The sequence below is a fragment of the Flavobacterium sp. SORGH_AS_0622 genome, assembly GCF_030818825.1.
In the GTDB taxonomy this organism is placed as follows: Bacteria; Bacteroidota; Bacteroidia; order Flavobacteriales; family Flavobacteriaceae; genus Flavobacterium.
In genome coordinates this window covers 3,748,646-3,806,316 of record NZ_JAUTAX010000001.1, presented here as the reverse complement: position 1 = coordinate 3,806,316, position 57,671 = coordinate 3,748,646, and the positions used below count along the sequence as shown (strand labels likewise).

Below are 57,671 nucleotides of genomic sequence, written 5' to 3'. Positions count from 1 at the left end.
TAATTTCTTCGCTTTTACGTATTCTGCTTTTGCTTTTATAGATTTAAGATCATCAGATGTTGCAAAAGTTTTGGTTGAAGCGTTATACCAATATGGTGCTTTTGCTTTATCATCCCAAAAGTATTTCCATCCATTTGCTTCAGTATAAGTTGTAGCAAAGTTTTTAAAATCGATACCTTGAATATGTTCTCCAGCTTGATAAAGACCATTATTTACGTTTTCTACATTTTTCCAAGTTCTTGAATAAAAAGCACCGCCAATAACTAGTTTCTCTGCAGGAACGCCTTGTTTCAATAAAAATTCAACAGCTCTATTCGTAGATTCTTCATTAGCATTTGTACTGTATAATGGAGAATGATGACCAGTAACTTTAGAATATCCGTTTACTAAATCATAACTCATAATATTGATGCGGTTTACCAAAGGAGTTACAGCTTTCCAGTCAATAGATTCGTCTAAATATTTTTGGAAACCTCCTGCAGCGAAACTCAATTCGTATTTTTTACCTAATGTAGAACGTAATATTTTTACCAGTTCAGTAAAGTTAGGTTTGTCAACAGCCTGATACAAATGACCTGGAAGCCCTTCGATTGCTGGATATTCCCAATCTAAATCTAAACCGTCAACTTTATAAGAATCGCTTATTTCTTTTACAGATTTAGCAAACTTTAAACGACCTTCTGCAGTAGAGAAAGCAGCAGAACAAGGTTCGCAGCCACCCCAGCCGCCAAGTGATAAAATAATTTTTAGCTGCGGATTTTTTGCTTTTAGAGAAACTAAGTGTTTGATTGTAGTTGAATCTTTAGGAGAATCAACACTTAATTTTCCATCTTTTAAATGGCAGAAGCTGAAAATAATTTGATTTAATTTGCCAACTTCGTATTCATCAATAAGTTTTGAATCGCCAGTGTAATAAGCGATTATGTCCATTTTTTTGTTCTTTTGAGCAAAGGTCGTCGTGATACCAAAGCACAACAAAAAAGAAGCGATTAGAGTAATTTGTTTCATTATTTTGTTTTTAGCGTTTTTAGAACGTTAAATATAAAGTAATACATTGGATATTTAACTATTATAATTCACTTTGCAAGTTAATTTTAACGAAAATTTTGCAAATCGTTGCAAAAATATTGCGAAGAAAGATCTGGAAAATAACAAAAATAAACCCGCTCAGTTTCGGACTTGCGCGGGTTTAAACAAATTAAAAGCTAAAAACTATTGTAATATTAGAAGCAGTATGAATTTTCTGCAACTAATTTTTCTGCAATTTTTTCTCTCAACGCCACAACATTTGGCAGGTTAGTGTATTTTGTAAAACGTTTCAATCCCATTAACATCATACGTTGTTCGTCTCCTTCAGAGAAAGAAGCAATTCCTTCTTTTCCTCTTAAGTTTACAATATCTACAGCTTTGTACAAGTATAATTTTGCCATAGCAATTTGCTCTTGAACTTTATCTTCACCTTCTTTTTTAGCTAATTTCTCAGTTCTAAGAATTGTACTTTCAGCCATATAAATTTCGATTAAGATATCTGCAGCAGCCATTAATAATTGTTGGTGAGAATCTAATTCTGGACCATATTTTTGAACAGCGCTTCCAGCAACCATCAAGAAAACTTTTTTCAAGTTAGCTACGATTGTTTTTTCTTCTGCAAATAATTCAGAGAAATCTGGAGTATCAAAAGAGGGAATTCCCATTAATTCTTCTTGAACTTTCATTGCTGGTCCAAGTAAATCAACGTGTCCTTTCATTGCCTTTTTGATCAGCATACCTACAGAAAGCATTCTGTTGATTTCGTTTGTTCCTTCGTAGATACGTGCGATACGAGCATCTCTCCAAGCACTTTCCATTGGAGTATCTTCAGAGAATCCCATTCCGCCAAAAACCTGAATTCCTTCGTCAGAACAGTTTTGAACGTCTTCAGAAACCGCTACTTTCAAGATCGAACACTCGATAGCATATTCTTCAACACCTTTCAATTCAGCTTCCTGATGAGAAGTTCCTTCCGCTTCACGAGCAGCAATTCTGTCTTCGATGTCTTTTGCAGCACGGTAAGAAGCACTTTCTCCCGCGTAAGCGCTAGTTGCCATTTCAGCTAATTTAGAACGGATAGCTCCAAATGATGAAATAGAAGTATTGAACTGAATTCTTTCGTTAGCATATTTTACAGCTCCGGAAGTAACTCTTCTTTGTGCATCCAAACAAGCAGCAGCCAATTTAATACGACCAACGTTCAAAGCATTCATCGCAATTTTGAAACCGTTTCCTCTTTCAGACAACATGTTTTCAACCGGAACTTTTGTTTCGTTGAAGAAAACCTGACGAGTAGAAGAAGCACGAATTCCTAATTTATGTTCTTCTTCATTCATAGAAATTCCGTTTGATGGATCATTTTCTACGATGAAACCTGTAATGTTTTTATCATCTCCAATACGGGCAAAAACGATGAATAAGCTGCAAAAACCTGCATTCGAAATCCACATTTTTTGTCCTGTAATTAAATAATGAGTTCCGTCCTCAGATAAAACAGCTTTAGTTTTTCCTGAATTTGCATCAGATCCAGCGCCTGGCTCAGTTAAGCAGTAAGCTCCAAACCATTCTCCTGAAGCCAATTTTGGAACGTATTTTTTCTTTTGTTCTTCAGTACCATAAAGTGTAATTGGCATTGTTCCAATTCCCGTATGCGCACCAAAAGCAGTTGAGAAAGAACCAGTTGCTCCAGAAATGTAGTCACAAACTAACATTGTAGAAACAAATCCCATTCCTAATCCGCCGTATTCTTCAGGTACTGCAACTCCAAGAAGTCCCAATTCACCCGCTTTACGCATAGAAGCTTCTGTATAAGCATAATCTTTTTTCTCAAAACGATCTTTATGCGCCCATAATTCTTTGTCAACGAACTCCTTAACAGAGTCACGCATCATTAACTGCTCTTCCGAGAAATCTTCTGGAGTAAAGATGTCCTCGCATTTTGTTTCTTTAACTAAAAACTGACCACCACGAGTCACGTTTTTTTCGATTGTATCTGCCATTGCTTATGTTTTTAGGTAAAAGATGAAAGAAGCAAGAAGCAAGATTTTAAATTAACTTGCTAATAAAGCCTGTGGTCATCTTTTGAAATTCAATTATTTTGTTTTCTAATTTTTCTGTTTTTTCCTTTGTTAAATAATCATTTTGACAAGCTATTAACAATTGTGTTTGCAATTCAAATGACGAACCTAAACTGATATTCAAATAATGTTGAAAATGTTTATTGCCTCTGTTTGAGCCCTCAGCGATATTTGAAGGCATTGAAACAGAACATCGATTCATTTGATTTGCCAAACTATAAATTTCTGATTTTGGAAAAGTGGCTGTTAGTCTATAGATGTCATTTGTAATTTCCATAGCTAAAATCCAAATTTTCAAATTCTTAAAATTGTGTCTCATGTTTTTTTGAGGCAAGATAAGAAGAAAAATTAAATGTAGGTTTTGTACTACTTTTAAAAATGTTTACTCTCAGAATATTATCATTCCAAAAATCAAGTCTTGCTTCTTGCTTCTTTCCTCTTAAAAACTACAACACTTCGTAAATCCCAGCACTTCCTTGCCCAGTACCCACACACATAGAAACAATTCCGTATTTACTTCCTCTGCGTTTCATTTCATCAAATAACTGAACAGAAAGTTTAGCTCCTGTACAACCTAGAGGATGTCCTAAAGCGATTGCTCCACCGTTTACGTTTACGATATCCGGATTTAAACCTAATTCGCGAATTACAGCCAAAGACTGAGAAGCAAAAGCTTCGTTTAATTCCACTAAGTCAATATCTTTTAATTCTAAACCAGCTTGTTTTAAGGCTTTCGGAATTGCTTTAACTGGACCGATACCCATAATTCTTGGCTCAACACCAGAAGAAGCAAAATTTACCAAACGTGCAATTGGTTCCAGATTTAATTCTTTTACCATTTCTTCGCTCATGATTAAAACGAATGCAGCACCATCACTCATTTGTGAGGAGTTACCCGCAGTAACACTTCCATCAGCAGCGAAAACCGGTTTTAAACCTGATAAAGCAGCGATAGAAGTTCCAGCTCTCGGTCCTTCGTCTTGTTTTACAACGTATGATTTTGTTTCTTTTTTACCATTTTCGTTGATGAAAGTCTGCTCAACAGTAATTGGAACGATCTGTTTGTCGAATTTACCTTCTGCCTGAGCTTTCAAAGCTTTCATGTGTGAGTTGTATGCAAACTCATCCTGATCTTCTCTTGAAATTTTGTATTGATTGGCAACGGCTTCAGCAGTTAAGCCCATTCCCCAATAGTAATCTTCGTGACCTGCAGCAGCAACTTTATAATCCGGAGTTGGTTTGTAACCTCCCATCGGAATAAAACTCATGCTTTCTGCACCACCTGCAATGATACAATCTGCCATTCCTGATTGGATTTTAGCAGTCGCCATTCCGATAGTTTCCAGTCCAGATGCGCAGTAACGGTTTACCGTAACTCCAGGAACATCTTCTACTTTTAATCCCATAAGAGAAATCAAACGTCCAACGTTCAAACCTTGTTCTGCTTCTGGCATGGCATTTCCTACCATAACGTCATCGATACGTTTTTTATCGAAATTAGGCAGTTCGTCCATCATAAACTGAATGGTTTCTGCAGCTAATTCATCAGGTCTTTTAAATCTAAAAACACCTTTTGGAGCTTTTCCAACTGCTGTTCTATATGCTTTTACTATATATGCTGTTTTCATTTGTTTTGTTTTTTTTAAAGATTTATAGAAGCAAGAGCCAAGAGAAAAGACAAAACTTTGTTTTGAAATCTTGCTTCTTGCATCTTTCTTCTACTTTTCTAATTACGAAGCGGTTTTCCTTTAGTTAACATATATTGGATTCGTTCAAGAGTTTTTCTCTCTGTACATAAACTCAAGAAAGCTTCACGTTCGATATCTAATAAATATTGTTCAGAAACCAAAGTCGCTTCAGATAAATCACCTCCGGCCATAACATAAGCCAGTTTGTTAGCGATTTTCTTGTCGTGTTCAGAAATGTATTTTCCAGCTTCCATTTGATCCGTTCCAACTAAGAACATTCCAAGAGCTTGTTTTCCTAATACTTTAATATCATTTCTTCTAATAGGCTGTGTATATCCAGCTTCAGCTAATAATAAAGCATGTTTTTTAGCTTCAGCGATCTGACGATCTTTGTTTACTACGATAATATCTTTCCCGTGCTGTAAAAGTCCAGTGTCAAAAGCTTCGTAACCAGAAGTCGATACTTTTGCCATTGCGATTGTTAAGAAATATTCTTGAAGAACATTCAACTCCACATCATTTTTGCGGAATAAATCAGAAGCTCTTAAGGTCATTTCTTTAGAACCACCACCACCTGGAATCACACCAACACCAAATTCAACTAATCCCATATAAGTTTCAGCAGCAGCAACTACTTTATCAGCGTGTAAGCTCATTTCGCATCCACCGCCAAAAGTCATTCCGTGAGGCGCTACAACAACTGGAATAGAAGAGTAACGAACACGCATCATAGTGTCTTGGAACAATTTGATTGCCATGTTCAATTCGTCGTATTCCTGCTCAACTGCCATCATGAAAATCATTCCGATATTAGCTCCAACAGAGAAATTCGCTGCTTGGTTTCCAATAACTAAACCTTGATATTCTTTTTCAGATAAGTCAATTGCTTTGTTGATGGCTTGAAGTACATCGCCACCAATGGTATTCATTTTAGATTGGAATTCTAAATTCAAAATTCCATCACCTAAATCCTGAATGATTGCACCGCTGTTACTCCAAACTTTTTTGCTTTCGCGGATGTTGTTTAGGATAATGAATGAATCTTGTCCAGGAACTTTAACTTGAGATTTTGTTGGAATGTTGTAGAAATAAGTTGCTCCTTCTTTTACAGTATAGAAACTTTCGCTTCCAGAAGTCAGCATTTCGTTAACCCATGCAGCAGGTTCTAAACCTTCGGCTTTCATGATTTCAATTCCTTTGGCAACACCAATAGCATCCCAGATTTCGAATGGACCATTTTCCCATCCAAAACCAGCTTTCATGGCATCGTCAATTTTATATAATTCGTCTGAGATTTCAGGAATTCTGTTCGACACATAAGCAAACATTCCAGCGAAACTTTTTCTGTAGAATTCTCCCGCTTTGTCTGTTCCTTTTACTAAAACTTTAAAACGATTGATTGGTTTATCGATAGTTTTTGTCAGTTCAAGCGTAGCAAAATTTGCTTTTTTCGCAGCGCGGTATTCTAATGTATCTAAGTCTAAAGAAAGAATATCTTTATCTACTTTTTTGTAGAAACCTTGTCCCGTTTTGCTTCCCAGCCAATTGTTTTCCATCATTTTGGTAACAAATTCTGGAAGTTTAAACAATTCGTGTTGTTCATCAGTTGGGCAGTTTTCATAAATACCATTAGCAACATGTACCAAAGTATCCAAACCAACAACATCAACCGTACGGAAAGTAGCTGATTTTGGACGACCAATTACGGGACCAGTCAATTTATCCACTTCTTCAATCGTTAATCCCATTTCTTTTACTAAATGGAATAAACTCTGGATTCCGTAAATTCCTATTCTGTTTCCAATAAACGCCGGAGTATCTTTAGCAACAACCGAAGTTTTTCCTAAAAATTTAGATCCGTATTCGTTTAAGAAATCCAACACTTCAGTTGAAGTTTTCGGACCAGGAATAATTTCAAATAATTTTAAGTAACGCGCAGGGTTAAAAAAGTGAGTTCCGCAGAAGTGTTGTTGAAAATCTTCGCTTCTTCCTTCACTCATAAAGTGAATTGGAATACCAGAAGTGTTAGAAGTAACTAAAGTTCCCGGGTTACGGAATTTCTCAATTTGTTCAAAAACTAATTTTTTGATATCTAAACGTTCCACTACAACTTCGATAATCCAATCAACATTGGCAATTTTTGCCATATCATCAGTCGTATTTCCAGTTGTAATTCGGCTAGCGAATTTTTGGCTGTAAATAGGAGAGGGTTTCGATTTTAATGAATTCGCCAAATGTTCGTTTACCACACGGTTGCGAACGGCTTTACTTTCAAGTGTTAATCCTTTTTTAGCTTCAGCTTCTGTCAGTTCGCGCGGGATAATGTCAAGAAGTAAAACTTCAACACCAATGTTAGCAAAATGACAAGCTATACCTGAACCCATAATTCCGGATCCAATTACAGCAACTTTTTTAATTGTGCGTTTCATATTTGTAAAATTTGTTTTTTTGGGTAGAATTTGAATTTTCTCTTTAAAGGAGATTATTCATTTTCTGAGTTTTCTGTATGATTGAAAATATTTTTGTCCTGAATTAATTCGTTGATAATTTCAGAAACTTCTATAAAATGCTGCAGCTTTTCGTCTGAGACATGTTTTCTAACCGTTTCATTAAATTTCAGAACTGTATTTTTAGATAAATCTCTTTTTTCTTTTCCAAATTCGGTCAGGTAGATCAAAACGCCTCGACCATCGCTTGGGTTCTTTTTGCGAACAATTAAACCTTTTTCTTCCATAGATTTAAGCGTTCTTGTTAAGCTCGTTGCTTCCATGCCCATTCTCGGACCTAAAGCGGTTGATGGAGTTCCTTCTTCCTTGTCCATACTTAAAAGAGCAAATCCTGTTGCCATTGTAGCATCATATTTGGCAGCCTCTTCATTATACATTCTTGAAACAGCCTGCCACGTCGCTCTCAAAATATAATCTATCGTCTTGTCTTTCATAGGTAACTATATCGATTTCAAATATAATTAAAAAATACTATGCATGCATATAATTTTTTAATAAATTTTTGGTTAGTTAAAAAATATCACTGATTTAGAGTGATTTGGTGGTTTATTTATAGGGAAATATACTATTCTTTTTTTAGATTTTAACATTTTCCATTCTGTAAAAATGTCTTTTTGGTTTTTAAATCGGATTTAATTCGATATTCTTTAAAAAATTATGCATTTATTTCAGTTGAATTTTCAGAATCGTAGCGAGAAATGGCATCTTGAAGTATCTTTTTCATACGATTTCTCAGACTTTCTGGTCTTAAAATCTCCATACAACTTCCAAAACCTAGAAGAAGTCTTTCCATTTCATAATTTGGTATCACATATAATTGGACAATAATACTTCCGTCCTCATTTTCCTTAATTAATCGCTGGGAAGTGTGTAAAGGTTTTGTCAATACATAAGGTGCATTCGACGCATCTACCCATATTTCAATTCGCCTGGCTTTTAATCCCGAATTTACCGTAACACCAATTACATCTTTATAATAAACGTCAGCATCAAAATCTTCTTCTAGGTAAGGATGATTAAAATCGTAGTCAATTGCAATGATTCTGTCCAAAGCCAAATTGGTAATAGGCTGTAATGCTTTTTTCTTTCCGATTAAAAACCAGCGATTGTTGAATTCTTTTAATATAAAAGGATGAAAATGAAATTTTGTTTCTTCTCTCGATTTAAAAGATTTGTACGTAATTATCAGAACCATTTTCTTTATGATAGCCTGATATATTTCATCCAGATAATGCAGCCCTTTTAGATTCTCATTTTTATCCAGATAAATTACGGGCTTGGTATGTGATTTTTCAGAATAGATTTTATCCTCTAAACGCTGTAAAATATCTGATACATCATTAAATAAAGAGAAATCCTTAAACTGTTTCAACATCGAAACCGTTTCAGTTAAAACATTCATATCCGTTTCCGTCAGCGGAATATCCGTTATCGAAAAATCTTCGTCTTCATATTTATAATACTTTTTATCGTAAACCACAATTGGCGCATTGTATCCCAGTTTTTCACTTCGCATCAGCTGAATATCCATCTGAATTGTTCGTTTACTAATCGGGTTTTGTCGTCCTTCGTATTCAAATAAAGCTTCAGAACATTCTTCGATTAAATCTTCGAGTGTCCATTGTCTGTATTTATTTTGCAGACATTTATCAATGGTTTTATAACGGATTAAGGCGTTTTTATTTTGTGACATAAGAATGTTTGTTTTTCGGTTTGTATTTTAGAGACGCACCGCAGTGCGTCTAACGTATTGTGGATATTCGTTGTGTAGACGCACTGCAGTGCGTCTCTACAGACATACTTTATGTTAATATTGAAATTTCCTTTTCAATATTTTGTCTAGCTTTTTCCTCATAAAAACTCCTGAATTCCTCAGTTTGAAAAATAAATTCATTCTCTAAAAAATGTTTCAAAGCTTTGGCGCGCCCGGGTTTGTATAGAAAATCAGGATAAATACGGTATTCTTTTCTAATCTGTTCAAAATAGATTTTATAATCGTCCCAATCTTTCGTAAGGATTTTCAAATCAAAATCGATTAACCAATTGATATCTTCAATTTCATTTTGCTGATGTTGTTGTGTAGCGCAGATGGCATCAAAAACCAATTGTTTATTTAAGTTTACATTTTCAGGTAAAATCGACAAAGCATACTCAGCACTTTTGAGTTCATTGTCTTTTTTGGAAGCCGAATAAACAAAATCATGATAAAAAATAGAAAATAATATTTCATTCGGATTTTGAAGCCTATTAGAATAGGTTTCAAAGCTTTCTATCATTTCTTTTAAATGTGTGAGATTATGATAATGCCTTGATTTTTTGGAATATGCCTTTTCTAAACCTGCCCAGTTCTGCTGAATTTCATTTGCTGAAAAGCCAATATTTGAGAGTAATTCAGAATAAATTTTCTCTAAATTCATGTTGTTTTTTACTCAAATTTAAAATTCTTTTTTTACTGCGCAAAATAATTGCGCAGTAGTTTCGAAATCTTTGTTCAAGAAATAAAACAAATACTATTTCTCAAAAATGAAAGCAAAATTTTTACTGCGCAAAATAACTGCGCACTAGTTTTGAAATCTTTGTTCAGAAATAAAAACAAACGTTCATAGAAATAAAAAAAGAATAAAACAGGTCAAGTTGGAGTTACTTCGAAACACTTTCCACGTACACACTTACACCATTACCTTTTTATTCTACTATTATATGGGACAGTAGCTCAGCGGTAGAGCAGGTAGTTTTGAAATTATCAATCAAAGGTCAATCAAAATTTACTTCTTACACTTTTAATGTCCGGGTCGTGGGTTCGAATCCCACCTGTTCCACTATTAATGGTCAATTAAAACTTACTTCTTATAGGTTAATTTCCCAGCTTCCATAAGGGAGTTGGTATTAAAGTTTTAAAATTATCATTAATAAAAAGCGAGGGTCAAGATTAACTTACTTCTTCGGGGAAACCCACCAGATAAACTCAGTTAATCAATTACACTCCAATTTAAGGTCAAGTGTTTCTTACTTCAAAATCTTTTAGGTAGAACTCAGAAACACCATTATCTAAATTTTAAAAATTAAAAAAAATGAAAACAAGAGAATTATTAAAAATCAGTTTACGTCAAAATGCGATTTTCATTCCATCAGAAATGATTTCGAATGATATTAAAAATTTATCAGGAACAACATCGGTTTTATTAGCCAATGTTTCTAAACTTGGATTTACATTTTCTGAATCGTTATTGCACGCTTTAAACAACGTAAACCCAAATTATAAAGTAGAAGTTTTAGAAGTGCTGAGAGAAGTTTTAGGAACAGATAAAAACTGGACGCCATTGGTAAAAGAATGGAATATCCCAACGGGAGAATCTGTTGTAGATCATATTATCACATATTTCGGAAATGTTTTTAAAACAAAAAACGGAACAACTTTACAATGTGGACATATTATCCCAGATAATACTTTTCCATTAGAAAGATACAACGGTTGTCCGTTCTGCGGAACTCCGTTTGAATTTGGTAAAATCGAAAAATTAGGTCAGGGAAGCAAATTGAAAGTACTTGAATTGTGGACAGAAAAAGATTTAAATGATTTATATATCTCATTATTGCAGTCAAAAACGGCTTTAGACGCTACTCAGCTAGATAGTTTAAAAATGGCGATGCAAAATTTGCCTTTGCCAAAAGTTGATGTTGCAATGAAGGAAACTTTAATGCTAGTAATCGGTCTTTTGATTGAAAACGGTAAAGAAGCCGAAGCATCTCAATTTTTAAAAACACCAACTGATATCTTAAGATATTTATGGTATAAAAATACTGGAATGTTGCAGATTATCGAGCCAAAAACGATTGTTAAAAGAGCGACTAAAAATGGCCAGCATTTTCATAATTCTTTGGATACAAGTGCGCAGGCTAGAATTGCATCTGCAAAAGATTTGAAACTTAAATATTCAAGAAAAGAATGTTTAATGGTGGCAAACTGGTTAAACAATATGACCATGGACGTTGAAGCCATGTGCGAAATCATGCATCCAAAACGCGGAATGTGGGTTCGTTTTATTCGAGCGCTTCGTTTGGCAGAATACAGCAAAAGAAAAGGGTTTGAGAAATTGAACTTTTTAATGGATGTGTTTCTACAACCAAGTGTATGATGTTTGGCAAAGCAAAGTAGATTCGTCAAGATTGAAATTTGATGCCGATAAAACATTTGCGTTATTAAAACAACGTCCAGGATTGTTTGCACGTTCGTTATTTTCGAATATGCTATGGTTTGGAGCAGAAGAAACAATTGCCCATTTTGAAGAAATCATCGATAAAGTTCCGGCTCGATTGGTGTTTACTTTAAATATGTATGCTCAAAATTACTTTGATAAAAATATGCAGCGAAGTGTGAAACCTTTGGGCGGAACAAACAAAAGAATCGAACCAAACGGTTTATTGAAATTGTATGATGATGTGCAGTTGGAAGCAATGAAAAACCAAATCGAAGAATTGTGTCTTTTGGCCATGAAAAAACGATTTGCAAAAATGGCGAACAAAAACAAGACAATGTATATCGATCCGCAGTTGTTTAACATTCCGGTTTCTATAGGAGATCGAAGCGAAACCGTTCAGGATTTGCCGGTTGCATTAATGGGAACACGTTTCCCAGTTGAAGGTAACGAAGTGCGATTGTTTATGCAATGGGGTAAAGATTTGCCAGCACAGCATTTAGATATGGATTTGAGCTGTCATATCGCTTATGAAGATAAAGCCGATATTTGTTCTTTCAGCCGATTGACTACAACTGGTTGCCAGCATAGTGGTGATATCAGAAGTATTCCGAATAAAATTGGAACGGCCGAATATATCAACATCAACATCGACGAATTGGCGAAGGCCAAAGCTAAATTTGTAACTTTTACTTGTAATGCGTACAGCAACGGAAGTATTACGCCAAATTTAATTGTTGGTTGGATGAACAGTAAACACCCGATGAAAATTTCGGAGAAAACGGGTGTAGCATACGATCCGTCGTGTGTAGATCATCAGGTTCGTGTGACGCAGAATGTTGCCAAAGGTTTGGTTTTTGGAGTGTTGGATGTAGCCAAAAGAGAAATCGTTTGGTTAGAGATGACTTTCGGAGGTCAGGTTTATAGGCGGTTTGGATTTCAAAGGCGTTCAGGCGTTGTTATCAAAATTAAACAGTAAATTGAATATTGGTAGTTTGTTACAGCTGAAAGCGGAAGCTCAAGGCTTAACAATCACCGAAAATGAAATTGCAGATGAGGTTTATACAGCGCAATGGGCGATGAATCCAGCAGTTGTTACGCAATTATTAGTGGATTAGGTTTAATTAGGTACAAAGAGGCAAAGGTTCAAAGGGACAAAGGTTTTGTAGAGGCGTACTGCTGTGCGTCTCCTCAAAGTTTGGTAAATTTAATCTTGCAGAGTCGCAAAGATTTTTCTGAGTAATATTTGTCATTTCGATCCCGAGGCTTCGGGAGAGAAATCTCCACAAGTAACTCCGCAACGAAAAGCCAATCTTCATAGAGCTTCTCGCGAGGATTTCTCCTTCGTCGAAATGACATAAAATGAGAAAAACTAGAATAAATTAATCTACGCAGAATAATTGCGCAGTAGTATTTGAATCTTTGAAAAAATAAATTGATAGATATGAGAAATTCAGAATTTGAAATCCATCCTTTTGACGAAGCGTTTTATGTTGAATCATTATTAAATAAAACACATTCAATTTTGAATGACGTTGCGTCAGTAAACAAATTTTGGGAAAATGGAAATCATGATTGCAAGAATGACAATGCAATTCTAGATTTACTTCAAAACATTATCCTAAATGCAGGAGGTATTTCTCGATTTTTTTGGCCTTCAAAAAACACTGGATATTATAAAATTCGAGGGGAAAAGCTACGTGAAGTTTATCATGTTAGTGATTCGAGTGTTTTGAAAAATCGAGATATGCGAAATTGTATCGAACATTTTGATGAGAAATTAGACGATTTTTTAAAAAAATTTGCTACATGGAAGGTAATGCAAAAATACGTTGGACCACTAACATATGTAGATGATGGCAGAACATTTTTTAGGGCATATTTTTATGATAAACAAATCTTTAAGATGCTCAATGTAGAATATGAAATAAAACCAATAATAGTAGAAATTAAGAGAATTCATAAAATTTTATTACTGCAAAAAGAAAATCGTGGTCGATTTTAAAATAATTGCGCACTTATATAAAACCTTTGCACCTATAAACCTCTGTCCCGATAGCTATCGGGATTGTCCCTTAAAAAACAAAACAATGAAAACACAAATAAACGGTACAGATATATTAGAATTAGGATTCCCGGAAGGAAAAATAATTGGGATTGCCTTAAAAATAAACAACACAAGCAACGGATTCACAAGAGACGAAATGATCGCTAATTTCAAAAACGTCTTAGAAACTCCAGAGAATTATATAGACGATAAAGTCTTCAGTAAACTGGCTGTTGCTTTAATCGAAAAATCGAATGAAAAACCAGAAGATTTTATTGCTTTAAATCAGAATCCGAATGCGTATTCGGCTTACGGATTGGATCATATCGAAGACGGAGCCAGAAAACAAATGGAAGTGGCCATGAAATTACCAGTAACAGTTGCAGGAGCTTTAATGCCAGACGCACACCAAGGTTACGGATTACCGATTGGCGGAGTTTTGGCCACAAAATATGCCATTATTCCTTATGGTGTTGGGGTTGATATTGGGTGTAGAATGGCGTTGTCGGTTTATGATATTCCTGAAGATTTTTACTTTGAAAACGAAGCTAAATTCAAAAAAGAATTAATTGCCAATTCGATTTTTGGAGCGGGTCACGGATTTCACGGTCAGTACAAATCAGATCATGCGGTTTTGGAGAACGATACCTTTAATATGAATCCGTTTGTGAAGAACTTGAAAGATAAAGCCTGGTCGCAATTAGGATCTTCTGGTGGTGGAAATCACTTTGTAGAATTCGGAATCATGGAATTTGTAAAAGACGATTCGGTTTTGAATATCCCAAAAGGTAAATATGTCGCTTTGTTAACGCATTCAGGTTCACGCGGAATGGGTGCCACAATCGCGGGACATTATACTAAAATCGCCAAAGACGAATGTAAACTTCCAGAAGTGGCCAAAAATTTAGCGTATCTGGATATGAACTCACAATTGGGTCAGGAATACTGGATGGCGATGAATTTGGCGGGTGATTACGCTTCGGCTTGTCACGAGATTATTCATAACAAAATGGAACGCGCTTTGGGTGCGACGATTTTAGCCAAAGTCGAAAACCACCATAATTTTGCGTGGAAAGAAATCTGGAACGGCGAAGAAGTGATCGTACATAGAAAAGGAGCAACCCCAGCCGGAAAAGGCGTTATGGGAATCATTCCGGGAAGTATGACTGCGCCAGGATTTTTGGTGAGAGGAAAAGGCGAGGAGAACGCCATAAATTCGGCTTCACACGGAGCAGGACGACAAATGAGCAGAACCCAAGCCATCAAAAACATTACCAAAACAGAGATGAAATCTATCCTTCAAGATCATGGCGTTACGCTTATTGGTGCAGGTCTGGACGAAGCCCCAATGGCGTATAAAGATATCAACCAAGTGATGGAAGCACAACAGGATTTGGTTGATGTGGTTGCGAAGTTTACACCGAAATTGGTGAGAATGGCAGATGACGGAAGCCGTGAGGATTGATTTTAGTTTTCAGTCGCGGTCTCAGTTTTCAGTGTTGCGACTCATTTTTAGTTTTCAGTCGCAGTCACAGTTTTCCGTGTAGAGGCGCACTGTAGTGCGTCTACGCAAAGTGAATAAAATAATAGAATCTCGCAAAGTCGCTAAGACGCAAAGTTTTTGTTTCACGCAGATTTTTCAGATCAAAGCAGATTTAATTGATTTTTAATAATTAATCTGTAATATCTGCTTAAATCTTTTCAAATCTGCGTGTAACAATTTTATAGGCATTGCATAAAAAACTTTGCGCCTCTGCGACTTTGCGAGATTAATTCAGCACAAAGAATGAAAAAAACTTTGTGCCTTAGCGCCTTCGTGGCAAAAACAAAAAAGAAATGAAACAATACATAGATATCGGAATTAATTTGACCAACAAACAATTCCAAAACGACATAGACGATGTCGTACAAGATGCGCTAGACGCTGACGTATCGCAGATGATACTCACGGGCACGAGCGTACGAAACAGCGAAGCTTCATTAGAAATCGCAAAACAATATCCGGGAATATTATATTCGACGGCTGGAATTCACCCGCATGATGCGAAGAGTTTTGATGAAAAAAGCATTTTACGACTGCGGAATTTATTAAAGCAGAAACAAGTCGTTTCGGTTGGGGAATGCGGACTCGATTTTGATCGTGACTTTTCGCCCAGAAAGAAACAGGAAGAATGTTATAAAGCCCAATTAGAATTGGCGATCGAAGTACAGAAACCTTTGTTTTTGCACGAAAGAGCTGCTTTTGAAAGCTTTATGAATATCACCAAAAACTATTTACCGCAATTGCCAAAAGCGGTAGTGCATTGTTTTACAGGAACGCTGCAAGAAGCCAAAACCTATCTCGATAACGGATTTTATCTCGGTTTTACGGGAGCGATTTCAGATGCCAAACGTTTCAGCCATTTAAAAGAAGTCATTCAGTACGTACCGCTCGACAAAATGATGATCGAAACCGATGCGCCGTTTATGCTTCCTAAAAATGTTCCGAACAGCCTCTTAAAGAAATACCACGAACGCCGTTGCGAACCTGCTTTTCTGCCGTATGTTGCCGGAACTGTTGCACAGTTTAAAGGGATTACTTTGGATAAGGTTGCGGAGGAAACGACTAAGAATGCTAAATGCTTTTTTGGGATTTAACTGAATAAAATGTTAAAAATGTGCATTTTGACCGATTTACGGGTTACTCGTAGATTAAAATATTACTAAGAAATTTATTATAAATAGATTTGAGTAAATTGCATGAAAAATAAAAAAAGATATGGTTAAAGCTCATTGCCATTGAAAAATGAGTTAAATTAATATATAAAATTATGGGATTTGACAGATCTGACTTTTTAGTTAATGTGCTAGAAACGCATAAAATGAAACATATTGATTCATTATTTGATAAGTTTAAAGAAAGAAGAAAAGAAATTAAAGAGAAGTTACAAGAAAAATTTGTTGATGACATTTATACACCTTTTAATTCAGGGTCTTATGCTAAACATACTGCTGTAAATGCAAAATTTGATTTAGACGTTGTCGTTCCTTGTAAAAGAAATTCTTTTTCAACAATTACAGGGATGTTTGATGATTTTTTTGATTTTTTACAAAGTGAATATAAAGAAATAGCTTATATAAGAAAACAAAAAGTTTCTATTGGAGTTGAATTCTTTGCAGATGAAGATAATGACATTGTGCAAATTGATGTAGTACCAGGAAGAGAATTGAAACAAGGTGATTATCCAAATGATAACTACCTTAATATAAATATAAATGTTTATGGTTCAAATTATACTCAAACTAACATTCATGCTCAGATAGATAATATAAAAGGAAAGAGTGATGCGAGACAAATAATAAGACTTCTTAAAATATGGAAGTATCAAAATTATAAGGATTATAAATCTTTTTTCATTGAATTAATTGTGATAAAGGCATTTGAGAATAAAATTGTCTCTGGTAATTTATGGTCAAAATTAAAGGTGGTTTTGGAATATATTATTGATGAAATTGAAGGAGATAATTTTTCATTAAAAGACCCTGGTAATTCAAGTAATGATATTGCAAAAACAATAGATAGTTATAAAAAAACTTTGCTAAAAAATGATTTTAAATTCTTATTGGAACAGGTAGAGTTAAATGATGAAAATTTAAAAAATCATTTTAAAGAAAACGAAAAATATAAGATTGTAGAGGAATCATCTGAATCTAAAAGCAGTTATAGAATTAATGATTCATCGAAAGCTATAATTCCACCAAGCAACCAATTTGGATTATAAATGGAAGAGAAATTAAACTCAATAATAAATATTTTTCAACAATTCGACGATCTTAAAATAATTAAAAATTTTGAGATCATCGATAGTTGTATTGTGGGAAAAATTCAGGTTTCGTGTTTATTGAAACCAAATATTATTTTTGAAGTTAAAATCTCAAACAATTATCCTCTAAAAGAAGGCAGCACGGAATCAATAAGGTTTGTAAATGAAGATTTGAAAAAATATTCCCATATAAATTTTGATGGATCAGTCTGTTTCCATAATCCTACGCATCCAGATTTGGAATATAAGTTAGAATTTGATATTAAAGCTTTATTGGAGTGGGTAGACAAATATTATATTAAGGAGTTAAACGATGGACGCTTTGAATATCTTTTTTATAAAAATCAGGATGCAAATCAAATTTTTTTGTTCTCTGACCCTGATAAATCACTTACTAAAGATGATTTTGGTTTTATGTTTTTTAGTAAACATAATACATTTAATGATAAAAATACATTTTTGATTCAAGGATTAAAGAGCCAAGCAGGAAGTAATAATATTGTTTTTGGATGGAGTAGATATTATAGTGGATTCCAAGGAGCAAATAAAGGGTTGTATTACATTGCAGAAAAAACCACCAGTCTATTATCGCAATTTCGCCTATGAGAAATGGTCTGATTTTGGAACTATTTTATCAAATGATTTTTTAAAGTTTCTAAATGATTCTAAACGACATCTAGAAAGAAAGCATTTATTAGAGAACAAGTACTTGATATTATTATATGGTTATCCAATTGATAATGATAAAGTACATTTCGAAACTTTAAAGATTGATTTTTATAATCTTCCAATTTTTAAGAATGAGATTTCAGAAGATCCTATAATATGGTGTAAGACAGTGGACAGTTCTTATGAGTTATTTTTTGGAAGAGGAAAATTAGATAAAGGCTTAACAGAAAAAAAAATATTAATATTAGGACTAGGAGCTGTTGGTAGTAATTTATCAGAATCTTTGGTTAGAGGGGGATGTAGATATGTTGATATTTTAGATTATGACATAAAGGAAGTTGGAAATATATGTAGAGGGAAATATAATTTTATGCATGGAGAGAGGCAAAAGGTAGATGAATTAAAAATTTCATTAATTGCAATTTCTCCTTTTGTAAATGTAGAAGCTTATAATTTTCCATTATTACCGCTTCAAACTCTGCCAGATTTAAAAAAATATTACATTGATTTCTTCAATAAATATGACTTTATTTTTAATTGCTCAGCTAGTAATGATGTTAATATTATTTTGGATCAATTAGAAATAAGAAATAGAACTATTGTAAATATGTCGATATCAAATCACGCTAATGATTTAGTATGTATAATTGAAAATGATAATATATATAACAAGAATTCAGAAATTTTTCAAGAAATTAATCAAGATTTAATGGATATGTTTAATCCACAAGGATGCTGGAATCCTACATTTAAAGCATCTTTTCATAATATAAATGCTTTAGTTAATTTAGCATTAAGCAATATTGATTTAAGATTAAAGAAAGGTAAGGTGCTGAAAACATTTTTATTGCAAGTTGAACTAGGAAGTAGCTATAAAATTAACTTAAAAGATTAAAATTGATATTAAATAATAAAATAATAGGTTTACAAATTGAATTTGAAGATGAGATTATTAAAGAATTTGAAAAAATAGCATTAAAGTTTTATCCTAATGAAATAGGAGGATATCTTATGGGATACTATACAGATGACAAAACAAAGGCTGTAGTTGTAAAACAAATTCTTTCAACTAATTTTGAGAATTCTCCAACTTCTTTTAAACATATTGTTGATGAAAACCTAAAAGAAACATTTGTAAGGATATTTGATGAAGAAAAAATTCATTATTTGGGTGAGTGGCATACACACCCAAATTCTAATTCAAACTATAGTTTAACAGATTTTAAAGCATTAAAAAAAATAGTTGAAAATAAGGACTCAAATATCGAAAATCCTATTTTATTGATAATTGGATTTGATAAAAAAGGAATTAGAGATTATTCTTTTAATGTTTTTTTTAATAACAAATTGTATAAATATGAGTAATGCTAATTTAAAAGAACTTTTTGGTGGTCTTCAAAACCAAATGATAGCACAATTAAATACTAACAGAGAATTTATTACTCATCCAGGTTCTGTTGGAGATGCGCTAGAAAATGTTTGGATTGAATGGTTAAGAAAATACCTGCCTAACAGATATTGTGTTGATAAAGCAATTGTTATAGATTCAAATGGAGCTACTAGCGATCAAATTGATGTTGTAATCTATGATCAACATTTCACACCATTTGTTTTTAATCAAAATGGGTTTATTTATATTCCAGCTGAAGGGGTGTATGCTGTCTTTGAAGTAAAACCTGACTTTCAAGGTTCTGTTAAGGTTTCAAATAAGGAAACTATTAATTATTTTGAATATGCTGGTAGAAAAATTGAGAGTGTAAGGAAATTGAAAAGAACATCTGCCCGTATAATAAATGCAGGTGAATACAAAGATCCTAGAGCATTAACTAAAATTATAGGTGGGATTTTAACAAGTACTAATTCTATAAAACAGGAAAAAACATTAATTAACCATCTGAAAAGCTTGACTGGTTTGAAATCTATGGAAATGGGGTGTAGTATTTCTTATGGAAGTTTTTATGTAGATTATGAAGGAATTCAGGATTTATCTCCTGAAAATGTGCAAGAAAGTATAGAGAAATATTATTTAGTTAGAAAGTTTCAAAATGTTGAATTTAGTGAAAAAGAAATATCATTAGTTTCTTTTTTTTTACAATTAACGCATTACTTACAACAGGTGATTGGTACTGTCGCCTCAATAGATTTGGATTCATATGCTAATGCAATAGGTTTCAAAATTGACAAAAGAATATAGATACATATTAATATTAAGTAGGTTTTTTCTTTCTTTTAAAATAAAATAATATCTTTGTAAAGTCAAAATATTATACAAGGAGAAATCCGAAACTTAAATTTTAAGTTAACATAAGCGAACCCTCATTCACGTTGCAGGAGCTAGTGATAGCCCTAATTCCACTCTTTGTAGTGTTTTGACACAACCGACGATGAGGGTTTCGCGCGTCTAAAAATTTTCGAATATGTCAAAAGAAAATCAAAAACCAACACATCGTGATGTAGTGCCATCCGTAATTAATTTCCTTTCAGACGAATTGTTTGAGGGAGATTACAAAGAACAGCCCATGTATTTGCAGGAAATCTTCGAACTTTTAATGCATACAGAGTTTGGCGACGATATCAATTTAAGGCAAAAAATACTAAGCTGTTTAAGAACCAGCCGTAATCTGGCAGAAACTTTATCGCCATTTTCAGAAAAGCAGATTTATAAGGCTTGTGCCAGTAATAGATAATAACATAAAAATCAAAACTCTGCAATCTTGATATTGCAGGGTTTAAAAGATGTATTGATAAAAAGTTTATCTTTGAACTTTAAACTTCATGAAAAATGAATTACAAAATATCATTTCAGGAAAGAGCCAAGTTAGGCATGGAAATTCTATCCAAACAGTCTCCCGTTACCTTAGAGAAAGCGAGAGCGCAAGCAGAGCGCTTAAGTCAAGCAAGCAAATCAAAAGTGAAGAAACAGCGTTAATAAAAAAATTCTGTGATCGAAATAGTTTTTGGATTACATAAACATTCATGCCTTTATATCTTCAGGTGCAGAGCAAAAAGTTTATCTTCAGAACAAGCATAAAGTAATCAAGCTTAATGATATTATATATTATGAATCTTGGGAAGATTATTTCAATAATTTGTTGCTGAACAATTATTTCTTTCCAGATACTGCATATCAATTAATTGGATTTTATGAACAGGCAGAAGTACTTTATGCTGTAGTGGAACAAAAATTTGTTCAATCTGATAGTGCAACAGAATTAGAGAATGTGAAACATTTTTTAACTCAAACGGTTTTATTAATACTAGAAATAATGACTATTTTAATGATGAATTAGGCATTATTCTTGAAGATTTACATGATGAAAATGTTCTGACTTTTGATAATAATTTATTTTTCATTGATACAGTTTTCTATCTTACGGATTTTACAAACTTTGATTTGTTATAAAAAATATATTTTTGGTATATTTTGTTAAATTAATCTAAATTATACTACATTTGTATCTGTAATTAAAAACAGAAAAATACATATGATACTTTCAATTAAATCAAGTTTTGAACTTTTAGCAGGAGATTTTCCCGCTGAGATGGCAGGACGCTATATGTATTTTTATGAAATTGAAATGTAATTTTAGAGTTTAACTCATCATAAAATATAAAAAGCGTCCTAATTCGGGACGCTTTTTTTGTTTAAAAGCATTTCTCCCGAAGTCTCGGGAAGCTCAGTGTGATAAAAGAGAACAACAAAATGATAGAAAAACAAACCAGAACTAAAAAAATCTAAAAAAATATTTAACCAATATGTTTAATGATTAATCAAAATAGAGAGATATAGTCTTGGAAAGTAATCTGATGAGTAACAGTCATTTGATATAAAATAGAGATCTGCACCAGTTTGCGGACAGGAATTTCTTTGTCTTAATTTTGCGTGTAACTAATTGATAGTCAGAAAAATAATCTTAAAAAATATTTGGAAATATGATTTTTTCCATCATATCTTTGCCAGACAAAATCGAAACAATGAGTTTCAGAAAAACAACAACAACAATTAAAAAATAAATAAAATGAGTTTTAATTTATACATACAAAACCCAGGATTAGTAGCCGCGCCTTCGGAGCGTGAATGCTTTTACATGTTGGTGCATCAATATAGGCAATAAGATAGTTATATCGTATTTGTTATGAAGCACCTTTAATTGGGTGCTTTTTTTTTTGTTGAGGTGCAAAGGTTGGTACAGAGGTACAAAGGTTTGAAAACTTAGCAACTCAGTCCCGAGGCTTCGGGATAGAAAATTAAAGAAGTACGCAAAATAAATGCGCAGGGCGATTGTAATATTTGTTCATAAAGAAATCGTCGCGACGTAAAAAATTTAGTTTAATAATAAAAATTTAAGGATGAATCAAAAAAGTGGACTTAGGTCGGATCATAGTGATCAAACAGAAACAGTGGAGTTTAGCGAGTCGTCATATGCCTCAAGTAAAAAAATGGATTTGAAACTGATTAACCTATGGAATGAAAGGGTGAATTTTAGGGAGATTATATATATCATTTAGAGATATTTCTCTGGTAGAGCAAGGGTGCTTTTAACTTTTGTGATATTGGATTTCCCAGAAAAACCTTCGATTTCCTGAGATTCCCAAGAATTGCAAAAAAAAAAAATACCATGCAAAACAATACATTAGAAAAATACAAAAAAGCAATTAGAAAAAAATACGAGACCGAAAAAGAAGGTAAATACTTTGATTATTTGTACAAACCTTCTCGTGGACAACTTCGTGATTTGTGCTGGCTGATTTTCGAAAATAACCCAACAAAAGATGACTTGAATGTTTTCAGTAATCTATTGGGCTTAGATTTCGATCATAGTAAAAAGAATAAGTTTAAGGAGAAGAAAGATAAGTTTAGACCAATCGAGACTTTCTTTAAAGGTGAAACAGATCCGTCAAACATTGATGCTATAAATATGGCGGCAATTTTGGTTGATTTCGAGCCGCGTCCTTTCAAAAAGTTTTACGAAAATTCTAAAACTGAGGAAATAAAACCAGTTAAACGAATGGAGAAAGCTAAAGAAGTTTTGAAAAAGAAAAGTGCTGCAAAAAAAGAAAAGCATGAGAAAAAGTCTAAGAAAAGAAGTTTCTTTCTAGATTTTAAAAGCATGTTCTTCTAAGTTTCTAGCCACTCCCGATAGCTATCGGGATAAAGGATTAAAAACATTATACAAAATCTGCTAAATCTGCGTGAAATTAATCTTAGCGTTCTTAGCGGTTAAAAAAAACAATTATTAAAAAATTAAAAAAATGAAAACAACAGATAAAATTATTATTATTATCGATTTAGAAGCCACATGCTGGCAGAGTGCAGTCCCACAAGGACAGGAAAATGAAATTATCGAAATCGGGTTAGCGGTTTTAGATACGCAAACGGGAGAAATTACGAAGAATCAAGGGATTTTGATTAGGCCCCAGCGTTCAAGTGTGAGTCTGTTTTGTACAGAATTAACCACTATAACTCAGGATTTGCTGGATAGTAATGGAGTTCTTTTTGAAGAAGCCGTGAATCAGTTAATCGACCAATACAGCCCCGATTTATATACTTGGGCAAGTTACGGTCAGTACGACTTAAATATGCTTAAAAAGCAGTGTAAATCGTTTGGAGTGACGTATCCGATGGCTGATGAACATATTAATGTGAAAACCCATTTTGCCGAAAAGTTTGGATTAGTAAAACCAACCGGAATGAATGGTGCACTTGAATTACTGAATATTCCGCTGGAAGGAACCCATCACCGCGGTATTGATGATGCCAAAAACATCGCGAAGATTTTGCGTTGGTGTCTTCAAAATTAAAAACGGCTGTCAAAATTATCGACAGCCGTTTTCTTTTTGGTTATATTATTCTGATTTAATTCTGACCATAAATTTTAGCATACAGATCTTTATAAATCTCTTTGATGATTTTACGTTTTAATTTTAGCGTAGGTGTCAATTGTCCGCCGTCGATAGACCAAACATCTGGCGTAAGTTCAAAACGTTTGATTTGTTCCCAGTGTCCGAATTTTTTATTGATTTCTTCCACTTCACTATCAATACGTTTAATTACTTCTGGATTTTCGCTGATTTCTTTATCTGTGCTTCCTAATGTAATTTTATGAATTTTAGCCCATTCTTTTACAAATTCAAAGTTTGGCTGAATAAAAGCAGCAGGCATTTTTTCGCCTTCACCAACAACCATAATCTGCTCAATAAAACGAGATTGTTTCATAGCATTTTCGATCATTTGCGGCGCAATGTATTTACCTCCAGAAGTTTTGAACATTTCTTTCTTACGATCGGTAATTTTTAAGAAACCTTCGCTGTCAATTTCACCGATATCTCCTGTGTGGAAATAACCGTCTTGTAAAGCTTCAGCCGTTTTTTCAGGATCTTTGAAATAGCCTAACATTACGTTTGGTCCTTTACAAAGAATTTCTCCGTCTTCGGCAATTTTAACTTCTATATTGCGGATTGGTTTTCCAACCGTTCCAATTTTAAAACCTTTGTTTCTTTGATCGTTTACAGCAATTACGGGAGAAGTTTCAGATAAACCGTAACCTTCCATAACTGGAATTTCTGCAGCAGCAAAAACTCTTGTTAAACGAGGCTGTAAAGCCGCACTTCCAGAAACCATTAAATCCAGGTTTCCGCCCAAACCTTCTTTCCATTTACTGAAAATAAGTTTGCGGGCAATTTTTAATTGGAATTCATACCAAAATCCATTTGCTCCGTATGGTTCATATTTTAAACCTAAATCAATAGCCCAGAAAAATAGTTTTTTCTTAATGCCGGTTAATTCAGCACCTTTAGCATAAATTTTATCGTAAACTTTTTCTAAAAGTCTTGGAACAGCTGTAATAACTGTTGGACGAACTTCTTTTAAGTTATCACTAATTTTATCAATAGATTCGCCAAAATATACCGAAACACCATAATATTGATAGATGTACAAAATCATTCTTTCAAAAATATGGCAGATTGGTAAGAAGCTTAAAGCAGTACTTTTTCCAGCATCAAAAGGAATTCTTGGTGCACTGTCTAAAACATTTGAAACAATATTTTTGTGCGAAAGCATAACACCTTTTGGTTTTCCTGTCGTTCCAGAAGTATAAATAATAGTCGCTAAATCGTCTGTTTTAATGCTGTCTTTTATAGCTTCAACTTCGTTTTGGTTGCTTTCGTCTTCTCCTGCTAATAATAGATCAGACCAATGTTTGCAGCCTGGAATTTCATTAAAAGAATAAACCTCTTTTAAAGTAGGTACATTCGCTCTAATAGCCTGTACTTTTTGATATACTTCATCATCAGAAACAAAGCAGTAAATACTGCCGCTGTGGTTTAAAATATATTCGTAATCTTCCTCAGCAATAGTTGGATAAATAGGAACATTCTGCGCACCAGTCTGCAAGATACCAATATCCATGATATTCCATTCGGTTCTGTTATTTGAAGTAATTAAGGCAATTTTATCATCTTTCTTAACGCCCATGCGCAATAATGCTCTTGAAACAGCATTTGCTTTTGCAATATATTCCTGGCTAGATGTTTTTTCCCAGACTCCATTTTTTTTGGTTGCAAGAGCAACTGGGAGGTTGTAAGTTTCTTGTTGATAATAGGGAAAATCAAAAAGGCGTGTGATTGAAACCATGTTTAATATATTGAATTTTACTGCAAATTAAATAAAATTTAGGTATAATTTTTTATTTTATGAAATTTTATGGGAAAATTTATAGAGACTATCAAAATTCAACGAAAACGTTTTCTTTTTTGTAGTAAACTTTCATAAAAACCAAGAAAAATTTAATAGCAGGACTATTTTTTACAGACTATTGAACATTGTAATCTTCATATTCTTTTACTCGCTCTCCCATTAAGAACATTTTTTTCTTGGCAAAATGAATCGAGAATTGCGAGTAATACCATTCTTCACTATCATTTGGTCTGTACCAGAAGGTGTAAGAGGCGCTATTGAAGCCTTCTTTAAAAACAGGAACTCCTTCTTCTGTGCACTCAATTCCCCAATTGATCTTTTGTTTGCTCAAATCATCAGCCTGAATAAAACCAGTTCCGTCTGGATTTAAAACCGTAATAGGCTGTTTTTGTCCAATTGGCGCATAAGTTCCAGAAACAGGATAATTGATTGTAGTAGTAATAAAACGATCTTTAGAATTGTGCGTAATTTGATCTACGTGAACTTGTGAATGTGATGTTGTGGCAGCAAAAAATAAGCTGAAAATAAAAAGTAATTTTAAAAATTTCATTCTATGTAGGTTTAATGTTTTTGGGCTTAAAAAATCTAGCGGCTGATTTTTTTCTGAGCGAATATAATCCATTTTTTTAATAGAATGGAAGCTTAAAAATACAAGAATGAAATTATTTATTTTTGGTCAGTTTTTTACTCTGTAGGAAACTGATTTTCGAGTAATTTTTCTTTAAAATCAGATTTAAAAGTGTAAGCAAAAGTCAGCATCAAAGCACGAGTATCAGATTTAGAAATTCTATTGTTTCTAAACAATAAAGTGCTGTTTTTATAACCGCTTTCTAAAGTGTTAAACATATCAGTAACTACCAAACCCAATCGGGCATTTCCTTTTCCTAATTTCTGCTGAAAACCCATATCTACATTGTAAATCGGAATTCGTTTTCCCTGCGGAGTTGCAACGGCAGAATTATAGTTGCCAATAACCTGAAGTTTTCCGCCTTTCCAAGGCGTAAAATTATTAATCATTTTTCCGTACCAGCTGAAAGCGCTGCTGACAATATCTTGAACTTGTGCTAAGTTATCGGCATTAATGTTTTGTTCAAAAGCAGTTACACTAATATTGGCATCGTAAAAAGAAATCGGTTTAAAACTGAAAATCGTTTCGAGTCCGTAAGTAACGGTGTTTCCAATGTTTTGAGGCTGTAATAAAACCACTCCGTTGTCTTGTAAAATGGCATATTGTCTAATCGTATTATTGGCATTTCTATAAAAAGCATTTCCAGAAAGAGAAGAATTATTCCACTCTTTGTTGTAATTCAATTCGACAATATGAATAATTTCTGGTTTCAAATACGGATTCCCTCCATGCGGATTCAATGCATCTGTAATATCTATAAACGGATTCAAATCATCTAAATCTGGACGATTAATACGTTTGCTGTAACCGAATTTTAAAGACTCATCCGATTTTAAATTTAATTGAATTGATCCCGAAGGAAAAAGTTTTAAATAATCATTATTAAAGCGGTCACTATTGTTTTGTGTTGCTCCATTGTTTGAAACATTTTCTGCGCGTAAACCTAAATTGTATTTCCATTTCGGATTCTCTTTGGCACCTGAATAAGAATTTAAAAGTCCATACACAGCATTTATTTGCTCATTAAAATCAAAAATATTGCTGGCTAGCGGATTAATTACGTATTCATTATTAATTTCATCTGCACTTTGAAAATCAGAATTAAAGAATCTAAAAGTTCCTTTATACCCAGTTTCAATAATAGTTTTTTCTGAAATAGGGAATGCGTAATTTAAAATGGCATTTGAGATATTTTCTTTTTCGTAATTATGAGTTCTCTGCCAAAAAGTGTCGCCAATTTGTATCTGATTTTCATCATAATTATCAGTATCAATATCGGTGTTTTCTCTATCAAAATTAAACGAAGTCGTAATGTTGGCGTTTAAACTTTTTCTATCATCAGAAAATTTTCGATCATAATTAAAAGCAAATTCTGCGACTTTTGAACGCTCTAATTCTAGCGAATGACGTTTGTTACTAGAGTAAAATTCATTTGAACTCTTAAAAATAGCTGTTCTTAATGTTTCATCATTATCTTGATTTTCAATGTTTCCGAGTGCTTCAAACGAAAAAGTATTTCTTTCATTTGGAGAAAAATCTACATTAAACTTTAAATTTTGCAAACCTTCAGTTCGCTGGTCGCTTCTATTTTGATTGATAAAATGTTCATCATCAATAAAATAATTCGTTCTTTCACCTTTTATTCTTTTAGTTCTTCCAGCAAAACGATTGTCATAGGCAAGACCCACATTCCATTTATCCGTTTTATGATTTAAAAGAACCGAACTATTAATTCTGCCTTTTGCACCAAAACCGCTTCCTAGAACCGCTGCACCGTTTATTCCGTTTGAATTATTTTTCTTGAGTTTTATGTTAATAATGCCGCTCTCTGCACTGGCATCGTATTTTGCAGTTGGACTTGTAATAATTTCAATACTTTCGATACTGCTTGCTGGAATCTGATTCATATTGGTAATAGCAGAATTTTTTCCGTTAATTAAAATCAAAGGTGTTTTTCCTCTTAACGAAATAGCATCATCTGCATCAACAGCCACAGTCGGAATGTTTTTTAGCATATCAATTGCAGTTCCACCAGACTGGGAAATATTAGAAACAGCATTAAATACAAAACCTTCGGCCGTTTTCTCAATTTGCTTTTTTTCTGATTTTACAACAACTGTGTTCAATAAATTGGCATCTTCCTGTAAAACGATATTTCCGAGAGCAATAGAAGAACCTGAATATTTTATTTTCTGAATAGCTGTTTTAAAACCAATTAATCTAAATTTTAAAACATAATCGGCAGGATTTATATTTTCTATAATGAATTTTCCAGAAGCATCAGTAACGGCATAAGCTGCAGTTTTGGTTGTATCAGTAACTGGTTTTAAAACTACGTCTACAAATTCTATTGGAGCTTTTCCATCTGAAATAGTTCCATTTATAGCATTTGTTTTTTGGCTAAAAGAATATTGGCTTAAGGCAAATAGGATAATTACGGCTGCTAAATTTTGTTTCCATTTTTTCATACCACAAAGTTATTTATCAACTGAAATACCGAAGAAGAAAGCATCTTAAGATATTATTAAGTTAGTCTTAGTATAGACTAATGGTTCCTTAATGAAACTCCAAATTTTAAAAAAAAAGGTGTTTTTCCCCTTTTAAAAACAGGAAATTTCATTGACTTTTTAAAAATTTCTAATCCTACTTTTATCCCGTCAAAATGCGGAAGCCGAAAAGCAAACGAGTAGGCAACACATAAAAACTAATATTATGGAAACTGCTTTTTTCTTAGCGATGGGCTGGTGCGGAACTAAATATCCGGGCTGGTGGAGAAGATTTTTGAAAAAACCGCCAATTCCTGAACCAGAACCTTGGTGGATTATTTCGACAATTGGTTTAGGTTTAATTGCCGGACTGGCTGGCGGAACAATTTTTAGTGCTGTAATTCGCGAAAGTCAATTTTTCTCTGGACAAGCTGCAATTGCTTCTGGATTATTTGCCTTCGGAACAGCGAATATTGTTACTGGAATTGCATCAGCTTTTAAGGAATGAAATATGAAATGCTTCGGCTTATTTGGGGATAGTGCCGAGGTTTTTTTGCCGCGAATTGCACGAATTTCCACGAATTAGTTTCAATTTATTAGGATGAGCGATGAATAAAAATCCTTCTATCCTTAATCTGTTGCTATTTTTTAGACTAATAATTAATTAGTGGAAATTCGTGTAATTCGTGGCTATAAAAAAAAACGCCCGATAAATTCGGGCGCTTTTAAAATATATTTTTTAGTTTTTCTCAATCCATTTTCTGGCATTAACAAAAGCTTCATGCCAAGGCGAAACATCGTCATTTCTGTCTTTTGGATAATGCGCCCAGTTCCATTGGAAAGTCGAACGCTCAATATGAGGCATCATAACCAAATGTCTTCCAGTTTTGTCACACATCATTGCGGTGTTATAATCAGAACCGTTAGGGTTTGCAGGATAACCTTCGTAAGCGTATTTAGAAACAATGTTGTATTGATCTTCTGCATAAGGCAATTTGAATTTACCTTCTCCGTGAGAAACCCAAACTCCTAAAGTACTTCCAGCCAATGTCGATAACATAACCGAATTGTTTTCCTGAACTTTTACAGAAGTAAAGATACTTTCGTGTTTCTGGCTTTCGTTATGAAGCATTTTTCCGTGAACTTCATGCTCTGGATTAATCACTTCCAATTCCATAAACAACTGGCATCCGTTACAAATTCCGACAGATAAGGTATCTTCTCTTTTGAAGAAATTATCCAAAGCTGTTTTTGCTTTTTCGTTGTATAAGAAAGCTCCAGCCCAGCCTTTAGCAGAACCTAAAACATCTGAGTTAGAGAATCCTCCAACTGCACCAATAAACTGAATGTCTTCTAAAGTTTCACGACCAGAAATTAAATCAGTCATGTGAACGTCTTTTACATCAAAGCCGGCTAAGTACATAGCATTTGCCATTTCACGCTCAGAATTACTTCCTTTCTCGCGGATAATTGCTGCTTTTGGTCTTGGTTTAGAATTGTCGATTTCTGGTTTTTTTCCTGTAAAGTGAGCAGGGAAAGTATAATTTAAAACCTGATTTTTATAGTTTTCAAAACGTGCCTGAGCTCTTCCGTTTTTAGATTGTTTTTGATCTAATAAATAAGAAGTCTCGAACCAAACATCTCTGTAAGTTGGAATATCCAATTTGTAATCTGCAAATTCTAAAGTGGCAGTTTCTTGAACTGAACCAATTTTGAAGAATTCGATATTATTCGCGTTTAATTTAGCTTCAACAGCTGCATCAGATTTAGCTTGGAAAACAATTCCGATGTTTTCTGCGAAAAGGATTTTCAATAAGTCTTTTTCCGCGAATGCGCTAAAATCAATTTTAGCTCCCAGATTTACATCAGCAAAACATAATTCTAATAAAGTAGTAATTAAACCACCGCTTCCGATATCATGACCCGCTAAGATTTGGCTTTCGCCGATTAATTCCTGGATTGTGTTAAAAGCATTTTTGAAGAAAGAAGCGTCTTTAATAGTAGAAGTTTCGTTTCCGATTGTGTTTCTGATTTGTGCAAAAGAGGAACCTCCTAATTTGAAATCATCCTGAGACAAATTGATATAATAAATAGAATCTCCATTTTTCTGTAAAACTGGCTCCACTACTTTTCTAATATCTGTACAATTTCCTCCAGCAGAAATAATAACCGTTCCCGGTGCGATTACTTCGTCGTTTGGATATTTTTGTTTCATCGAAAGTGAATCTTTTCCTGTCGGAATATTGATTCCCAATTCGATTGCAAAATCTGAACAACCTTCAACAGCAGCGTATAAACGAGCGTCTTCACCTTCGTTTTTACAAGCCCACATCCAGTTTGCAGAAAGTGAAATTCCTTTTAAACCATCTTTAATTGGCGCCCAGATAATGTTTGATAACGATTCTGCAATAGCATTTCTAGAACCCGCAACCGGATCAATCAAAGCTGCAATAGGAGCGTGCCCAATAGAAGTTGCAATTCCTTCTTTACCTAAATAATCCAAAGCCATAACGCCGACATTATTCAAAGGCAATTGTAACGGACCTGCATTTTGCTGTTTTGCCACTTTTCCACCCACACAACGGTCCACTTTATTGGTTAACCAGTCTTTTGAGGCAACAGCTTCTAAACGTAAAACGTCTTTTAAATAACTTTCGAAATCCCCTACATTGTAAGCAACATCAGCATATTTTCTATCAACAGTTTTATCTGTCATAACCGTTTTTGGAGAACTTCCGAAGAAATCTTCTAAAGCATAATCCATCGGTTTTGAACCATTTGATTGTGATTGGAAAGTAAAACGGTGATCTCCCGTTACATCTCCAACCTGATACATTGGTGAACGCTCTCTGTCGGCAATTCTTTGCAACGTATCAATATCTTTTTGACCAATAACCAATCCCATTCTTTCCTGAGATTCGTTACCGATAATTTCTTTTGCAGAAAGAGTTGGATCTCCAACTGGCAATTTATCTAAATCGATCAAACCTCCAGTTTCTTCCACTAATTCAGAAAGGCAGTTTAAGTGTCCACCTGCACCGTGATCGTGAATCGAAACAATTGGGTTATTGTCGCTTTCTACCAAACCACGAATAGCATTAGCAGCACGTTTTTGCATTTCAGGGTTTGAACGCTGAATTGCATTCAACTCGATTCCTGAACCGAAAGCACCAGTATCTGCAGATGAAACCGCAGCACCACCCATTCCGATTCTATAATTTTCTCCACCCAGAATTACGATTTTATCACCTTCTTGTGGTTTTTGCTTAATTGACTGATTTAGTTTTCCATAACCAATTCCTCCCGCCTGCATGATTACTTTATCGTAACCAATTTTACGGTCGTTTTCTGAATGTTCGAAAGTTAAAACAGAACCTGTAATAAGCGGCTGCCCAAATTTATTTCCGAAATCCGAAGCTCCGTTTGAAGCTTTGATTAAGATATCCATTGGCGTTTGGTACAACCATTTTCTTTCTTCAAGAGCATTTTCCCATTTTCTGTCATTGTTCAAACGAGAATATGAAGTCATGTAAACAGCAGTTCCTGCTAAAGGCAGCGAACCTTGTCCACCCGCTAAACGGTCACGAATTTCTCCTCCAGAACCTGTTGCAGCTCCGTTGAAAGGCTCAACTGTTGTTGGGAAATTGTGTGTTTCTGCTTTTAATGAGATAACAGAATCAAATTCTTTTATTTCGTAAAAATCAGGTTTGTCAGCAGATTTTGGTGCAAACTGCTGCACTTTTGGTCCTTTTACAAAAGCAACGTTGTCTTTGTAAGCAGACACGATATCGTTAGGATTTTCCTGAGATGTTTTTTTGATTAATTTGAAAAGAGAAGTCTCTTTTTCTTCACCATCAATTACAAAAGTTCCGTTGAAAATTTTGTGACGGCAGTGTTCTGAATTGGCTTGAGAGAAAGCAAAAATCTCAGAATCGGTTAATTTTCTTCCAAGTTTTGCAGCAAGATTATTTAAGTAATCTACTTCTTCTTCGCTTAAAGCTAAACCTTCAACTTTGTTGTAAGCTGCAATATCATCAATTTCCAGAATTGGTTCCGGCTGAATGTTGATAGTAAAAATCTCTTGATCTAATTCATTGAATTTTTGAAAAAGCATCGGATCAAAATCAGTAAAATCTTCCGTTGCTGGATGAAATTCTTCAATTCTGATAATGCCCGGAACACCCATATTTTGAGTGATTTCTACAGCATTTGTGCTCCAAGGTGTGATCATAGTGGCGCGTGGACCAACAAAAAAACCCGTCAATGCGGATTTTTCGATCTTATTCGAGTCGGCAAATAGCCAGTTTAATTTTGAAATGTCTTGAGCTGAAATTTCGTTTTGCGTTTGTACGGCAAAAACAGTTTTGCTTTGGTTTTCAAAGAAATGGATCATTGTGATGTGTAGTTTGTTGTATTGAGCTGCAAATTTAGTTTAAATAAATAGTAAGCGCAAATTTGATAACAAAGTCTTTAGAAAAAATATAAAACTGCTTTTTTCTGGCAGATTTCGTTTAACCACAATGGATGCAAAGTCATAAACTTTTTTTGAATCAAAGTCTTTTGCAAAGGTTTTTATTTCAAGAAGATTATGAAAATGACGGCAATTTTTGAGCTGCGAAAAATCCAAAATTACCAAACCTTTTGTTTTTCGTAGATTTTGCAAATTTTGCGGATTTTTTTCAGTTTATAAAGTGAAAAAGTTCTGCGAAGTATATTATTTCACGCAGATTTTAGTGATTAAACAGGTTTAATTTTGTAAAATCTGCGTGAAAATATAGTTTTCTGACTTAGTTAATAATTATCTTTTCAATAATAGTTTTAGAGTCTTTGACAATTTTAACTAGATAAATTCCTTTTGGAAGATTCCCTGCGGTAATTACAGCATCTGTACTATTTTGTTTTTCAAACACTTTTTGTCCAGTAAAAGAAATAATCTCTATCGAATAAGGAGATTCAAAATTGTTTAAACCAACATTGAAATTTCCATCTGAAGGATTTGGAAAAATAACAATATCCTCTGATGTTTCAGCAATTTCCTCTTCAATTGGCAGCGCTTGTTTGCTTGCTAAGTTGCCGCACGTGTCGGTTGTATAAGAATCCCATTGTGAGCTTAAGTTGAAAGTTGTACTTGGAGAAGTCACAGTAGATTTTCTTCTTAAAGTAACATCAATAGCAAAATTAGCTGTTCCGCCATTAAAAGTTCCAATGATATCAATTAGTACTCCGTTTTTGAATAAACCTACAGCGTCATTTCCGTTAAAAGTCAATTCGGTTGCCGTTGTCGAAATATTGGCTGAACTTGTAGAAAAACAGCTTGAAGAAATAGAGCTGTTTACAATTACAAATTTACTTCCAGTTGTTAATGTTCCCGTTAAAGCCAAACCTGTGCTCCAAGAACCAGCACCATTGGTTTGTTTTTTGATTGTATAAGCAGACAGGTTGACCGAACTTCCTGTATTATTTGCAATTTCCAGAGCTTTGTTGTTTCCAGAACCTTCAATGTATTCAGAGAAAAGTAAGTCGGTTGCTGTTCCAGTTCCGTTGCTGTTGGTTGTAACTGAAATTGTATTGCTTGAAGCAGAAGTGTTTCCAGCTGCATCTTTTGCTTTTACATAAATAGAATAAGTGGTAGAAGCTGTTAATCCAGTAATTGTTGCTGTTAACCCAGTAACAGTTGTTTTTAAAGCACTGTTGGCGTAAACATCGTAACCTGTAACTCCAACATTATCTGAAGAGGTATTCCAAGCAAGTGTAATTGAAGTTGCAGTTTTTGATGTTGAAGCCAAACTCGCAGGTGCAGTTGGCGCTTGAGTATCTGTAGAAGATGTTCCGCCCCAAATTTGATTTACATATTCTGGATGGTCTATGTATGGATTTCTATTGCCTTGACGTGTATAAATAGCATTATTTCTAGCAATTTCTCTTGCACTAACAGGATCTTGAGCATGCCAGGCTAATAAAGTATTTAGAAAAGCTGTTGTAAAAACTTTATTGCTTGAACCATCAAACATAGCATATGAATAACCTGCAACTGTATTTTCATAACGGGTTGCAAAATAAAAATACATTCTCGCAATATCACCTTTAAAAGCATTGATAGGTTCAAATACAGTCCCTGAATATCCAGATACTGAACTTGATCCTAATTTACTTCCGTTTTGAGAAGTGTATGTAGCAGAACTTACAGTTCCGTGCGGGTAATTAGAACGCATTCCGTTTACTTTTCCATCTGTTGGAGTAATAAAATGTGCATCGGCAACCATTGGAGACTGCTCATTAAAAACAGATTGCGGAATAATATGTTCTCTGTTGTAACAATCGCCTTCTACCGAGTAATTTCCGCATCTTTGAGTGCTTCCTGTACTGTAATTATAAGGATCTGTTCCTGATGGATTTTCAGAATACATGTCTAAAACGGTTCCGTCATTTTCATAAAAATTATCAACGTCAGATGTTTGGTAGGTTGTGTATAAACCTGCATAACCATTATCAGTATGTCCTTTGATAATGTTGTACAATTGAGTTTTTAAGGTATAACCTGTGTCAGTTGCCGTGTTGTAGTAGCCGGATGGAATTTGAGCAAAACCAACAGCGGTAAACATCAATAAGAATAAAAAGTAGTTTTTTTTCATAAATTAATAGTTAAGATTTGGGTTAATAAATTCATTTTAAAAATCTGATTTTTAGAAGTTTAAAAATGTATTGTAACAAATCTACTACTTTTATGAATGCGATACGTTAAGCGATCTTTAATTTTAGATACATTTTCTTACGATTTGTTTTTTAATCATATAAGTTATGTAAGTTCATTTAAAAGTATTTGTGATATACTTTAATAGAAAAAGCTTAAATTTCTTATATAACTTATATGGTTTAAAAATGTTACTTCGGAAAATCTTGACTCTGATAAGCACCTAAATCTGGTGGAGAAGTTCTCGTAATTCCTAAAATATCTAGCGGAATTATATATGCCGGATTCCCTTTCGCGAAAGCGGCAGAAGTTTTATCAATATTGAATTTATTCTGAGCAGCATTATAAAACTTCGGATTTTCATTTAGAATAATGTTGTTATAATGTTCTGTATCGGTTTTAAATTGATAATCAGGATTTGTGGTATTTCCGAATTTCAATAAACAATTATTGAGCTGATAGACAAAAGCAGCGCTTGTATTTTTACTCAAATTCAATTCGTTAAAATTAGAACCGTAAATAATGCAGTTGTTAAAAGTTGCATTTGTCAACGCATTTGCTTCAGGAGTTTTGCCAGTTAAACTATTGCTTAAAGTAACTGCGAAATGCGAAGGGTTTGACCAATTGTTATTAAAAGTACAATGTGTGAAATTATAATTGCCGCCGTAAACGCAAGATAAACTTGCTATACCAGCATAATTGATTACGATGTTTTCGCCAATAATATGAGTGTTTTCAGCTAAAATTCCGTATTCAACACAATTGTAAATCTGCGTATTTTTAATTTCAACCGTATTAGATGGATTTTTAAAGTCTAATCCAGTAACTGCATTTTTTAAAGTCAAATGATTGATCGAATGATTAGAACTTCCGTTAGAAAATATAACCGATTTCCACTGTCCAGGAATATCAGAATATAAAGATTCTAAGCGATCTCCTTCAAAAATAACTTCATTTTCTAATTGATCCGTTTTTGAGGCTGTTCCGTTAATCTGTAATGAAGCATTGTTACCAACATATAAACCAGAATTAGCATGAAAATGGATTCTTGCGCCAGCTTCAAAAGTTACGGTCTTGTTCTCTGGAACTCCTGCATATCCGTAAATTACGTAGGGTTTTTGTTTGGTAAAAATCAATTCGTTTCCGTTTACAGCATCATTTTCACTCAGATAAAATCCATCAACATCTTTGCCATCAATTTGTATTTTTTCTTTTGTTCCATCAGGATTTTGGTTTGGATATAAGAAAACAGCATCTTGGATCAAAGTAACTAAAGCTACTTCCTGAAGATTAGCCCCGCTGTCGAACTGGATTTCATCAGTATATAAAAAATCAGTCGGGTTGGTGTCTGTAATATCGGCCGTTGTTTCTATAAAAATATACAAACTGTCTTTCGCTAAAAGCGTAACATCTTTAAAAATCTTGCCGTTAGTGCCGGTCATTCCGTCAACGGTCATGCGGTATTTAGAGCTTAAACCTTTTTTGAATTGAACAATTGGAATCGAAATGTCGTTTTTACTTCGGTTGTAAACTTTCAGCTGGTAAGTACTCGAACCAATATTTTTAAAAACAGTATCTAAATAAACAGTGTCTTTTGAAAACTTTAAATCTCCAGTGCTGGCAACAGTATCAAAATCAGTTCGACAGGAACTGAAAGCTAGAATTAAACCCAGAATTAAGATTGTAAAGTATTGACGCATTTCTATGTTTTTTTTTGCCAGATTAAAGAATTTTTTTTCGCCACGAATTTCTCGAATTTTCACAAATTTAATTCGCGGAAATTCGTGCAATTAGTGGCTATATTTTTAAAATCCTTTAAATCTGTGAAATCTGTGGCAAAAAAAACATTGCATTTCAGCCTCAGATGTATATTGATAGTTTTTGTAAAAATAGCAAAAAACTGACAAGTTCATAAATGATTTTCAATTTAGAATCCGATTTTTCGATTTGTGTCTTATCTTTCTTTAATTTTACGTTTTTAAAGTTTATTTTAATGAATCATACAAAAGAGCAGATTTTAGCGCGATGCAATGAGTTTTCTAAAAACACATTGATGGAAACGCTGAAAATTGAATATATCGACGCCGGAGAAGATTTTTTAACTGCAAAAATGCCTGTAAATCCAAGTGTTCACCAGCCAATGGGATTGCTGCACGGCGGAGCATCTGTAGCTTTAGCAGAAAGTGTAGGAAGTGCGGCTTCTTTCTTTTTTATTAATCCGAAAGAGCAGGAGGTAAGAGGTATCGAAATTTCGGCAAATCACCTAAAAAGTATTCGTGAAGGTTATGTTTTTGGTACAGCCAGAATTATTCACAAAGGAAGAACGGTTCATTTGTGGGAAATTAAAATTACAGATGAAGCTGGAAATTTGATTTCGCTTTGCAAATTGACGAATATGGTTTTGGATAGAAAGAAAAGTGAATAAATTATGAATCCATTTTTCTTAAAAATTAAAAATCATAAAGAGCAAAATTTACCATTTGTACTTTATTCTAAACCCAATACTACTGATCTTATTGGGATTTTACAGCAAAATAATACTTTGCACACCGTTTCGGATTACAGCGAAAAAGGATTTGTTTTTGCTTCTTTTGATGAAAAGCAATTGATTTTAATTCCAGAAAACGAATCGGAAATTATTACTTCCGAAAAAGAAGTTACAGCATTTGAGCCCATTAAAATTGACGATTTAAATTTTGATCCTGAAGCGAAGTTTCAATATGAATATTTGGTTGCCCAGGGAATCAATGCCATTAAAAACGGAGAATTTAAAAAAGTAGTTTTATCAAGAAGCGAAGAAGTTCCGTTAACGGAATTTGATTTTGTTGAAACCTTTCAGCATTTGGTTCAATTGTATCCAGCGACTTTTTGTTATTGCTTTTTTCATCCAAAAATTGGACTTTGGATGGGAGCAACACCTGAAAAGCTTTTAAAAGCAAATGGGAATGTTTTTGAAACCATGGCTCTGGCTGGAACGCAGAAAGATAATTTGGAAACTGAAATTGTCTGGCAGCAGAAAGAAAAAGACGAACAGCAGTATGTAACCGATTTTATTGTAAAAAGACTTCGCGAATTTGCGGCTTCGGTTGTAGTTTCTGAACCTTACAGTCTTAAAGCAGGATCGATCTGGCATATAAAAACCGATATTTCAGGAGTTTTAAATGATAACTCCACTTTAGAGGAGGTTATTGATACATTGCATCCAACGCCTGCCGTTTGTGGTCTGCCAAAGAAAAAAGCAAAAGCGTTTATTATTGAAAATGAAAACTATGATAGAACTTTCTACACAGGTTTTTTAGGAGAATTAAACAGCAGTTTTGCTGGAAATAATGCAAGTTCTGATTTATTTGTAAATTTACGAAGCATGCAGATTCAGGAAAACAAAGCCATTTTGTATATGGGATGCGGTATTACCAAAGAAAGTATTCCAGAAAAAGAATGGGAGGAAAGCGTCAACAAATCGATGACGATGAAGAGAGTATTGAAAAAATAGTTTCAGGTTTCAAGTTTCAAGTTTCACGTTCTGTACGTAACCTGAAACCTGAAACTTGAAACAAAACAAACAAAAAAACAAATGAAATTAGACATATTAGCCTTTGGTGCGCATCCAGATGATGTAGAATTGGGATGTGCGGGAACAATTTTAAAAGAAGTATCACTTGGAAAAAAAGTGGGTATTGTAGATTTAACACGCGGCGAATTAGGAACCCGTGGAACTGCAGAAATTAGAGATCAGGAAGCAAAAGATGCCGCAAAGATTTTAGGTGTCGCTGTGCGTGAAAATTTAGCAATGCGTGATGGTTTTTTTGTGAATGATGAAAAACACCAATTAGAAGTCATTAAAATGATTCGTAAGTATAAACCCGAAATTGTATTGTGTAATGCAATCGATGACCGCCATATTGATCACGGAAAAGGAAGTAAGTTGGTTTCTGATTCTTGCTTTTTATCAGGTTTGATGAAAATTGAAACGTCAATTGATGGCGAGAAACAAGAAGCTTGGAGACCTAAAGTGGTATATCACTACATTCAGTGGAAAAATATCACTCCTGACTTCGTAGTAGACATTACAGGTTTTGAGAATAAAAAAGTAGAAGCGATCTCGGCATATAAAACACAATTTTACGATCCGAATTCGAAAGAACCCGCTACGCCAATTACCAGTAAAAACTTCTTTGAAAGTTTAAATTACCGCGCTCAGGACTTAGGAAGATTAGTTGGAAAAGATTTTGCCGAAGGTTTTACTGTTGAAAGATGTTTGGCAGTCAATAGCTTAGAAAATTTGTTGTAAATTTTTCATTTTTTTCTTTGTAGAAGTAAACCTTTGTTATATATTTGCACTCGCTAAGCAAAAATGGTGGTTGTAGCTCAGCTGGTTAGAGTAGCGGTTTGTGGTGCCGCGGGTCGCCGGTTCGAACCCGGTCAGCCACCCAGATTCAAAGCCTTGAAGAAATTCAAGGCTTTTTTTGTTTTCTGCCTAAAACAAAAAAAGTAAAATTCCAATTTTTTGAAATTTCAGTTTTTTGAAATTCCAAAATTCAAAATTCAAAATCCCAAATTCCAAATTCCAAATTCCAAATTTCAAACGCCAAAATTCCGAAACCAATTTTATATTCCATAGGAATATTTCATCGGTAGAAAAAAAAATGGTGTTGTTTTTCATTGTGTCCTGTAAGGACACTTGATTTATCGAAAAATAATACATCTTCTTCCCAGCAAACGCTCCTATGGAGCGTATAACCGACTATCTAAATTTGATTCTACCAATGAGACATTCCTATGGAATGTATGTGATCGATTAAAACACACTATTGTTTTTCTTCTTGTTAATTCTAGCGACGAGACATTCCTATGGAATTTATTGTGTTCGATAAAAAAAAAGCACAACTTTTAGGTTGTGCTTTCTGGTGGTTAATATATTTGGTTTATGTATTATCGAATTTCTTCAAATGTAGTTCCTTGTTTAATATCACCGGTTTTAAAACCTTTTTTAAACCAATACATTCTTTGTTCAGATGTTCCATGTGTGAAAGAATCTGGAACAATTTGGCCCTGCATTTTACTTTGAATTGCATCGTCACCAACTGCATTAGCAGCACTTAATGCTTCGTCAATATCGCCCGTATCTAAATTTTCCTGATTATAATGTGCCCAAACCCCAGCGTAAAAATCTGCTTGCAATTCTAACGCAACAGATAATTTATTGGCTTGTGCTTCGCTTTTTCCTTCCTGTTCCTGACGCATTTTTGCAGATGTTCCTAATAAGGTTTGGATATGATGACCTATTTCGTGTGCAATTACATAAGCAATGGCGAAATCTCCGCCTTTAGCACCAAATTTGGTTTTTAATTCTTCAAAAAAAGCTAAATCCATATAGACTTTACGGTCGCCAGGACAATAAAACGGACCAGAAGCAGATGATGCACCGCCGCATGCTGTTTGTACAGAGCCTCTAAAAAGTACTAATTTTGGTTTTTCATATGTCATTCCGTTTTCGGCAAAAATTTTGCTCCAGATGTCTTCGTTATCAGCTAAAACAACTTTTACAAAATTCCCCATTTCTTCATCTTCTTTGCTTAAGGGAACTGCAGTTTCAGTTTGTGATTGCCCGCCTTGCATTTGTTCTAGGATTGGTGCTATCTGCTGGCCGGTTTCTCCTCCAAATACATTAAGTAGTAAAACTATGATACCAATAACACCACCTCCAGCGATTACTTTTCCGCCAGATAAACCTCTTCTGTCTTCTACATTATCACTTTGTCTTCTACCGAGCCATTTCATATTGAATTCTTTTTAAACTTATTATCAAATTGATTGTACGAATTTATATATTTTTTATGATAAATTTCACATTCGAAAGATTAATGTTTAAAAAATGTACAGAAATAATATACTTATTTTTTGATACATTTAAAATTAGGTAAGCCATTTGATTAATGTCTCTTCGACACTTCCTTTCATGATTGGTTTTGAAATGTAATCATCCATTCCAGCAGAAAGACATTTGTTTCTTTCGTCTTTTTCTGCACCAGCTGTAACCGCAATTATCGGAATATCACGGCCTTTTTTGGTGTTTCTAATGGCTCTTGCAGTTTCATAGCCGTTCATAATTGGCATCTGAATATCCATAAAAACGATTGTTGGATTTATTTTTTCAAATTGCTGTATCGCTTCATATCCATTTTCGCATTCATGGATGTAAGCATTGTTGTAGAGATTTTTAATAATTGTTTTAAGTAGAAGCATGTTTACTTTGTTGTCTTCAACAATTAGAAATGTAATTTCATTATCGTTCCGTTCGATTTCTTCAGGATCCAATTCGATATTGAGACTTTTCAGTTCAGCATTGTATCGGTCACTAATACTTTGATTGCTTGTTTTTAGGTTTAAATCAAAGTAAAAATTGCTTCCTTCGTTAATTTTACTTTCAAGCTGTAAACGGCTTTCCATTAATGCAAGTAATTGGTTTGAAATGGTTAAACCTAATCCCGTTCCTCCAAATTTTCTCGTTGTAGAACTATCCTCCTGCGAAAAAGCTTTGAAAATTTTCTTCTGATTCTTTTCAAGAATACCAATTCCGGTATCGATTACCGAAAAGCGAATCACACAATTATTGTTTTTCTTTTTTTCTAAAACTGACACATTTAATTTTATTGAACCTTCAGTCGTGAATTTTACTGCATTTGACAGAAGATTGATCAAAATCTGCTTTATTCTCACAATATCTGTCCAGATGTATTTGGGAACATCAGGATCGATATTTAATTCGAGTTCCAAATTTTTCTGATTGGATTCGTAAACAATTAAATCGAAAACTTGGCCCAGAACTTTTTTGATATCATAAAGGTCAATAAAGAGTTCTAATTTTCCAGCTTCAATTTTAGAGAAATCCAAAATGTCATTTATAATTTCAAGTAGCGAATGTGCCGATTGATTGATAGTTGTCATGTATTTTTCCTGAATTTCTTCAAGATCAGTTTTCATTAGTAAATGTGTAAAACCTATAATTCCGTTAAGAGGAGTTCTAATTTCGTGCGACATATTGGCCAGAAAATCCGACTTCGATTTATTGGCTGCTTCGGCTAATTGCTTGGCTTTTATAGCGTCTTCGATTTCTTTTTTATTGGTGATATCAAAATAAATACCGCCGACAAACTCAATTTCGTCATCTCTTTTAATTACGTCTCCAAATTCTTCAATCCAAATATATTCTCCAGTTTTACGTTTAATGCGATATACATTATGCAGAGGCATTCCCTTTTGCAGATTGTCGATTTGGCTGTTTATCACTTCTTCTTTGTCATCATGATGAATTAAAGAAAGAAATGATAAATTGTTTTCTATAAATTCTGATTTAGAATATCCAGTTAAATTTAAAACTTCATCATTAAGAAATATTTTAGTTGAGAAAGCATCAAATTTGGACAAATAAACCGTGCCCGGAATATTGTTTGCTATTAATTTGAATTTTTCTTCGCTTTCAAGAATTTTAGTTTCATTTCGATTTCTCTCCAATGCAGAAGAAATGTTATTTGCTAAAACCTGAAAGATGTAAATTTCTTCATCAGACCATTTCTTTTCTTTCGTACAATCGTCAAAACCTATAAAACCAGTAAATATATCGTTAATATAAAGAGGCAATATTAAAATAGATTTGATTTCATTATTAATCAAAAGGGTTTTGAAAAATCCTTCGTCAAGTTTTCTGGTGAGTGTGTTTAGAATTTTTTTCTGTGCGGCTGCTTCGTAAATTTCCTTTAAATTTTCTTCGGTCATGTGACGCAAAGGTGTAATTTGATGCTCGATTCCTTCGCGGGACCATTTGTATTTTTGGCTGACGGTATTGTAAATTGGATCTTTTTCATAATAGTACATATGATCCACTTTGGCAGCTTTACCAATAATATCGTACGTTTCTTGAAACATTTGCTGTGTGGTTTTACTCAGCAGAAATTTCTCGGTGCATAAGGAAAGGGCAGATAAAAGATGGCTTTTGAATTCTAATCTTCTTTCTGCTTCCAAGCGCATTTGAGACGAAATAGCCAGCGAAATGACATCAGATATTGTTCTCGCATAATTGATGTCTTCGTTGTCCCATTCGCGTTTTTTTTCGGTGCTTTCAAAACAAACCACACCTGCCAATTGTCCCGTTAAAAAAATAGGCACATCAAGCATTGATTTGATGTTATTCTTTGTAAAATATAATTTTTGAAATTCAGATGTTTCTAATTTATTAAATACATCCGGCGCATTTATAATCGCTTTATTATTTAAAGTTTCAAAATAAATTGGATACGATTCTTTATTTAAAATGTTTTTGTCATTTAGATTTTGATTGTCAAGACTGAAAAGATTTTTACAAATAATTAAATCTTTATGATATTTCCAGAAGCTCACACGATTAGCATTGCTTATTGTTGCAGCCTCTTGCAGAATTAAATCAATTACAGTATTTAGTTTGTCGTATTTGCTGAAATCAGTCGTTGATAATTTTTTGGTCGAATTATTATAGGCTTCAATTTTTTTGAGACGTCTTTTTTTCTCGTTTTCTATATTCTTTTTCTCTGTAATATCTCTTGCAATTCCAGAGAATCCTGTTGTTAATCCGAAGTCATTTCTGCGAACAATAATTTTTTGTGAAATCCATATTTCTTCTCCATTTTTCGTTAAAATCGGGATTTCAATTATCGGATAATTGTTTTCATTAAGCACTAAATTTTCGTAAAAGTCAACCGCACTTTTAATATAATTTTCGTGAATGAAATTAGAATAATGTTTCGAGATAATTTCATTTTCAGGATATCCCAGAATAGAGAAACCAAATTCATTTAAAAAAGTAAAATGTCCTTCGGCATCAATTTCAAAAATAATATCAGTTGCTGTTTGAATTAGGTTTTTATATTGATCTTGAACAATAATCTGCTCTGTAACATCCTGCCCAATACTGATAATTAAATCGTCAGAGAATTTTTTATCTTTCCATTGAATATATTTAAACTCGCCATTTTCACTTTTTAGTTTTCTAATGTAAAGTTTGTCTTCATGATTTTTAACGGGATTTGATTTTTCTATGAATTCTGAATCTTGTGTCAACTCCCAAAACTTTAATCCCATTACATCTTCGGGTTCATAACCTAAAATAGCAGTTACGGTTTCGCTGCAAAATAAGATTTCGCCTTTTTGGTTATAGGCAATTGTTAGAGAATTTCCTTTATGAACAATTTCGCTGGCAAATCTAAAATTGTCACGATTGTTTAATAAAACAGCATATTTTACTTGATTAATAATGAAAATTAGAATACAGAAATTAAGCAGTAAAATAGAAGATTTTATTGGAATTAATTGAAATATAATCGTCGTAATTAAAAAAGTAAAAGTTAAACCAACAAAGAGCCAATAAATTTTGATCGGTTTAAGGATACTGTACGAAAAGAAAAAAGAGATGAGGAAAACGATAATAGGAACAACATCATTATCAAGAGTTACGATGTTGAATCCTACGTATGCGATGTAAATGAAAAAAGAGAAAATAAAGATCTGCTGAATTTGATCTCTCAGCCATTTAATTTTGTCTGTAATTGCGTATATGATAAGTACACCAACACCAACTGAAACATTTACTATAAGTAGACTTTTGGGTCTAATCTTAAAAATTTCGTTGATGATTTCAATTACAATTACTGCAATACCAAAAAATAGAATATAGAGCTGATATTCTTTACTAATCGTATCCTGTTCTTTCTTTTTTTCGATGAAATATCCAATTTTAGCTTTGATCCTAAAAAACTGGTATACTAACAGCGAAAGAAATGCGAAGAGTGATAATCCTAATAAAATGAGTTTAGGATTATTGTAAAAAATAATATCATAGTTTACTACGTACCATCCTGTCATAATTGATTTTAAGGTATTACCAATGCTGGCAATTCCTGAAATAACCGAATTAAAAAAACTATAGTCAGCCGCCATAGAATTTGGATGTATTGGTTTAGTAAACAGCCTTTTGAGAATTCTTAAAAGAAGTGGTTAAGTTCTTTACAAATAAGAATTTCTATTTTAATCTAAATTAGATTTTCCAATTGAATCAATTGAATCCTCTTCTTCTTGTATTCCAAAAATGGCAAAATAAGTAGCATAAATCATCGAGCTATTAAATACGACAGTAAAGATAATTCCCACGCAGCACGCGAAAATACCAATAAGCGAACCAATAAAACCTATGATGAAAAATGCAAATATGTTAAGCGGATTTTTAGTAACAAGAGTAATGCTTGATTTTATGGCATCTATTGCACTCAAATTTCCGAAAACAATTAACGGAATTGATAAATACATAAAGAAAGAGACCATAAAAGAAATAACATTTCCAACATACAAAACGTCGAAGCTGTCAATAAAATTCGAAAGAGCAGTTCCTACAAGAGCTGGAATAAACGCTGCTACAAAAATTTGTCCAAAATACGGACCTTTATAATAGCTGAAAATAGTAGAAACATTAAACTCGATATCTTTATCTGCACAATCTGCCATTTTTAGAAAACCTGCACCAAAAGGTGCCGTAATTCCTGCTAATGCAGACACGGTAACAGTTTGAATTACAAGTTCTAATGCCGTAAGTTTTTGGTTTTCTAGATTTTCAAAAAAATCTTTCGTCATACTTCCCACTCCAAAATAAGCAATTATTACTCCCATAAATACCATCGCAGCTATAATTGAAAAAACTAAGATAATAAGACCAGAATAAAGCGCAATTTTTTTATAGTTTTCGAAGGCGTGATTAAAAACTGTAGCAAAATCAAGGGAATAGCCATTTTTTTTAATGTCCTCAATTTGGGCAAGTGTAGATTTCATTTGGTGTAAAATTGTTTTATAGACTTGTAATATTTGATAAGTATCTTGACGTAAATATAATATTTTTAATCAATTCCGTATAAAAATCTATAAAACATTCCGAAAGGTTTTAACTAATTTAAAGCCAGTCTAAAATCCTTTTAATTGAAGCTAATTTTTCTTTGTAGGGTGCGTAGCGCATAGGTAAATCAAGCCAGTTTCCTTTTTTAACGATGGCTTTGTGATGCGAAAATGTGTCGAAGCTAAGCTGGCCGTGATATGCGCCGATTCCGCTGTGTCCAACACCGCCAAAAGGAAGTCTTTTATTAGAAAAATGAACGACTGTATCATTAATGCATCCGCCTCCAAAAGAGTATTTTTTAATTAATTTTTTAGTAAATGAATTATTTTCACTAAAAATATAAAATGAAAGAGGTTTCTCATAACGGCTGACGACCTTTTCAATGTCATTTTCGTTTTCATATGTAAGAATTGGTAAAATAGGGCCAAAGATTTCTTCTTTCATAACAGGACTATCCAAATCTGGTTCTTCAAGTAAAGTTGGAGCGATATAAAGTTGATTTGCATCACTTTCACCTCCAAACAATACATTTTCGTTTTGGATCATATTGGTTAATCTGTACCAGTTTTTGATGTTGATAATGCGTGCAAAATCTGGCGATTTGTCAATTTTTTTTCCGTACGCTTTAATGATTTCTTCCATTAAGTAGGTAATAAAATTGACTTTCATGTTTTTCTGCACCATGATATAATCTGGCGCAATGCAGGTTTGTCCTGCGTTAATGAATTTTCCCCATACAATTCGTTTTGCTGCTAGTTTTAAATCAGCAGTTTCGTCGACAATACATGGGTTTTTTCCGCCTAGTTCCAATGTTACTGGGGTTAAATTTTCGGCTGCAGCTTTTGCAACGATTTTTCCAACAGCAACACTTCCGGTAAAAAAAATGTAATCCCAGCGCTGCGCTAATAATTGATTAGAAACTTCAACACCGCCTTCGAAAACTTCGACGTGATTGATGTGAAATGTTTTCTCAATAATTCTCGCAATCACAGCAGAAGTATGCGGAGTAAGTTCTGATGGTTTTAAAGTAACTCTATTTCCGGCAGCTACAGCGGCAATTAGAGGGCATAAGGCTAATTGAAAAGGGTAATTCCAAGGAGCAATTATTAAAACGTTTCCATAAGGTTCTTTATAAATTTTATCAGTAGAAGGAAAGTTTAAAAGAGAAGGAAAAACGCGCTTAGGTTTAGCCCATTTATGAATGTTTTTAATAACATCTTTAAGTTCCGAAATAACATAACTTGTCTCTGTAACAACAGCCTCAAACTCTGGTTTTTTAAAGTCATCATACAAAGCTTTTATAATTAAATCTTCGCTTTTCTGAATGTTATACAATAACTTTTTCAGCGTTTCTTTTCTATACCCGATGTCACTTTTATAATCCATTTTACGATTAGCTTTGTTTTTTACTCTATGCAAGTTAATCGATAAAAATTAAAAAAATAAGAATTAAATCATAAAAATCATACAGCATTCCAGATTGGATCCTCTGGAGTGGGAGCAACAATAGTGACATTTTCTTTAGAAACTGGATGCACAAAAGTGAGTTTTCTAGCATGAAGATGAATGCCACCGTCAGGATTACTTCGATCTGCTCCATATTTTAAATCACCTTTAATAGGGGAACCAATCGCAGTTAATTGTGCGCGAATTTGATGATGACGACCAGTGTGCAAATTGATTTCCAGTGCCGTATAATTCTGTAATTCTTTAATGATAGTGTAATCTAAACTAGCCAGCTTGCTATCGGGAACTTCTTTTAAATGTGCTTTTGAAGTATTATTTTTCTCGTTTCGTTTTAAATAATGAACCAATTTGGCAGATGCTTCTTTTGGTTTGTTTTTCACAACCGCCCAATATGTCTTTTTCGTTTCACGATTGCTGAACAATTCGTTCATGCGTGTCAATGCTTTACTCGTTCGGGCAAAAACAACAATTCCGGTTGTAGGTCGATCCAAACGATGAATCACTCCTAAAAAAACATCTCCAGGTTTATTGTATTTTTCTTTAATGTATTCTTTTACAATATCAGACAATGGTTTGTCTCCTGTTTTATCTCCCTGTACAATATCGCCAACACGTTTGTTAACCACAATTATGTGATTGTCTTCGTGTAGAATTTGGAGATTGTTTTTGTTAGAAAGAATTTTCATTTTTAGACTAGCTTAGATTTTTAGATTTTAGACTTCTTAGACTGGATTTTTTTTGATAAGTTTTACAGCAAAGTTGCTCTAAATCTTGATGTCATTTTTGTTATTTCTTCAAGTAAATTTATTAATTCGGTTGTACTTTCTTCATTTATAAATCCTAAATCAGAAGAAATTAGAAGTTGTGTTTCTACTTCATAAGCAGAACCAATTGCGATTTCTAAAAATCGAGCAAAATCTTTATTAGAATTTCTCGAAGAACCTTCTGCAATATTTGAAGGAATTGATACAGATGCTCTTCTCAATTGATTAATTATTCCAAACTTTTCTTCATTGGGAAATGTGGCTGTTATAGAATAAATCTTAGAACAAAATAACCTGCTTTTTTTCCAAATCAAAAGCTCTTTAAATTGATGCATTTTTAAATAGTTGATAGATTTTGGTAAAGACTTTAGATTGTTAGAATGAGACTTCTTAAGACTTGGTCAAATGAATAAAAGTAAGACAAAGTTCTAAGAAGTCTAAGTCAGTCTAAAAATCTAAGCTAGTCTAATTTTAGTACTGTTCACTAGCATTAGGAAAATCACTAGACTTCACATCAGCAGCATATTGACCAATTGCTTGTGTCATTTGCTCGTAAAGATTTAAGTAACGACGTAAGAAACGCGGACTAAATTCATTATTCATTCCTAACATATCGTGAATAACCAAAACCTGACCGTCAACACCGCCGCCGGCACCAATTCCGATAACAGGAATAGAAATGCTGTCTGCTACTTTTTTAGCAAGATCAGCAGGGATTTTTTCAAGGACAACTGCAAAACATCCCACTTTTTCAAGCATTTGAGCATCTTCAATCAGCTTTTCTGCCTCCTCTTCCTCTTTGGCGCGAACGCTGTAAGTTCCAAATTTGTAGATCGATTGAGGAGTTAAGCCTAAATGACCCATAACTGGAATTCCAGCATGTAATATTTTTTTGATTGATTCTTTAATTTCTTTTCCGCCCTCTAGTTTAACTGCATGTCCGCCGCTTTCTTTCATGATTCTGATTGAAGAACGTAAAGCTTCTTTAGGATCGGATTGGTAACTTCCAAAAGGTAAATCGACTACCACTAAAGCTCTTTCGACAGCACGAACTACAGACGAAGCATGATAGATCATTTGATCTAGCGTAATTGGCAGTGTCGTTTCGTGACCAGCCATAACATTTGATGCCGAATCACCAACTAAAATTACATCAACACCTGCAGTGTCAACAATTTTCGCCATTGTATAATCATACGCAGTAAGCATAGAGATCTTTTCTCCGTTGCTTTTCATTTCAATTAATGACTTTGTTGTGATTCTTTTATAATCTTTTTTTGCTACTGACATTTTATTTTTTTTTGATATTGTAAAAGTATTGAATAATTGTAAACTGAGAATCAGCAATAATAGAATATTTCGACAGAAAATAGCTTTCCGTTTTTAAATTCTAATCTAAATTGACTGTCTTCCATTATGATAGAGTATATGTGTGGTGATTTTAACGAAGCTTCAATATAAGTTCCATATTTTTCAATGAAAGCTTTTTCAGACAGCGTATGATCTAAAACGGCATTTTGATTTAGTATAAATTTGTTGTTTTCGTTGATGAAAACTTTAATGATTTCGGCTTTGTTTTGTTTCTCATCTACAGAAACTTCCAAATCTGGATAATAATAAAACAAGTCACTTAAGTAAAGACCGCATTCGTCTGAAATACGAGTTTTCTTGGGCGGATTTCCAAATGTTTTAACCAGATCAGCCTGCGATATATAAACAGATTTTGTTTTAAATCCTTTTAACGAATATTGAGATTTCTGGATAAAAGCAATAATTTCTTCAGGCTGTTTATGTTTGGATAAGGCTTTGGCTAAAGCCATATTCAATTCTGTTTCAGCTATTAATTTAGGATCATTTATCTGCTTAACCACTTCATAATATCTTTGATACGCTGGAACTAAGCTGGAATAATCGCTGTTCCAAGCCAATTCTACAATTCTTTCGCTCAATGTTTTACGCTCGGCAATCGCATTAATATCTAATTTATCAAAGTCTTTTATTAAAGCATTAAAATTAGGTCTTGAACCGAGAAATTTTCTCAGTGTAAATTTGGCATATTCTTCAGAAAAACTACCGTTAATATTTACCCATTCGTCTGGATTTACAGGAAGATAATTTACCGCAGCAGGATCGCCGGTAAAAAGAATTTCTCTAATTTTTGAATTTTTATCTGGTAATGCCCTTGCTTTGAGTCCAGCTGCTAAAACAAAAAGGTGATTGCTGCCGTAATAAGCATCGCCGCCTTCAAGAATTGGGTTTTGAGGATCTTTAGTTTTTACATCTTTAGCATTCAGTCTTGTTGCTAAAAATTTCTCTTCAATAAATCCTTCATTAAAATTGTCGGCTTGTACTTTTTGCCAGCCATTTTGACTTTCACCCAATAAACGAACTTCTGCACCATATTTAAAATAACCTAAAAAATCTGCAGAAGAATTTGGAGAAGTGTATAATCTTGTATCAGAATTTAGAAAATAACGTTCTTGGGAATGCAGTAAAAGCGAACAGAAAAAAAGTAAAAAGTAAAGTTTTTTCATGAAGTTGATTTTGGTTTTGCCACAAATTACACGAATTTACACGAATTTTTCACGAAGTGAATAAAAAATGAATTCGTGTAAATTTGTGTAATTCGTGGCAAATAAATATTTTTAACAATCAGCCATATTAACAGCAATTGCAAGTCCGCCTTCTGAGGTTTCTTTGTATTTGGAATTCATGTCTTTTGCTGTTTCCCACATGGTATTAATTACTTTATCCAATGGTACTTTAGCATTTTTAGAATCAGTTTCTAAGGCTAATTCAGCCGCATTTATAGCCTTTATAGCACCCATTGTATTTCTTTCGATACAAGGAATCTGAACCAGACCGCCAATTGGATCACAAGTCAAGCCAAGATGATGTTCCATCGCAATTTCTGCAGCCATTAAAACCTGAGCAGGAGTACCGCCCATTAGTTCGCAAAGCGCCGCTGCGGCCATTGAAGACGAAACGCCAATTTCTGCCTGACATCCGCCCATTGCAGCTGAAATTGTAGCACCTTTTTTGAAAATACTTCCAATTTCGCCGGCCACTAATAAAAATTGTTTGATTTCTTTTTCGCCTGCATTGTGGTTTTCAATAACCATATAATACATTAGAACAGCAGGAATTACACCAGAACTTCCGTTAGTTGGAGCAGTAACTACACGTCCTAAAGATGCATTTACTTCGTTCACGGCAAGTGCAAAACAGCTGACCCATTTTAGGATCTGGCGAAATTTAACTTCGGTTTTTCTAATTTCTTCTAACCAGCTTTGCGGATCATTATAATTAGATAAACCGATAAGATTTTGATGCATGTCAAAAGCCCTTCTTCGAACATGAAGTCCGCCTGGAAGAATTCCTTCAGAATGACAGCCAATGTACATACATTCTAACATCGTATTCCAAATACGCATTAATTCAGAATGCACTTCTGCTTCAGGACGCATTGAAATTTCATTTTCATACACAATTTCAGAAATCGATTTGTTTTCAGAAATTGTATAATTTAATAATTCCGCAGCTTTCTGAATTGGATATGGAAAAGCACATTTGATAACTTCTTTTCGTTTAGCATTTATGCGTTCTTCTTTTACCACAAAACCGCCGCCGATAGAATAAAAAGTAGATTCATATTCCGAATTATCAGCTTTGTAAGCCGTAAATTTCAATCCGTTGGCATGGAAAGGAAGGAATTCTTTGTTGAAAACAATGTCTTGGAGAAAATAAAACGGAATCACTTTTTGGTTTCCCAAATTGATTTCATTTGTAGTTTCGATCTTTTTGATAATTCCAGCAATATCCTCAACTGGAATATATTCAGGATCCTGACCGCTCAATCCGAGCATAACGGCAAGATCTGTTGCGTGCCCTTTTCCAGTTAAAGAAAGAGAACCGTATAAATCAACTTTTACCCTTGTAATATCTTCTAAAATTGCTTCTTCTTTCAGTTCTTCCAGAAAGCGTTCCGCAGCGCGCCAAGGACCCAAAGTGTGTGAGCTTGAAGGGCCAACGCCAATTTTAAGCATATCAAAAACAGAGATACATTCTTCCATTGTTCAATTTTTGTTAAGACAAAGATAATTGAATAATGCAATGAAGATTTATTTTTGAATGTTAATCTTGCGTATTTGTTAAAATAAATATTAAATTTTAATAATTCAGCAACGAAATAAATTTAAATCCGTAATATGCAGTTTTCGTAGAAAGTTCGTGTTTTTTAGGTATTTTTGTAGTAAATCAAGCTGTGAAAATCAGCGCGATTCTTTCCAATTATTAATACTTCAGGGATTTTGTTCTAATTCTGAAAAATGTCTTTTTACAAATTATAATGCCACAAGAAGATAAAGTTACAATATGATAGAATTTTTCAAACATCTATTACAAGAATTCGAATTACCGCTCACCAACCCCGTGTTAATTTTTTCTTTAATACTTTTTATAATTCTGCTTTCGCCGATTTTACTAAAAAAAATTAATATCCCCGGAATCATCGGACTTATTATCTCGGGAGTAATCATCGGGCCGCACGGATTAAACATTCTGGCCAAAAATTCTGCTGTCGATTTATTTTCCACAATCGGACTTTTGTACATCATGTTTATTGCGGGTTTAGAATTGGATATGAATGAATTCAAAGCCAATCGAAATAAGAGTTTATTATTCGGTTTTTTTACTTTTATATTTCCGCTCTCTATAGGTTTTCCAGTTTGTTTTTATTTGTTGAAATATGATTTCAATGCCAGTTTTTTAACCGCCAGTATGTTCGCGACACACACATTAGTGGCGTATCCAATTGTGAGTAAACTGGGAATTGCTAAAAATCAAGCCGTTGCTATTACAGTCGGCGGAACAATTTTGACTGATACTGCAGTTTTGATAATTCTTGCCGTAATTATGGGAAGCAGTCAAGGGAATCTAAATCAAGCTTTTTGGATCAAATTAGGGGTTTCATTGGCGATTTTTTCTGCCATAATGTTTTTGGTTATTCCAAGAATTGCCAAATGGTTTTTCAAAAAATTAGAAAGTGAAAAACACGCCCATTATATATTTGTGCTTTCTGTTGTTTTCTTTGCAGCTTTCTTAGCCGAAGTAGCAGGAGTAGAGCCTATTATCGGAGCATTCGTTGCAGGTTTGGCGCTAAATCCGTTAATTCCGCATTCTTCTGCTTTGATGAATAGAATTGAGTTTATTGGGAACGCTTTGTTTATACCATTTTTCTTGATTTCTGTTGGAATGCTGGTTGATGTAAGCGTAATTCTTAGCGGACCAACTGCTTTAATTGTTGCTGGAACTTTAAGTGTTGTTGCGATATTTGGAAAATGGATTGCAGCATTTTTTACACAGCTTGTATTTAAATATACAAAAACCGAAAGACAGCTTATTTTCGGATTGAGCAGTGCGCACGCGGCCGCAACTCTAGCCGTGATTTTAGTTGGATTTAAAGCCAAAATCTTAGATGAGAATATTTTAAACGGAACCATTATTTTAATTCTGATAACTTGTATCGTAGCTTCATTTGCAACTGAAAAAGCGGCCAAAAAAATTGCCATCTGCGAAGAAGAAATTTCACATGAAGATACTGGAAGAGATCAAATTTTAGACGAACATATTTTGATTCCGCTTGCGAAAACTTCTGCAGCAGCCAGTTTGCTTGATTTTGCTTTATTGATTAAAGATAAAAAATCGTCTAATCCCGTTACACTGCTGACGATTGTTCCGAATAACGGTCAAGCCGAAAAGAATATTTTGAAGTACCGAAAAGCAGTTGATAAGTTTGTAGTTCAGGCTTCTGCCTCGGAAGTAAAAATTAATACAATTGCCAGAATCGACCACAATCCTGCAAGTGGAATTGCGAGAACTTCAAAAGAAATTATGTCGGATATTGTGATTGTAGGATGGCCGAGAAAAACAGGATTTATTGATAAAATCTTTGGAGAAAACGTCGATTCCATTATTAATAACGTTGATAAAAGTTTATTTATCTGCCGTTTTCAAAAGAATTTTATCGAAGAAAAAAGATTAGTTTTTGTTTGTCCGCCATTTTCAGAAAGAGGAGTTGGTTTTCATTTACTGCTTCAAAAAATTTGTCGTTTATCGCAGGAATTAAGTATTTCGATTGTGCTTTATGCCGAATATAAAACGCATGAAACCATTCAGCAGATTGCTAATAATTTGAAGTTGAATGCTAAATTAGGGTTTAAAAATGTTTCGGATTGGGAAGATTTTGAATCTATTTCTGATGAAATGAAATCAACAGATTTAGTAGTTTTCAATCTTTCTCGAAAAGGTTCTGTTTCTTACCAATCGATTTTTGACAAACTGCCTCAGAAGTTTGAAAAGTCTTTTGGCGAGAATAACGTAATTTTAGTTTATCCGCAAGACGACCGTAAAGAAAGCGCGATGGACGCTTACGAAGATTTTACAGCATCTCCATTGGCAAAAGGTATCGAGGCTATCGAACAAATTGGACGTGGTTTGGGAAGTATTTTGAAGAAGAGTTAAAACTTATTTCTTATGAAATACAGTACAGTTATTTTTTTCGTTCTTTCGGTTATTTTTATAAGTTGTAAAGAGAATAAAATCCAGCAAAAATCAAAATCGGATTCTTCGGTTAAGAAATTGGAAAAAAGTGAACCAGCAGAAAATTTCGACGAATTCAATAAAAAGTTTCATTCAGATTCCGTGTTTCAGGTTTCAAGAGTTGATTTTCCTATTGAAGGGAAACATGTTTCTGGTTTTGAACAATACGACTGGAATAGAAAAAACTGGCAGTTTCAAGCTGTTCCTGTAGCTGAAAAAACTGAAATTGGAGAATATCAACATTCTTTAGTACAAACGGATACTTTAATTACGGAAAGATTTTGGATTCCAGACAGTGGTTTTGAAGTCGAAAGACAATTTAAATTGATTGGAAATAAATGGTTTTTAATTTATTATAACGACATAAATTTATAGTAATGGAAGTGTTGAACGAGATTTTAAGAAAGTATGATTTTTCTAAAAGGGACTCTAAATCTTCTATACAAATTGAGGATATTCAGGCGCATTTAAAATTCGATCTTCCAGAAGATTATGTTTTTTATATAGAGAATTATTTAGGAATAGATCAATTTATTGGAGTTGAGTTTATAAAACTTTGGAGTTTAGAAGAAATAATTGATGCAAATTTAGAGTATCATATATTTGAGCGATTACCACAAACACTGGCTATCGGAACTAATGGAAGCGGTGAATTTATTGGAATTGAATTTGAAGACAATAATTCTGTAAAAATTATTCTTTCTCCTTTTATTGATTTAAATACCAAATATCATATCGAAATTGGAAATTCCTTTACTGATTTTTTTGATCGACTAGATAAAGGAATTGAATGGTTTTAATAATGTATAAAATCTAAAAAAAATGAATCACAACGTAAAGTCAATTCGACCATTTATTGGTTCTAAAAATTTCGAAGTTTCAAGAAGTTTTTATCGTGATCTAGGATTTGAAGAAACAGTTTTAGACACAAAAATGTCTGTTTTTAAATCCAATGAAATTGCATTTTACCTGCAAGATGCTTACGTCAAAGATTGGATTGATAATACTATGATTTTTATTGAAGTTGATGATGTTGAGCGTTATTATAATGATCTTCAAGTTTTAAATCTTCCTGAAAGGTACGACGGGGTAAAATTAACTCCGATTCGTTATTTAGATTGGGGAAGCGAATGTTTTCTGCATGATCCGTCTGGAGTTTTATGGCATTTTGGAAAGTTCAAATAAACTTTGAAGAGTTGCTTGTTAGTTGAAATAAATAATTAGTGCAAATTAGTGGAATTCGCGGCGAAAAAATCACCTCAAACCAAAATCACCCAAAATACGCGTAGTACTTTTACGCTGATACCAGTCATTATATACTAATTCTATATTTTTTACATCAAATTCTCCAAAATCGTAATCACGGAATTTTTCTGTTATTTCCATTAGTTTTTTGGGATCATGAAGTTTTTCCTGAAAACGCATTATCGTAGAATGCGCGGCGAAAATTTCATATCGACTGTCTATACTCTGTTGTAAACCAGAATTTTTAAAATTTTCGCGAAGTCTGTTTCTTAAATTATTCAAAGTATCATCAGATGGAAATCCTTGAATCATAATTGCCGAAGGTGAGGCAGTTACACCTTTGTAGTGAATTTTAATTTTATCTACATCAACCAAACTCCTGCAAATAATTTCAATGTATTCGTTTGGCGAAATCTGACTTAAATGAAATGCTGTAGAACAAGAAATAATCGACATTACAGTAATATGAATGTCAGAATCAGGATAGAAATATTGTTCTGGTTCGGCTTTTCTTAATTCGTTTATAAAAGTTTGAATGTTCTCTTTTATTTCTTCGTTTGGACGAATAAGCAATGTAATCCCGAAACGGGAATCAGATTCGTTTTTAAGTTCTGAATCAATACCATAGTTCCCTGCTGCAATAGTTTGAGAAGAGGTTTTATAAAGTTGATTATAATGTTCAATTAAATTCATAAAGGCTTATTTCTTTTTCGCTTTTTCGAGATTTTCTTTCACTCTGAATTTTACAATTTTGGTTATCAAATCATAAGGTATTTTTTCTTTCAATGGAAATTGAACAGAGCCTTTCCCGGATTTATATTTAGAAAGTTCTGCAGCAAAAGCTTCATGTCCGCTTGGCAATGCGTAAAGTCCGATATGATTTTTAAAAGCAGCAAAATAAACTACAATCCCGTTCTGTTCAAAAGCCGGCATCGAATAACTGATTTTTTCTTTGGCTTCTGGAGTAGCTTTTTGAATCGTCATTCGAATTTTCTCCAAAATTTCCTGAACTTCATTCGGAAATCCGCCAATGTATTCGTCTATGTTTTCAGGTTTTTTAACTTCCATTTTGTGTTGTTTTTTTTAGTTTCAGGTTTCAAGTTTCTCAAGTAAGCTTGAAGCTAAAATCAAAATATGCCTTTTGTTTTTAACGCAAAGTGCG

The 57,671-nt window shown here is 33.6% G+C and carries 45 protein-coding genes, 2 tRNA genes and 2 pseudogenes (1 of these 49 cut by a window edge); 24 read left to right on the top strand and 25 right to left on the bottom strand.

Annotated features, from left to right (window positions below; genetic code table 11):
* The 8 genes from QE431_RS16015 to QE431_RS15980 all read right to left on the bottom strand — a co-directional run.
* On the bottom strand, positions 1 to 1,008 hold the 5' portion of the coding sequence (locus QE431_RS16015; protein ID WP_307297682.1) for a glycoside hydrolase family 18 protein. Its footprint begins 87 nt before the window's first position; the window shows 1,008 of its 1,095 coding nt (coding positions 1–1,008); its start codon is at positions 1,006 to 1,008; its stop codon lies beyond the left edge, outside the window.
* Positions 1,009 to 1,223: 215 nt separating this feature from the next.
* Positions 1,224 to 3,029, bottom strand: a complete 1,806-nt coding sequence (locus tag QE431_RS16010) for an acyl-CoA dehydrogenase family protein (protein ID WP_307297679.1) — start codon at positions 3,027 to 3,029, stop codon at positions 1,224 to 1,226.
* Positions 3,030 to 3,075: 46 nt separating this feature from the next.
* The gene (locus QE431_RS16005) at positions 3,076 to 3,426 is read right to left on the bottom strand and encodes a four helix bundle protein (protein WP_307297677.1); all 351 of its coding nucleotides are present in this window, start codon (positions 3,424 to 3,426) and stop codon (positions 3,076 to 3,078) included.
* A gap of 127 nt (positions 3,427 to 3,553) precedes the next feature.
* Entirely contained in the window at positions 3,554 to 4,735 is a 1,182-nt protein-coding gene (locus QE431_RS16000) for an acetyl-CoA C-acyltransferase (protein WP_307297674.1), read from the bottom strand.
* Between the two features lie 98 nt (positions 4,736 to 4,833).
* A complete protein-coding gene (locus QE431_RS15995) occupies positions 4,834 to 7,224 on the bottom strand; it encodes a 3-hydroxyacyl-CoA dehydrogenase/enoyl-CoA hydratase family protein (protein ID WP_307297672.1) in 2,391 nt (796 codons plus the stop codon).
* Positions 7,225 to 7,277: 53 nt separating this feature from the next.
* The gene (locus QE431_RS15990; RefSeq protein ID WP_057116687.1) at positions 7,278 to 7,736 is read right to left on the bottom strand and encodes a MarR family winged helix-turn-helix transcriptional regulator; all 459 of its coding nucleotides are present in this window, start codon (positions 7,734 to 7,736) and stop codon (positions 7,278 to 7,280) included.
* Between the two features lie 221 nt (positions 7,737 to 7,957).
* Positions 7,958 to 8,995, bottom strand: coding sequence for a YafY family protein (locus QE431_RS15985; RefSeq protein WP_307297670.1), 1,038 nt, complete (start codon positions 8,993 to 8,995; stop codon positions 7,958 to 7,960).
* 109 nt (positions 8,996 to 9,104) lie between these two features.
* Positions 9,105 to 9,719, bottom strand: coding sequence for a hypothetical protein (locus QE431_RS15980; RefSeq protein WP_307297668.1), 615 nt, complete (start codon positions 9,717 to 9,719; stop codon positions 9,105 to 9,107).
* 285 nt (positions 9,720 to 10,004) lie between these two features.
* On the opposite strand from QE431_RS15980, the gene QE431_RS15975 reads away from it, so the two are divergent.
* From QE431_RS15975 to QE431_RS15900, 15 genes and pseudogenes are all read left to right on the top strand, one after another.
* Positions 10,005 to 10,121, top strand: a tRNA-OTHER gene (locus tag QE431_RS15975).
* 252 nt (positions 10,122 to 10,373) lie between these two features.
* Positions 10,374 to 12,616: pseudogene (locus QE431_RS15970) on the top strand (hypothetical protein).
* A gap of 326 nt (positions 12,617 to 12,942) precedes the next feature.
* Complete coding sequence (locus QE431_RS15965) at positions 12,943 to 13,503, top strand: hypothetical protein (RefSeq protein WP_307297666.1); 561 nt, start codon at positions 12,943 to 12,945, stop codon at positions 13,501 to 13,503.
* A gap of 85 nt (positions 13,504 to 13,588) precedes the next feature.
* Positions 13,589 to 15,010 carry an RtcB family protein gene (locus tag QE431_RS15960; RefSeq protein WP_307297663.1) on the top strand — a complete coding sequence of 474 codons (1,422 nt, stop codon included), beginning with the start codon at positions 13,589 to 13,591 and terminating at the stop codon, positions 15,008 to 15,010.
* A 371-nt stretch (positions 15,011 to 15,381) separates the two neighbouring features.
* Positions 15,382 to 16,182: a TatD family hydrolase gene (locus QE431_RS15955; protein WP_307297661.1), complete on the top strand. Its 801-nt coding sequence runs from the start codon at positions 15,382 to 15,384 to the stop codon at positions 16,180 to 16,182.
* A 173-nt stretch (positions 16,183 to 16,355) separates the two neighbouring features.
* The gene (locus tag QE431_RS15950) at positions 16,356 to 17,306 is read left to right on the top strand and encodes a nucleotidyltransferase (RefSeq protein ID WP_307297659.1); all 951 of its coding nucleotides are present in this window, start codon (positions 16,356 to 16,358) and stop codon (positions 17,304 to 17,306) included.
* Positions 17,307 to 17,954: a hypothetical protein gene (locus tag QE431_RS15945; protein ID WP_307297657.1), complete on the top strand. Its 648-nt coding sequence runs from the start codon at positions 17,307 to 17,309 to the stop codon at positions 17,952 to 17,954.
* Positions 17,854 to 18,912 carry a ThiF family adenylyltransferase gene (locus QE431_RS15940; RefSeq protein WP_307297655.1) on the top strand — a complete coding sequence of 353 codons (1,059 nt, stop codon included), beginning with the start codon at positions 17,854 to 17,856 and terminating at the stop codon, positions 18,910 to 18,912. The genes QE431_RS15945 and QE431_RS15940 overlap by 101 nt, the downstream gene beginning before the upstream one ends.
* A gap of 2 nt (positions 18,913 to 18,914) precedes the next feature.
* Positions 18,915 to 19,382 (top strand): Mov34/MPN/PAD-1 family protein, encoded by a 468-nt coding sequence (locus tag QE431_RS15935; protein ID WP_307297653.1) that lies wholly within the window; start codon positions 18,915 to 18,917, stop codon positions 19,380 to 19,382.
* Complete coding sequence (locus QE431_RS15930; RefSeq protein WP_307297651.1) at positions 19,375 to 20,211, top strand: DUF6602 domain-containing protein; 837 nt, start codon at positions 19,375 to 19,377, stop codon at positions 20,209 to 20,211. The genes QE431_RS15935 and QE431_RS15930 overlap by 8 nt, the downstream gene beginning before the upstream one ends.
* 223 nt (positions 20,212 to 20,434) lie before the next feature.
* On the top strand, positions 20,435 to 20,704 hold the full coding sequence (locus QE431_RS15925) for a hypothetical protein (RefSeq protein WP_307297649.1): 270 nt from the start codon (positions 20,435 to 20,437) through the stop codon (positions 20,702 to 20,704).
* Positions 20,705 to 20,792: 88 nt separating this feature from the next.
* Positions 20,793 to 20,987: a hypothetical protein gene (locus tag QE431_RS15920; protein ID WP_307297646.1), complete on the top strand. Its 195-nt coding sequence runs from the start codon at positions 20,793 to 20,795 to the stop codon at positions 20,985 to 20,987.
* Positions 20,975 to 21,420 (top strand): annotated as a pseudogene (locus QE431_RS15915) (hypothetical protein). Before QE431_RS15920 ends, QE431_RS15915 begins: the two are co-directional and overlap by 13 nt.
* 1,216 nt (positions 21,421 to 22,636) lie before the next feature.
* Positions 22,637 to 23,140 carry a hypothetical protein gene (locus tag QE431_RS15905; RefSeq protein WP_057116675.1) on the top strand — a complete coding sequence of 168 codons (504 nt, stop codon included), beginning with the start codon at positions 22,637 to 22,639 and terminating at the stop codon, positions 23,138 to 23,140.
* Between the two features lie 130 nt (positions 23,141 to 23,270).
* A complete protein-coding gene (locus QE431_RS15900) occupies positions 23,271 to 23,819 on the top strand; it encodes a 3'-5' exonuclease (protein WP_307297639.1) in 549 nt (182 codons plus the stop codon).
* A 55-nt stretch (positions 23,820 to 23,874) separates the two neighbouring features.
* On the opposite strand, the gene QE431_RS15895 is transcribed toward QE431_RS15900, so the two are convergent.
* The 3 genes from QE431_RS15895 to QE431_RS15885 all read right to left on the bottom strand — a co-directional run bounded on the left by QE431_RS15895 (position 23,875) and on the right by QE431_RS15885 (position 28,812).
* A complete protein-coding gene (locus tag QE431_RS15895) occupies positions 23,875 to 25,653 on the bottom strand; it encodes a long-chain fatty acid--CoA ligase (protein ID WP_057116673.1) in 1,779 nt (592 codons plus the stop codon).
* A 178-nt stretch (positions 25,654 to 25,831) separates the two neighbouring features.
* On the bottom strand, positions 25,832 to 26,266 hold the full coding sequence (locus QE431_RS15890; RefSeq protein WP_057116672.1) for a hypothetical protein: 435 nt from the start codon (positions 26,264 to 26,266) through the stop codon (positions 25,832 to 25,834).
* 134 nt (positions 26,267 to 26,400) lie between these two features.
* A complete protein-coding gene (locus QE431_RS15885; protein WP_307297635.1) occupies positions 26,401 to 28,812 on the bottom strand; it encodes a TonB-dependent receptor domain-containing protein in 2,412 nt (803 codons plus the stop codon).
* A gap of 244 nt (positions 28,813 to 29,056) precedes the next feature.
* Here QE431_RS15885 and QE431_RS15880 point away from each other — a divergent pair, with 244 nt between their 5' ends.
* Positions 29,057 to 29,338: a hypothetical protein gene (locus QE431_RS15880; protein ID WP_128414959.1), complete on the top strand. Its 282-nt coding sequence runs from the start codon at positions 29,057 to 29,059 to the stop codon at positions 29,336 to 29,338.
* Positions 29,339 to 29,569: 231 nt separating this feature from the next.
* On the opposite strand, the gene purL is transcribed toward QE431_RS15880, so the two are convergent.
* The 3 genes from purL to QE431_RS15865 form a co-directional block, all read right to left on the bottom strand.
* Entirely contained in the window at positions 29,570 to 33,223 is a 3,654-nt protein-coding gene (purL, locus tag QE431_RS15875) for a phosphoribosylformylglycinamidine synthase (protein ID WP_307297633.1), read from the bottom strand.
* Positions 33,224 to 33,617: 394 nt separating this feature from the next.
* Positions 33,618 to 35,462 carry an endonuclease gene (locus QE431_RS15870; RefSeq protein WP_307297631.1) on the bottom strand — a complete coding sequence of 615 codons (1,845 nt, stop codon included), beginning with the start codon at positions 35,460 to 35,462 and terminating at the stop codon, positions 33,618 to 33,620.
* A gap of 250 nt (positions 35,463 to 35,712) precedes the next feature.
* A complete protein-coding gene (locus QE431_RS15865; protein ID WP_057117010.1) occupies positions 35,713 to 37,221 on the bottom strand; it encodes a hypothetical protein in 1,509 nt (502 codons plus the stop codon).
* A 293-nt stretch (positions 37,222 to 37,514) separates the two neighbouring features.
* On the opposite strand from QE431_RS15865, the gene QE431_RS15860 reads away from it, so the two are divergent.
* The 4 genes from QE431_RS15860 to QE431_RS15845 all read left to right on the top strand — a co-directional run bounded on the left by QE431_RS15860 (position 37,515) and on the right by QE431_RS15845 (position 39,952).
* Positions 37,515 to 37,946, top strand: coding sequence for a PaaI family thioesterase (locus QE431_RS15860; RefSeq protein WP_057117009.1), 432 nt, complete (start codon positions 37,515 to 37,517; stop codon positions 37,944 to 37,946).
* Between the two features lie 3 nt (positions 37,947 to 37,949).
* On the top strand, positions 37,950 to 39,014 hold the full coding sequence (locus tag QE431_RS15855) for a chorismate-binding protein (protein ID WP_057116666.1): 1,065 nt from the start codon (positions 37,950 to 37,952) through the stop codon (positions 39,012 to 39,014).
* 81 nt (positions 39,015 to 39,095) lie between these two features.
* Positions 39,096 to 39,812, top strand: a complete 717-nt coding sequence (bshB1, locus tag QE431_RS15850; RefSeq protein WP_057116665.1) for a bacillithiol biosynthesis deacetylase BshB1 — start codon at positions 39,096 to 39,098, stop codon at positions 39,810 to 39,812.
* A gap of 66 nt (positions 39,813 to 39,878) precedes the next feature.
* Positions 39,879 to 39,952 (top strand) — tRNA-His (locus tag QE431_RS15845).
* A gap of 501 nt (positions 39,953 to 40,453) precedes the next feature.
* Here the strand turns inward: QE431_RS15845 and QE431_RS15840 are convergent.
* The 9 genes from QE431_RS15840 to QE431_RS15800 form a co-directional block, all read right to left on the bottom strand.
* Positions 40,454 to 41,302 (bottom strand): neutral zinc metallopeptidase, encoded by an 849-nt coding sequence (locus QE431_RS15840; protein WP_307297628.1) that lies wholly within the window; start codon positions 41,300 to 41,302, stop codon positions 40,454 to 40,456.
* Positions 41,303 to 41,437: 135 nt separating this feature from the next.
* Positions 41,438 to 45,490, bottom strand: a complete 4,053-nt coding sequence (locus QE431_RS15835) for a PAS domain S-box protein (protein ID WP_307297626.1) — start codon at positions 45,488 to 45,490, stop codon at positions 41,438 to 41,440.
* Positions 45,491 to 45,577: 87 nt separating this feature from the next.
* Positions 45,578 to 46,372 carry a hypothetical protein gene (locus tag QE431_RS15830; RefSeq protein WP_307297625.1) on the bottom strand — a complete coding sequence of 265 codons (795 nt, stop codon included), beginning with the start codon at positions 46,370 to 46,372 and terminating at the stop codon, positions 45,578 to 45,580.
* A gap of 118 nt (positions 46,373 to 46,490) precedes the next feature.
* Complete coding sequence (locus QE431_RS15825; protein ID WP_307297623.1) at positions 46,491 to 47,819, bottom strand: aldehyde dehydrogenase; 1,329 nt, start codon at positions 47,817 to 47,819, stop codon at positions 46,491 to 46,493.
* A 77-nt stretch (positions 47,820 to 47,896) separates the two neighbouring features.
* Positions 47,897 to 48,586: an RluA family pseudouridine synthase gene (locus tag QE431_RS15820; protein WP_057116660.1), complete on the bottom strand. Its 690-nt coding sequence runs from the start codon at positions 48,584 to 48,586 to the stop codon at positions 47,897 to 47,899.
* Between the two features lie 62 nt (positions 48,587 to 48,648).
* Complete coding sequence (locus tag QE431_RS15815) at positions 48,649 to 48,999, bottom strand: four helix bundle protein (protein ID WP_057116659.1); 351 nt, start codon at positions 48,997 to 48,999, stop codon at positions 48,649 to 48,651.
* A 136-nt stretch (positions 49,000 to 49,135) separates the two neighbouring features.
* Complete coding sequence (gene panB / locus QE431_RS15810; protein ID WP_057116658.1) at positions 49,136 to 49,954, bottom strand: 3-methyl-2-oxobutanoate hydroxymethyltransferase; 819 nt, start codon at positions 49,952 to 49,954, stop codon at positions 49,136 to 49,138.
* 50 nt (positions 49,955 to 50,004) lie between these two features.
* A complete protein-coding gene (locus QE431_RS15805; RefSeq protein ID WP_307297620.1) occupies positions 50,005 to 51,198 on the bottom strand; it encodes an SH3 domain-containing protein in 1,194 nt (397 codons plus the stop codon).
* Positions 51,199 to 51,309: 111 nt separating this feature from the next.
* Complete coding sequence (locus QE431_RS15800; RefSeq protein ID WP_307297619.1) at positions 51,310 to 52,737, bottom strand: L-serine ammonia-lyase; 1,428 nt, start codon at positions 52,735 to 52,737, stop codon at positions 51,310 to 51,312.
* Between the two features lie 301 nt (positions 52,738 to 53,038).
* Between QE431_RS15800 and QE431_RS15795 the strand changes: the two genes are divergently transcribed.
* Genes QE431_RS15795 through QE431_RS15780 form a run of 4 tightly spaced genes read left to right on the top strand, consistent with a single transcriptional unit; the run spans position 53,039 to position 56,449 of the window.
* Positions 53,039 to 55,186 carry a cation:proton antiporter gene (locus QE431_RS15795; RefSeq protein WP_057116655.1) on the top strand — a complete coding sequence of 716 codons (2,148 nt, stop codon included), beginning with the start codon at positions 53,039 to 53,041 and terminating at the stop codon, positions 55,184 to 55,186.
* Between the two features lie 12 nt (positions 55,187 to 55,198).
* On the top strand, positions 55,199 to 55,639 hold the full coding sequence (locus QE431_RS15790) for a hypothetical protein (protein WP_134139960.1): 441 nt from the start codon (positions 55,199 to 55,201) through the stop codon (positions 55,637 to 55,639).
* A gap of 2 nt (positions 55,640 to 55,641) precedes the next feature.
* Positions 55,642 to 56,064: an SMI1/KNR4 family protein gene (locus tag QE431_RS15785; protein ID WP_134139961.1), complete on the top strand. Its 423-nt coding sequence runs from the start codon at positions 55,642 to 55,644 to the stop codon at positions 56,062 to 56,064.
* Between the two features lie 22 nt (positions 56,065 to 56,086).
* Positions 56,087 to 56,449, top strand: coding sequence for a glyoxalase (locus QE431_RS15780; RefSeq protein ID WP_307297616.1), 363 nt, complete (start codon positions 56,087 to 56,089; stop codon positions 56,447 to 56,449).
* Positions 56,450 to 56,518: 69 nt separating this feature from the next.
* Here QE431_RS15780 and QE431_RS15775 read toward each other — a convergent pair whose 3' ends face one another.
* A complete protein-coding gene (locus tag QE431_RS15775) occupies positions 56,519 to 57,202 on the bottom strand; it encodes a 2'-5' RNA ligase family protein (protein WP_307297615.1) in 684 nt (227 codons plus the stop codon).
* A gap of 6 nt (positions 57,203 to 57,208) precedes the next feature.
* Positions 57,209 to 57,577, bottom strand: coding sequence for an iron chaperone (locus QE431_RS15770; protein ID WP_307297613.1), 369 nt, complete (start codon positions 57,575 to 57,577; stop codon positions 57,209 to 57,211).
* Between the last annotated feature and the right edge of the window lie 94 nt (positions 57,578 to 57,671).

Excerpts from the sequence above, each read along its gene's own strand:
- QE431_RS15820 (WP_057116660.1), bottom strand. The coding sequence starts at position 48,586 with ATGAAAATTCTTTCTAACAAAAACAATCTCCAAATTCTACACGAAGAC.
- QE431_RS15795 (WP_057116655.1), top strand. The coding sequence starts at position 53,039 with ATGATAGAATTTTTCAAACATCTATTACAAGAATTCGAATTACCGCTC.
- QE431_RS15960 (WP_307297663.1), top strand. The coding sequence starts at position 13,589 with ATGAAAACACAAATAAACGGTACAGATATATTAGAATTAGGATTCCCG.
- QE431_RS15925 (WP_307297649.1), top strand. The coding sequence starts at position 20,435 with ATGTCAAAAGAAAATCAAAAACCAACACATCGTGATGTAGTGCCATCC.
- QE431_RS16010 (WP_307297679.1), bottom strand. The coding sequence starts at position 3,029 with ATGGCAGATACAATCGAAAAAAACGTGACTCGTGGTGGTCAGTTTTTA.
- QE431_RS15865 (WP_057117010.1), bottom strand. The coding sequence starts at position 37,221 with ATGCGTCAATACTTTACAATCTTAATTCTGGGTTTAATTCTAGCTTTC.
- QE431_RS15775 (WP_307297615.1), bottom strand. The coding sequence starts at position 57,202 with ATGAATTTAATTGAACATTATAATCAACTTTATAAAACCTCTTCTCAA.
- QE431_RS15860 (WP_057117009.1), top strand. The coding sequence starts at position 37,515 with ATGAATCATACAAAAGAGCAGATTTTAGCGCGATGCAATGAGTTTTCT.
- QE431_RS15770 (WP_307297613.1), bottom strand. The coding sequence starts at position 57,577 with ATGGAAGTTAAAAAACCTGAAAACATAGACGAATACATTGGCGGATTT.
- QE431_RS15895 (WP_057116673.1), bottom strand. The coding sequence starts at position 25,653 with ATGGTTTCAATCACACGCCTTTTTGATTTTCCCTATTATCAACAAGAA.
- QE431_RS15955 (WP_307297661.1), top strand. The coding sequence starts at position 15,382 with ATGAAACAATACATAGATATCGGAATTAATTTGACCAACAAACAATTC.
- QE431_RS15840 (WP_307297628.1), bottom strand. The coding sequence starts at position 41,302 with ATGAAATGGCTCGGTAGAAGACAAAGTGATAATGTAGAAGACAGAAGA.
- purL (WP_307297633.1), bottom strand. The coding sequence starts at position 33,223 with ATGATCCATTTCTTTGAAAACCAAAGCAAAACTGTTTTTGCCGTACAA.
- QE431_RS15825 (WP_307297623.1), bottom strand. The coding sequence starts at position 47,819 with ATGGATTATAAAAGTGACATCGGGTATAGAAAAGAAACGCTGAAAAAG.
- QE431_RS15815 (WP_057116659.1), bottom strand. The coding sequence starts at position 48,999 with ATGCATCAATTTAAAGAGCTTTTGATTTGGAAAAAAAGCAGGTTATTT.
- QE431_RS15855 (WP_057116666.1), top strand. The coding sequence starts at position 37,950 with ATGAATCCATTTTTCTTAAAAATTAAAAATCATAAAGAGCAAAATTTA.
- QE431_RS15920 (WP_307297646.1), top strand. The coding sequence starts at position 20,793 with ATGAAAAATGAATTACAAAATATCATTTCAGGAAAGAGCCAAGTTAGG.
- QE431_RS15870 (WP_307297631.1), bottom strand. The coding sequence starts at position 35,462 with ATGAAAAAAAACTACTTTTTATTCTTATTGATGTTTACCGCTGTTGGT.
- bshB1 (WP_057116665.1), top strand. The coding sequence starts at position 39,096 with ATGAAATTAGACATATTAGCCTTTGGTGCGCATCCAGATGATGTAGAA.
- QE431_RS15780 (WP_307297616.1), top strand. The coding sequence starts at position 56,087 with ATGAATCACAACGTAAAGTCAATTCGACCATTTATTGGTTCTAAAAAT.
- QE431_RS15835 (WP_307297626.1), bottom strand. The coding sequence starts at position 45,490 with ATGGCGGCTGACTATAGTTTTTTTAATTCGGTTATTTCAGGAATTGCC.
- QE431_RS15995 (WP_307297672.1), bottom strand. The coding sequence starts at position 7,224 with ATGAAACGCACAATTAAAAAAGTTGCTGTAATTGGATCCGGAATTATG.
- QE431_RS16005 (WP_307297677.1), bottom strand. The coding sequence starts at position 3,426 with ATGAGACACAATTTTAAGAATTTGAAAATTTGGATTTTAGCTATGGAA.
- QE431_RS15930 (WP_307297651.1), top strand. The coding sequence starts at position 19,375 with ATGAGTAATGCTAATTTAAAAGAACTTTTTGGTGGTCTTCAAAACCAA.
- panB (WP_057116658.1), bottom strand. The coding sequence starts at position 49,954 with ATGTCAGTAGCAAAAAAAGATTATAAAAGAATCACAACAAAGTCATTA.
- QE431_RS15980 (WP_307297668.1), bottom strand. The coding sequence starts at position 9,719 with ATGAATTTAGAGAAAATTTATTCTGAATTACTCTCAAATATTGGCTTT.
- QE431_RS15800 (WP_307297619.1), bottom strand. The coding sequence starts at position 52,737 with ATGGAAGAATGTATCTCTGTTTTTGATATGCTTAAAATTGGCGTTGGC.
- QE431_RS15900 (WP_307297639.1), top strand. The coding sequence starts at position 23,271 with ATGAAAACAACAGATAAAATTATTATTATTATCGATTTAGAAGCCACA.
- QE431_RS15830 (WP_307297625.1), bottom strand. The coding sequence starts at position 46,372 with ATGAAATCTACACTTGCCCAAATTGAGGACATTAAAAAAAATGGCTAT.
- QE431_RS15880 (WP_128414959.1), top strand. The coding sequence starts at position 29,057 with ATGGAAACTGCTTTTTTCTTAGCGATGGGCTGGTGCGGAACTAAATAT.
- QE431_RS15965 (WP_307297666.1), top strand. The coding sequence starts at position 12,943 with ATGAGAAATTCAGAATTTGAAATCCATCCTTTTGACGAAGCGTTTTAT.
- QE431_RS15990 (WP_057116687.1), bottom strand. The coding sequence starts at position 7,736 with ATGAAAGACAAGACGATAGATTATATTTTGAGAGCGACGTGGCAGGCT.
- QE431_RS15890 (WP_057116672.1), bottom strand. The coding sequence starts at position 26,266 with ATGAAATTTTTAAAATTACTTTTTATTTTCAGCTTATTTTTTGCTGCC.
- QE431_RS15885 (WP_307297635.1), bottom strand. The coding sequence starts at position 28,812 with ATGAAAAAATGGAAACAAAATTTAGCAGCCGTAATTATCCTATTTGCC.
- QE431_RS15790 (WP_134139960.1), top strand. The coding sequence starts at position 55,199 with ATGAAATACAGTACAGTTATTTTTTTCGTTCTTTCGGTTATTTTTATA.
- QE431_RS15805 (WP_307297620.1), bottom strand. The coding sequence starts at position 51,198 with ATGAAAAAACTTTACTTTTTACTTTTTTTCTGTTCGCTTTTACTGCAT.
- QE431_RS15950 (WP_307297659.1), top strand. The coding sequence starts at position 16,356 with ATGGGATTTGACAGATCTGACTTTTTAGTTAATGTGCTAGAAACGCAT.
- QE431_RS15785 (WP_134139961.1), top strand. The coding sequence starts at position 55,642 with ATGGAAGTGTTGAACGAGATTTTAAGAAAGTATGATTTTTCTAAAAGG.
- QE431_RS15905 (WP_057116675.1), top strand. The coding sequence starts at position 22,637 with ATGCAAAACAATACATTAGAAAAATACAAAAAAGCAATTAGAAAAAAA.
- QE431_RS15945 (WP_307297657.1), top strand. The coding sequence starts at position 17,307 with ATGGAAGAGAAATTAAACTCAATAATAAATATTTTTCAACAATTCGAC.
- QE431_RS15985 (WP_307297670.1), bottom strand. The coding sequence starts at position 8,995 with ATGTCACAAAATAAAAACGCCTTAATCCGTTATAAAACCATTGATAAA.
- QE431_RS16000 (WP_307297674.1), bottom strand. The coding sequence starts at position 4,735 with ATGAAAACAGCATATATAGTAAAAGCATATAGAACAGCAGTTGGAAAA.